This is a genomic window from Roseovarius sp. JB2-10, assembly GCF_055693585.1.
Genome location: NZ_CM146337.1, coordinates 2,210,261 through 2,267,347 on the forward strand (window position 1 = coordinate 2,210,261; position 57,087 = coordinate 2,267,347).

Annotated in this window: 54 protein-coding genes, 1 tRNA gene and 3 pseudogenes (2 of these 58 only partly in view); 32 read left to right on the forward strand and 26 right to left on the reverse strand. The window is 56.6% G+C overall.

The features are described from left to right. On the forward strand, positions 1-450 hold the 3' portion of the coding sequence (gene mlaD, locus ACZ1HJ_RS11120; RefSeq protein WP_472718733.1) for an outer membrane lipid asymmetry maintenance protein MlaD. It extends 12 nt beyond the left edge of the window; only the last 450 of its 462 coding nucleotides appear in the window; its start codon lies off the left edge, out of view; the stop codon is at positions 448-450. After that, positions 447-806, forward strand: coding sequence for a DUF2155 domain-containing protein (locus tag ACZ1HJ_RS11125; protein ID WP_472718734.1), 360 nt, complete (start codon positions 447-449; stop codon positions 804-806). Before mlaD ends, ACZ1HJ_RS11125 begins: the two co-directional genes overlap by 4 nt. Here ACZ1HJ_RS11125 and aat read toward each other — a convergent pair. The 7 genes from aat to ACZ1HJ_RS11160 form a co-directional block, all read right to left on the reverse strand. Next, positions 770-1,420, reverse strand: a complete 651-nt coding sequence (gene aat, locus ACZ1HJ_RS11130; RefSeq protein WP_472718735.1) for a leucyl/phenylalanyl-tRNA--protein transferase — start codon at positions 1,418-1,420, stop codon at positions 770-772. The genes ACZ1HJ_RS11125 and aat overlap by 37 nt on opposite strands. A 21-nt stretch (positions 1,421-1,441) precedes the next feature. Further along, positions 1,442-2,791 (reverse strand): acetyl-CoA carboxylase biotin carboxylase subunit, encoded by a 1,350-nt coding sequence (accC, locus tag ACZ1HJ_RS11135; RefSeq protein ID WP_472718736.1) that lies wholly within the window; start codon positions 2,789-2,791, stop codon positions 1,442-1,444. Positions 2,792-2,801: 10 nt separating this feature from the next. Continuing rightward, positions 2,802-3,299, reverse strand: coding sequence for an acetyl-CoA carboxylase biotin carboxyl carrier protein (gene accB / locus ACZ1HJ_RS11140; RefSeq protein WP_472718737.1), 498 nt, complete (start codon positions 3,297-3,299; stop codon positions 2,802-2,804). 170 nt (positions 3,300-3,469) lie between these two features. Next, positions 3,470-4,012, reverse strand: a complete 543-nt coding sequence (locus ACZ1HJ_RS11145) for a LuxR C-terminal-related transcriptional regulator (RefSeq protein WP_472718738.1) — start codon at positions 4,010-4,012, stop codon at positions 3,470-3,472. A gap of 47 nt (positions 4,013-4,059) precedes the next feature. Continuing rightward, a complete protein-coding gene (locus tag ACZ1HJ_RS11150; protein WP_472718739.1) occupies positions 4,060-4,974 on the reverse strand; it encodes a DMT family transporter in 915 nt (304 codons plus the stop codon). Then, a complete protein-coding gene (locus ACZ1HJ_RS11155) occupies positions 4,971-5,999 on the reverse strand; it encodes a DMT family transporter (RefSeq protein WP_472718740.1) in 1,029 nt (342 codons plus the stop codon). Before ACZ1HJ_RS11155 ends, ACZ1HJ_RS11150 begins: the two co-directional genes overlap by 4 nt. A gap of 170 nt (positions 6,000-6,169) precedes the next feature. Next, positions 6,170-7,204 carry a LacI family DNA-binding transcriptional regulator gene (locus ACZ1HJ_RS11160; RefSeq protein WP_472718741.1) on the reverse strand — a complete coding sequence of 345 codons (1,035 nt, stop codon included), beginning with the start codon at positions 7,202-7,204 and terminating at the stop codon, positions 6,170-6,172. Positions 7,205-7,319: 115 nt separating this feature from the next. On the opposite strand from ACZ1HJ_RS11160, the gene ACZ1HJ_RS11165 reads away from it, so the two are divergent. The 5 genes from ACZ1HJ_RS11165 to ACZ1HJ_RS11185 all read left to right on the forward strand — a co-directional run bounded on the left by ACZ1HJ_RS11165 (position 7,320) and on the right by ACZ1HJ_RS11185 (position 13,244). Next, positions 7,320-8,828 carry a tripartite tricarboxylate transporter permease gene (locus ACZ1HJ_RS11165; protein WP_472718742.1) on the forward strand — a complete coding sequence of 503 codons (1,509 nt, stop codon included), beginning with the start codon at positions 7,320-7,322 and terminating at the stop codon, positions 8,826-8,828. Next, the gene (locus tag ACZ1HJ_RS11170; protein WP_472718743.1) at positions 8,825-9,280 is read left to right on the forward strand and encodes a tripartite tricarboxylate transporter TctB family protein; all 456 of its coding nucleotides are present in this window, start codon (positions 8,825-8,827) and stop codon (positions 9,278-9,280) included. Before ACZ1HJ_RS11165 ends, ACZ1HJ_RS11170 begins: the two co-directional genes overlap by 4 nt. A 39-nt stretch (positions 9,281-9,319) precedes the next feature. Then, positions 9,320-10,282, forward strand: coding sequence for a Bug family tripartite tricarboxylate transporter substrate binding protein (locus ACZ1HJ_RS11175; protein ID WP_472718744.1), 963 nt, complete (start codon positions 9,320-9,322; stop codon positions 10,280-10,282). Between the two features lie 62 nt (positions 10,283-10,344). Next, the gene (sauS, locus tag ACZ1HJ_RS11180) at positions 10,345-11,754 is read left to right on the forward strand and encodes an acylating sulfoacetaldehyde dehydrogenase (protein ID WP_472718745.1); all 1,410 of its coding nucleotides are present in this window, start codon (positions 10,345-10,347) and stop codon (positions 11,752-11,754) included. Then, complete coding sequence (locus ACZ1HJ_RS11185; RefSeq protein WP_472718746.1) at positions 11,751-13,244, forward strand: AMP-binding protein; 1,494 nt, start codon at positions 11,751-11,753, stop codon at positions 13,242-13,244. The genes sauS and ACZ1HJ_RS11185 overlap by 4 nt, the downstream gene beginning before the upstream one ends. A 36-nt stretch (positions 13,245-13,280) precedes the next feature. Here ACZ1HJ_RS11185 and ACZ1HJ_RS11190 read toward each other — a convergent pair whose 3' ends face one another. The 16 genes and pseudogenes from ACZ1HJ_RS11190 to ACZ1HJ_RS11265 all read right to left on the reverse strand — a co-directional run bounded on the left by ACZ1HJ_RS11190 (position 13,281) and on the right by ACZ1HJ_RS11265 (position 32,777). Next, on the reverse strand, positions 13,281-14,492 hold the full coding sequence (locus tag ACZ1HJ_RS11190) for a DegT/DnrJ/EryC1/StrS family aminotransferase (RefSeq protein WP_472718747.1): 1,212 nt from the start codon (positions 14,490-14,492) through the stop codon (positions 13,281-13,283). Positions 14,493-14,654: 162 nt separating this feature from the next. Then, positions 14,655-15,959, reverse strand: a complete 1,305-nt coding sequence (locus ACZ1HJ_RS11195) for an NAD(P)/FAD-dependent oxidoreductase (RefSeq protein ID WP_472718748.1) — start codon at positions 15,957-15,959, stop codon at positions 14,655-14,657. 13 nt (positions 15,960-15,972) lie between these two features. Further along, positions 15,973-17,334, reverse strand: coding sequence for a glutamine synthetase family protein (locus tag ACZ1HJ_RS11200; protein WP_472718749.1), 1,362 nt, complete (start codon positions 17,332-17,334; stop codon positions 15,973-15,975). 3 nt (positions 17,335-17,337) lie between these two features. After that, a complete protein-coding gene (locus tag ACZ1HJ_RS11205; RefSeq protein ID WP_472718750.1) occupies positions 17,338-18,018 on the reverse strand; it encodes a type 1 glutamine amidotransferase in 681 nt (226 codons plus the stop codon). Positions 18,019-18,075: 57 nt separating this feature from the next. Beyond that, entirely contained in the window at positions 18,076-19,392 is a 1,317-nt protein-coding gene (locus ACZ1HJ_RS11210; protein ID WP_472718751.1) for a glutamine synthetase family protein, read from the reverse strand. A gap of 96 nt (positions 19,393-19,488) precedes the next feature. Continuing rightward, positions 19,489-21,285 carry an ABC transporter transmembrane domain-containing protein gene (locus ACZ1HJ_RS11215; RefSeq protein WP_472718752.1) on the reverse strand — a complete coding sequence of 599 codons (1,797 nt, stop codon included), beginning with the start codon at positions 21,283-21,285 and terminating at the stop codon, positions 19,489-19,491. Between the two features lie 99 nt (positions 21,286-21,384). Continuing rightward, positions 21,385-21,458, reverse strand: a tRNA-Gly gene (locus tag ACZ1HJ_RS11220). Between the two features lie 356 nt (positions 21,459-21,814). Next, complete coding sequence (locus ACZ1HJ_RS11225; RefSeq protein ID WP_472718753.1) at positions 21,815-22,441, reverse strand: ferric reductase-like transmembrane domain-containing protein; 627 nt, start codon at positions 22,439-22,441, stop codon at positions 21,815-21,817. Between the two features lie 4 nt (positions 22,442-22,445). Then, on the reverse strand, positions 22,446-22,934 hold the full coding sequence (locus ACZ1HJ_RS11230; RefSeq protein ID WP_472718754.1) for a twin-arginine translocation pathway signal: 489 nt from the start codon (positions 22,932-22,934) through the stop codon (positions 22,446-22,448). Between the two features lie 336 nt (positions 22,935-23,270). After that, positions 23,271-25,637, reverse strand: coding sequence for a hypothetical protein (locus tag ACZ1HJ_RS11235; RefSeq protein WP_472718755.1), 2,367 nt, complete (start codon positions 25,635-25,637; stop codon positions 23,271-23,273). A gap of 466 nt (positions 25,638-26,103) precedes the next feature. Continuing rightward, a pseudogene (gene urtE / locus ACZ1HJ_RS11240) lies at positions 26,104-26,816 on the reverse strand (urea ABC transporter ATP-binding subunit UrtE). Further along, positions 26,806-27,546 (reverse strand): urea ABC transporter ATP-binding protein UrtD, encoded by a 741-nt coding sequence (gene urtD, locus ACZ1HJ_RS11245; RefSeq protein WP_472718756.1) that lies wholly within the window; start codon positions 27,544-27,546, stop codon positions 26,806-26,808. Before urtD ends, urtE begins: the two are co-directional and overlap by 11 nt. Further along, on the reverse strand, positions 27,543-28,799 hold the full coding sequence (gene urtC / locus ACZ1HJ_RS11250) for an urea ABC transporter permease subunit UrtC (RefSeq protein ID WP_472718757.1): 1,257 nt from the start codon (positions 28,797-28,799) through the stop codon (positions 27,543-27,545). Before urtC ends, urtD begins: the two co-directional genes overlap by 4 nt. Before the next feature lie 3 nt (positions 28,800-28,802). Continuing rightward, positions 28,803-30,758 carry an urea ABC transporter permease subunit UrtB gene (urtB, locus tag ACZ1HJ_RS11255; protein ID WP_472718758.1) on the reverse strand — a complete coding sequence of 652 codons (1,956 nt, stop codon included), beginning with the start codon at positions 30,756-30,758 and terminating at the stop codon, positions 28,803-28,805. 72 nt (positions 30,759-30,830) lie between these two features. Continuing rightward, positions 30,831-32,092: pseudogene (gene urtA, locus ACZ1HJ_RS11260) on the reverse strand (urea ABC transporter substrate-binding protein). A gap of 298 nt (positions 32,093-32,390) precedes the next feature. Continuing rightward, positions 32,391-32,777: a hypothetical protein gene (locus tag ACZ1HJ_RS11265; RefSeq protein WP_472718759.1), complete on the reverse strand. Its 387-nt coding sequence runs from the start codon at positions 32,775-32,777 to the stop codon at positions 32,391-32,393. Between the two features lie 291 nt (positions 32,778-33,068). Between ACZ1HJ_RS11265 and ACZ1HJ_RS11270 the strand changes: the two genes are divergently transcribed. The 11 genes from ACZ1HJ_RS11270 (at position 33,069) to ACZ1HJ_RS11320 (ending at position 40,629) form a co-directional block, all read left to right on the forward strand. Continuing rightward, the gene (locus ACZ1HJ_RS11270; RefSeq protein WP_472718760.1) at positions 33,069-33,857 is read left to right on the forward strand and encodes an urease accessory protein UreD; all 789 of its coding nucleotides are present in this window, start codon (positions 33,069-33,071) and stop codon (positions 33,855-33,857) included. 3 nt (positions 33,858-33,860) lie between these two features. Then, positions 33,861-34,163, forward strand: coding sequence for an urease subunit gamma (locus ACZ1HJ_RS11275; RefSeq protein ID WP_472718761.1), 303 nt, complete (start codon positions 33,861-33,863; stop codon positions 34,161-34,163). Between the two features lie 10 nt (positions 34,164-34,173). Then, complete coding sequence (locus ACZ1HJ_RS11280) at positions 34,174-34,323, forward strand: peptidase M23 (protein ID WP_472718762.1); 150 nt, start codon at positions 34,174-34,176, stop codon at positions 34,321-34,323. Further along, positions 34,320-34,625, forward strand: a complete 306-nt coding sequence (locus ACZ1HJ_RS11285) for an urease subunit beta (RefSeq protein ID WP_472718763.1) — start codon at positions 34,320-34,322, stop codon at positions 34,623-34,625. Before ACZ1HJ_RS11280 ends, ACZ1HJ_RS11285 begins: the two co-directional genes overlap by 4 nt. Continuing rightward, positions 34,626-36,386, forward strand: coding sequence for an urease subunit alpha (gene ureC / locus ACZ1HJ_RS11290; RefSeq protein ID WP_472718764.1), 1,761 nt, complete (start codon positions 34,626-34,628; stop codon positions 36,384-36,386). 8 nt (positions 36,387-36,394) lie between these two features. Next, complete coding sequence (locus tag ACZ1HJ_RS11295) at positions 36,395-36,868, forward strand: urease accessory protein UreE (protein WP_472718765.1); 474 nt, start codon at positions 36,395-36,397, stop codon at positions 36,866-36,868. Further along, positions 36,858-37,505, forward strand: a complete 648-nt coding sequence (locus tag ACZ1HJ_RS11300) for an urease accessory protein UreF (RefSeq protein ID WP_472718766.1) — start codon at positions 36,858-36,860, stop codon at positions 37,503-37,505. The genes ACZ1HJ_RS11295 and ACZ1HJ_RS11300 overlap by 11 nt, the downstream gene beginning before the upstream one ends. Further along, a complete protein-coding gene (gene ureG, locus ACZ1HJ_RS11305) occupies positions 37,502-38,140 on the forward strand; it encodes an urease accessory protein UreG (RefSeq protein WP_472718767.1) in 639 nt (212 codons plus the stop codon). Before ACZ1HJ_RS11300 ends, ureG begins: the two co-directional genes overlap by 4 nt. Positions 38,141-38,876: 736 nt before the next feature. Then, positions 38,877-39,908 carry a type I glyceraldehyde-3-phosphate dehydrogenase gene (gene gap / locus ACZ1HJ_RS11310; RefSeq protein ID WP_472718768.1) on the forward strand — a complete coding sequence of 344 codons (1,032 nt, stop codon included), beginning with the start codon at positions 38,877-38,879 and terminating at the stop codon, positions 39,906-39,908. A gap of 69 nt (positions 39,909-39,977) precedes the next feature. Next, positions 39,978-40,148, forward strand: a complete 171-nt coding sequence (locus ACZ1HJ_RS11315; protein ID WP_472718769.1) for a hypothetical protein — start codon at positions 39,978-39,980, stop codon at positions 40,146-40,148. After that, the gene (locus ACZ1HJ_RS11320) at positions 40,111-40,629 is read left to right on the forward strand and encodes a redoxin domain-containing protein (protein WP_472718770.1); all 519 of its coding nucleotides are present in this window, start codon (positions 40,111-40,113) and stop codon (positions 40,627-40,629) included. Before ACZ1HJ_RS11315 ends, ACZ1HJ_RS11320 begins: the two co-directional genes overlap by 38 nt. A 25-nt stretch (positions 40,630-40,654) precedes the next feature. Here the strand turns inward: ACZ1HJ_RS11320 and ACZ1HJ_RS11325 are convergent, their stop codons facing one another. Further along, positions 40,655-41,323, reverse strand: a complete 669-nt coding sequence (locus ACZ1HJ_RS11325; protein WP_472718771.1) for a GntR family transcriptional regulator — start codon at positions 41,321-41,323, stop codon at positions 40,655-40,657. A 277-nt stretch (positions 41,324-41,600) separates the two neighbouring features. Here ACZ1HJ_RS11325 and ACZ1HJ_RS11330 point away from each other — a divergent pair, with 277 nt between their 5' ends. The 14 genes and pseudogenes from ACZ1HJ_RS11330 to ACZ1HJ_RS11395 all read left to right on the forward strand — a co-directional run bounded on the left by ACZ1HJ_RS11330 (position 41,601) and on the right by ACZ1HJ_RS11395 (position 55,003). Next, entirely contained in the window at positions 41,601-42,620 is a 1,020-nt protein-coding gene (locus ACZ1HJ_RS11330) for a TRAP transporter substrate-binding protein (RefSeq protein WP_472718772.1), read from the forward strand. A gap of 73 nt (positions 42,621-42,693) precedes the next feature. Next, positions 42,694-43,227, forward strand: a complete 534-nt coding sequence (locus tag ACZ1HJ_RS11335; protein ID WP_472718773.1) for a TRAP transporter small permease — start codon at positions 42,694-42,696, stop codon at positions 43,225-43,227. A gap of 2 nt (positions 43,228-43,229) precedes the next feature. Continuing rightward, positions 43,230-44,516 (forward strand): TRAP transporter large permease, encoded by a 1,287-nt coding sequence (locus ACZ1HJ_RS11340; protein ID WP_472718774.1) that lies wholly within the window; start codon positions 43,230-43,232, stop codon positions 44,514-44,516. Positions 44,517-44,532: 16 nt separating this feature from the next. Then, a pseudogene (locus tag ACZ1HJ_RS11345) lies at positions 44,533-44,951 on the forward strand (GlcG/HbpS family heme-binding protein). 25 nt (positions 44,952-44,976) lie between these two features. Continuing rightward, positions 44,977-45,849 (forward strand): NAD(P)-dependent oxidoreductase, encoded by an 873-nt coding sequence (locus tag ACZ1HJ_RS11350; protein WP_472722199.1) that lies wholly within the window; start codon positions 44,977-44,979, stop codon positions 45,847-45,849. 66 nt (positions 45,850-45,915) lie between these two features. Then, on the forward strand, positions 45,916-46,659 hold the full coding sequence (locus ACZ1HJ_RS11355) for an SDR family NAD(P)-dependent oxidoreductase (protein WP_472718775.1): 744 nt from the start codon (positions 45,916-45,918) through the stop codon (positions 46,657-46,659). A gap of 73 nt (positions 46,660-46,732) precedes the next feature. Next, positions 46,733-47,650 (forward strand): sugar kinase, encoded by a 918-nt coding sequence (locus ACZ1HJ_RS11360; RefSeq protein ID WP_472718776.1) that lies wholly within the window; start codon positions 46,733-46,735, stop codon positions 47,648-47,650. A gap of 21 nt (positions 47,651-47,671) precedes the next feature. Beyond that, positions 47,672-48,415 carry a ribonuclease activity regulator RraA gene (locus ACZ1HJ_RS11365; RefSeq protein WP_472718777.1) on the forward strand — a complete coding sequence of 248 codons (744 nt, stop codon included), beginning with the start codon at positions 47,672-47,674 and terminating at the stop codon, positions 48,413-48,415. 207 nt (positions 48,416-48,622) lie between these two features. After that, positions 48,623-49,279, forward strand: a complete 657-nt coding sequence (gene eda / locus ACZ1HJ_RS11370; RefSeq protein WP_472718778.1) for a bifunctional 4-hydroxy-2-oxoglutarate aldolase/2-dehydro-3-deoxy-phosphogluconate aldolase — start codon at positions 48,623-48,625, stop codon at positions 49,277-49,279. A 63-nt stretch (positions 49,280-49,342) separates the two neighbouring features. Next, positions 49,343-50,524: a mandelate racemase/muconate lactonizing enzyme family protein gene (locus ACZ1HJ_RS11375; RefSeq protein WP_472718779.1), complete on the forward strand. Its 1,182-nt coding sequence runs from the start codon at positions 49,343-49,345 to the stop codon at positions 50,522-50,524. Further along, the gene (locus ACZ1HJ_RS11380; protein ID WP_472718780.1) at positions 50,521-51,405 is read left to right on the forward strand and encodes an amidohydrolase family protein; all 885 of its coding nucleotides are present in this window, start codon (positions 50,521-50,523) and stop codon (positions 51,403-51,405) included. Before ACZ1HJ_RS11375 ends, ACZ1HJ_RS11380 begins: the two co-directional genes overlap by 4 nt. Positions 51,406-51,422: 17 nt before the next feature. Further along, the gene (locus tag ACZ1HJ_RS11385) at positions 51,423-52,223 is read left to right on the forward strand and encodes an NAD-dependent epimerase/dehydratase family protein (RefSeq protein ID WP_472718781.1); all 801 of its coding nucleotides are present in this window, start codon (positions 51,423-51,425) and stop codon (positions 52,221-52,223) included. A 51-nt stretch (positions 52,224-52,274) separates the two neighbouring features. Continuing rightward, positions 52,275-53,042, forward strand: a complete 768-nt coding sequence (locus ACZ1HJ_RS11390; protein WP_472718782.1) for an HpcH/HpaI aldolase family protein — start codon at positions 52,275-52,277, stop codon at positions 53,040-53,042. A gap of 149 nt (positions 53,043-53,191) precedes the next feature. Then, positions 53,192-55,003: an IlvD/Edd family dehydratase gene (locus tag ACZ1HJ_RS11395; protein WP_472718783.1), complete on the forward strand. Its 1,812-nt coding sequence runs from the start codon at positions 53,192-53,194 to the stop codon at positions 55,001-55,003. Positions 55,004-55,134: 131 nt separating this feature from the next. On the opposite strand, the gene ACZ1HJ_RS11400 is transcribed toward ACZ1HJ_RS11395, so the two are convergent. Together ACZ1HJ_RS11400 and pdxR are read right to left on the reverse strand one after the other, a co-directional pair. Beyond that, positions 55,135-56,307, reverse strand: coding sequence for an epoxide hydrolase family protein (locus ACZ1HJ_RS11400; protein ID WP_472718784.1), 1,173 nt, complete (start codon positions 56,305-56,307; stop codon positions 55,135-55,137). Positions 56,308-56,441: 134 nt separating this feature from the next. Then, on the reverse strand, positions 56,442-57,087 hold the 3' portion of the coding sequence (gene pdxR / locus ACZ1HJ_RS11405) for a MocR-like pyridoxine biosynthesis transcription factor PdxR (RefSeq protein ID WP_472718785.1). The gene runs 818 nt beyond the window's last position; only the last 646 of its 1,464 coding nucleotides appear in the window; the start codon falls outside the window, past its right edge; its stop codon occupies positions 56,442-56,444.

Here is a 57,087-nt window from a genome sequence, read left to right on the forward strand (position 1 = left end):
GCTACAGAAGTTGTTGTTGGCGGCGCAGTTCTTGCGGTGGCCATCGGGTTTTTGGTCTATGCGGGCCAGATTACCGGTCTTTCCGGCGGCGGTACGGAATACGAGCTCTCTGCCAGTTTTCGTAGCGCTGATGGCATTAACGTCGGCACCGACGTTCGTTTGGCGGGCGTAAAAGTTGGTCGTGTGACCAGCATCGAGCTCGACCCCGAAACCTATCGCGCATCGGCTGTTTTCAGTGTGAAAGACGGGATTGAAGTGCCGGATGATAGCGCCGTTGCGATCTCATCCGAGGGGTTGTTGGGCGGCAATTACGTTGAGGTATTGCCAGGCGGTTCGCCGTTTTTTCTGGAACCCGGTACCGAAATTGAATTCACCCAAGGGTCGATCAGCCTTGTATCGCTTCTGATGAAATTCGTCGCAGGTGACGAAGAAGAAGGATCGGCGGAATGAAACCCTGGCCGCTGGCGCTTGCACTGGGCATATGGGCGGGCGCATCAGCAGGGCAACAGGTTGTGGCACAAGGCTCCGGCGTCGTGCTGCGCGGTCTCGACAAGGTGGACGGCGATGTTCAGGACGTCTCTTTGTCCAATGGGCAGAGCACCGTATTCGGCAGGCTGAATGTGGAATTGCGCGAATGCCGCTATTCCGAAGGAACCTCGGTTGATGCCTACGCATTTTTGACGATCAGGGATGTGCAAAGCCAAAATGTGGTTTTTGAAGGCTGGATGGTTGCCTCTTCGCCGGCGCTGAATGCGCTGGAACATCCACGTTACGATGTCTGGGTGCTTCGCTGCAAAACCAGCTGAGGGTCGCAACACAGCGGTTGAGAGTTAATGTCCGCCGAAATCTGCAACGCTTCCTGCAATAATACATGATAGGCCGCGCGACTGATTTCCGTGGCACCCAGTGATTGCAAATGCGGCGTGATGAATTGCGTGTCAAAGAGCACGTAGCCGCAGCGCTTCAGGTGGTCCACCAGATGCGCAAGGGCGAGCTTCGAGGCATCCGTGCGGCGTGAAAACATGCTTTCCCCAAAAAACGCCCCACCAATCGCAACGCCATACACGCCACCGGTCAAACCGCCGTCGTGCCGAATTTCCAACGAATGGGCGTAGCCCATCGCATGAAGCTTGGCATAGAGGTCACGGATTTCCGCGTTGATCCAGGTTTCGTCGCGATCCGCACACGCATCTACGACCCCCAGAAAATCCACATTCAAGTCAACCTGATATGATGCGCGTTTGATGTTTCGGATCAACGACCGGGACAGATGAAACCCGTTCAGAGGCAAAACACCCCGTCTGCGTGGATCAACCCAAAAGACATCCGGATCATCCCGGCTTTCAGCCATTGGAAAGACGCCTTGTGTGTAGGCGCGCAGCAGGATTTCGGGGGTCAGATCAAACTCCGGGTCATCCATATCGCCCGGCGCACCCCGTGCTTAGTCCTGAAGGTTCGTTTCCAACCATTTTTCAAGCCAATGAATGTTGTAATTGCCGCTCTGGACATCGGGCTCTTGGAGCAGCGCATGAAACAGCGGCACGGTTGTGTCGACGCCGTCCACAATCAATTCACCCAAGGCACGATTGAGGCGCGTCAACGCACTTTCGCGGTCCCGGCCATGCACAATCAGCTTGCCTATCAAACTGTCGTAATGGGGCGGGATCGAATAGCCATCGTAAAGCGCTGAATCCATCCGCACGCCCAATCCACCCGGCGCATGGAAATGCGTGATCCGACCGGGGCGTGGGGCAAATTCCGGCAGTTTTTCCGCGTTGATACGAACTTCGATCGCATGGCCGTTGATGCGCAGGTCGTCTTGCGAAAACGACATCGGCAGGCCCTCGGCCACGCGGATTTGTTCGCGCACAAGATCAACGCCATAGATGGCCTCGGTCACAGGGTGTTCAACCTGCAGGCGCGTGTTCATTTCGATGAAATGGAATTCGCCATTTTCGTAGAGAAATTCGATTGTGCCTGCACCTGCGTAATCTATGCGGGCCACGGCGTCGGCGCAGACCTTGCCGATCCTGTCACGCTCTTCGGGTGAGATGCAGGGACCGGGGGCCTCTTCAAAGACTTTCTGGTGGCGGCGCTGAAGCGAACAGTCCCGCTCGCCCAAATGCACGGCCTTGCCCTTACCATCGCCAAAAACCTGAATTTCGATGTGGCGCGGTGTGGTCAGGTATTTCTCGATATAGACTTCATCATTGCCAAAGGCCGCCTTGCCTTCGGAGCGCGCGGTCATGAAGGCATGTTCCATCTCGTCTTCATCCAAGGCCACTTTCATGCCCCGGCCACCGCCACCCGCGGTCGCCTTGATGATGACGGGATATCCCATTTCCTTGCCAAGCTTCTTGGCTTCGGCCAGCGTCGGTACGCCACCATCAGACCCCGGAACACATGGCACACCAAGGTTCTTCATCGTGTCCTTGGCGGTAATCTTGTCGCCCATGACGCGGATATGCTCTGCCGTGGGGCCAATAAAGGTCAGGTCATGATCTTCGACGATTTGCACGAAATTGGCATTTTCACTCAAAAAGCCGTAGCCGGGATGAATGGCCTGTGCGCCGGTCACTTCGCATGCGGCGATGATCGAGGGGATAGACAGATAGCTTTCAGCCCCCGGAGGCGGGCCGATGCACACGCTTTCGTCGGCCATGCGCACATGCATTGCGTCGCTGTCGGCGGTGGAATGCACCGCAACCGAGGCAATGCCCATTTCGCGGGCAGCGCGGATCACGCGAAGGGCGATTTCGCCCCGGTTGGCCACAAGGATCTTTTCGAACATGGGTCGGCCCTTATTCGATGATCATCAGCGGCGATCCGTATTCGACCGTCGCGCCGTCATCCACCAGAATGCGTTTGACCACGCCGCTGCGCATGGCCGGAATGTGGTTCATTGTTTTCATCGCTTCGATGATCAGCAATGTGTCGCCTTCGCTGACTGTCTGTCCCACGCTGACAAAAGAAGGCGCGCCAGGCTCGGCTTGCATGTAAACCGTGCCGACCATGGGCGATGTCACCGCACCGGGGTGATCGGCGGGATCCTCCGCGTCGTTTCCGGCATCGGCCGGCGCTGATGAAGCTGCGGCGACTGGTGCGGATGCGGCAGGTGCGGCCGCCATTTGCACAGGGGCGGCGGCGACAACTTCCTGCCGGCGACTGACCCGGACATTCAGACTGTCGGCATCACCGTATTCGCGCTTGACCTGCAATTCCGTCAGATCGTTTTCGTTCAGCATTTCCGCCAGCGCTTTGATAAAGGCGACGTCATCTTCGTGGTTTTTCTTCGACATCAGTGTCCTCGGCCAGTTGCGGTCATTCCCATCAGGCGGGCCACCGCGTTGTTTTTCGCCGCTTATAGGCCAAGCGAGGGCGCGATAAAAGCGGGCAATTGCAAAGCAAAATGGGGTATCTTTCGGTAAATTGCGAGGGGAGATACGAAATTCTTTCCCCTACGTCAGGATTAGAGGGGCATCCCCGATAATTTTGCCACCAGTTCGGCCAGTTTCCGGGCCTGAAATTTTTTCAGTAATCGGGCCCGGTGGACTTCGATGGTGCGGTAGGAAAGACCAAGTTCCAGCCCGATTTCCTTGGAGGTCATGCCGCGGCAGGTCAGAATGGCAACTTCGCGTTCGCGCCGGGTCAGGCTGACCACCGGGCGTTCCTCCGACAGATCAGCAAATGACCAGACCCCTTGCGAAAATGGGTCTTCCGGCGAGAGGGACTGCCCCCGGACCCGGCACCAGAAGAGCTGCCCGTTGCGGCGTTTCATGATGCGCTCGTCCTCATAGCGCCCGGTTTCACGCATGGCCAACAGCACGCGTTCGCCAATCCTGTGATATTCTTCGATCGAGGGGTAAAAATGCGCAATCGGCGTGTTGATGAAATCCGCTTGAACCCCGTTGAACGTGGTGGCGAACATGTGATTGCAATCGCGGATGATCCGGTTTTCGAGAAGAGCCAGGCCAATTGGCGCAAGATCAAAGGCAACGTCTTTTTGTATCATGACACCTTATGCCCCGATCCTGCTGCTGCGCCAAGCAACAGGATCCGTCAGACAAAAGTTACCGGTGGTTTGCGTCGGGCCCCTAGGATGGCGTTGCCCGCCAGTGCCAACAGCAGAATCGCGCCACCGGCCATGGTAAAGAGCGTTGCGGTCTCGCCGAGGATCAACCAGACCCATAGCGGTGCAAGGACAACTTCGGCCAACGACAAAAGGGTCAGTTCGGCCGCCGGGACGGTTTTGGACCCGATTGTGTAGAGCACCAACCCCGCGCCCACTTGGAAAATGCCCATGCACATGGCCACTGCGCTGTCATTCGGGGTCAACACCAGCGGCAGGTTCAGGCTCAGGCAGATCGCCCCCATGATCACGATCGCAAACAGGCCAGACAGGAAAACGGCCGGTAGCATTTCCCCCGATTTCCCCCACCGCAAGGTGATGGTGAACACTGCAAACCCAAGTGCTGATCCGAGTGCTGCCAGGTTCCCGATCATCGCGCCGCTGCCGGATTTGTCCCAGACCATCACGCCAATCCCAAGACAAGCCACAAGGATGGCAAGCCAGGTATGCGATCGCACCCGTTCACGCAGGATCAAAAGGCCGAGGATCGCGGCCATGAACGGTGCGGTCGCAAAAAGCAGCATGGCATTGGCGACCGATGTGGATTGGATCGCATAAATCCCGCCTGCATATGCCGCAACCAGTGCAAGGCCGCCGATGATGCCGGGCATGCCGGTACGCTGCGCCAGGCGAAACGGGTTTTGGCCCGTGCGCCACCGGATCACAACGTAGAGCAATGCCGAGAGGGCGAAAGACCGGTAAAACAGGATTTGCCAGACCGAGGCTTCCTCGATCAGGCGAATACCAAGGCCGATGGTTGACCAGAAGACGCCCGCCAGAAACACGAAAAACATGCCGCGCCGGTCATACCCGCCCGCAGCGAGAGGTTGGGCCACATCACTCATAGCGGGCTGTCCTCGTCAACGCTTTGCGGTGTCATCGGATTGCCCGGGGCAAACACGGTTTCGGCGACGACGGGTTGATCATCGGTATAACGTGCGGCGCGCAATTCGCGGTACCCCAGATAAAGCCCGCTGAGGATGATCAAGCTCATCCCGATCAGCGTGGCCACGGGTGGCACCTCATCCCACAGCACATAGGCCAGAACCACGGCCATCGGCAGATATGTATAATCGAACGGCGCAATGAACCCGGCATTGGCGACCTGATAGGCCCGTGACAGGAAAAGATACCCGGCCATTCCGACAGCCCCCAGAAGTACCAATTGCGGTGCGTCTGACAGGGCTTCGAGCGGGAAGTCCCATCGCAGGTGATGGAATTCCGGGCCAACATCCACGATCTGGTTCAAAGACCAGCCCATCAGCAGGATCATCGGTGCCGCCGGGGCCAGCGTGTAAAGCCCAAGGGTCAGGGTTGATTCCCTGTCGCCGATATGGCGCGCCAAGATCTGGCCAAATGCATAGGCCAATGCACACATCAATGGCAGGACCGCGACCCATGTAAATGCGTCGCTCGTGGGGTTCATGGCAATCAAAACCCCGACAAAGCCGACGGCCAGAGCCGCAATCCGGTGCGGGCCGATGGTTTCTTTTAACAGGATTGATGCCAGAAGCGCCGTCAGCAGCGGCGCAGAGAAGAAAATCGTCGTGACCTCGGCAAGCCCCATGAACGGAAAGGCCGCGTAAAAGAGTGAAAACCCAAGCGCGAACAGGGCGGCGCGCAGCAAATGCAGCGGCCAAAGTGGTGTCAGGAGCCGATGTGGCGCGCCCAGGGCGACGATGATTGGCGTTAGCACCAGGATTGCGACCAGCGACCGGATGCAGATCAACATCCAGACCGGGTAGAGCGCCAAAAGCGATTTCATCATGGCGTCCTGCACCACGAAAAACAGCATGCCGATTTCGATGCAAATCAGCCCATGGATCGTGCGCGACGGCGCCGATGGCGTATCCGGTGTGGAGGTAGACATCACTGCGGTCCGGTGTGTTGGAGGGGGCGGGGAATACCGCCCATTGCCCAGAGCGTGGCGCGGAAACCGGCATTCTTCTCGCTTATTTGCGACAGCGTGTCGCCTTCAGAACGATGTGGACATCCGGGACGCATTTAAGGCGCTGTACTAAAACAATTATTTGTTGCTGTTCAGTGGGTGATGCTGATCGGGGCCGTGGTGCAACGGATAACGCAAGCCAGATCGCATTTCAGGCGCCGGATTTCGGTTTCGCCTGACGTAATCATGCGCGTGAAATTCTGCCCGGCCAATGTCCCAATATCCTGAGCGGGGATGCTGATGGTTGTCAGCGCGGGCTCCAGATCTTCCGAGCCTTTGAAATTCCCGATCCCGATGATCGAAATGTCGTCCGGCACTTTCAGACCCGCCTTTTGCGCCCCGTAGAGAGCCCCCTGGGCGATGACGTCATTGCCGCAGAGCAACGCTGTCGGGTGTGGATGCTCGCTCAACAAGTCAAGCGTCGCGCGTTTGGCCTGCGCGATGGAGTAGGGGGCTTCTGATCGCCAGCGGTCGGTGATCGAGATGCCATGCGCTTCTACCACTTCAACGGCGCCCTGAAGGCGCTCGCGGGCCCGGTCATTACCCGTGGTCTGGGGAAAGATCAGCCCGATGTCACGGTGCCCGAGCGACAAGAGATGCTGCGCCGCCATGCGCCCGGCCTCAAGGTTATCGGCGCCGACGCAGGACATCGGAGCCTCCGGGCTGTGGTTCCAGATGGCGATGGCAGGGATGCCTTGTTGTTCGATCAGGTTGAAACTGGCTTCGGTGTGCTCCAGCCCGATCAACGCAATGCCATCCACCCGGTGTTCCAGCAATTTGCGCATCATCGCATATTCCCGGTCGAGATCGTAGCCATGTGAGGCAATCAGCAGCGTAAAACCCGCCGCATCAATGGCATCCGAAAAGGATTGAATCACTTCGGAAAAGATCGTGTGGTTGATGGTGGGCACGATCAGCCCGATTGTACCGCTGCGCCGCCCATGCATGGTCTGGGCCGCACGATTGCGGATGTAGCCCAGTTTTTCGACCGCCCGATTGATCTTCTTGCGAGTCGCCGGATTGACCAGATCAGGGTGATTGAAGCTGCGAGAGACGGTGGAGGCCGACACACGCGCAGCCTTTGCCACAGCGACAATATCGGCTTTTATCTTTTTTGTATCAGGCATTTAATCGTCAAAATTCCTAATTTTATGAAAACATTTGCAATACTATTTTCATCGCTTACCCTGATTTGTCAATCAAGGTGCCCCTGGGGAGAGGGGCGCGGTGGGAGGGGACCAGATGGAATTCATCTATTACTTCGGCAATGTCTTCGAACCGGTATCCTTTTTGCTGCTGTTGGTGGGCACAATCGGCGGATTGATCCTCGGCGCGACGCCGGGATTGTCTCCGACAATGGCAGTGGCACTACTCATTCCTTTCACCTTCCATCTTGAGGCCGTGCAGGGCCTGATCCTTCTGGGAGCGGCCTACACCTCAACCGTGGCCGGGGGGGCGGTCAGCGCAATCCTGCTGAAAATTCCCGGCGCGCCTGCGAATATCGCCACCACGCTCGACGGCCATACGATGGCCAAGAAGGGCGAAGGCGCGCGGGCATTGCAGCTGTCGTTCCTGGCCTCTGCGGTGGGTGGCATCTTTGGCGTTCTGCTCCTGATTTTCCTGACGCCGTTGCTGGCGAAATGGGCGCTGGCATTTGGGCCCTCGCACCTCTTCTGGCTGGCCATTCTGGGCGTGACCATCATCGGCTCGCTCGACAGCGCGTCGGTGGTCAAAGGGCTCTTGTCCGGCTGCATTGGCCTCTGGCTCGCCACCATCGGATTTGACGACATCATGGGCGCGCAGCGGTTCATCTTCCACCCGTCGCTCGGCGGTGGCATCAACATCATCGCGGCGCTGATTGGCCTCTTTGCCATCCCGCAGGTTCTGACGATGTTCGCCAAGGGGCGGCGCAACGACAATATCGAGGTGATCGAGGTCAAAAAGCACGCCATTGGCGATGCGATCAAAGAGCTTTTCAGCCGCAAACGCGCCATGGCCATCGGCACCGCTGTGGGCTCGATCATCGGCCTCATCCCCGGCGTTGGCGGGCAGATCGCAGGGCTTGTGGCTTATGACCAAACCAAGAAATTCAGCGCGGAACGCGACAAGTTCGGCACCGGTCATTCCGAAGGTGTGATTGCCGCCGAAAGCGCCAATAACGCGATGGTTGGGCCCAGCCTCGTGCCCCTGCTTACACTGTCCATCCCCGGCTCGCCCACGGCGGCGGTTCTGCTCGGCGGCTTGCTGATCCACGGGATTTTCCCGGGCACGGATCTTTTTGACAATCACCCGGATGTCGCCTGGACATTCATCAATTCCATGCTGATCGGGCAGGTTCTGATGTGCCTCTTTGGCCTCTACGTGGCGGGTCTGGCCGCCAAGGTCGCGCAGGTGCCGCAATGCGTGATGGCCGCCGTGGTTCTGGGTCTGTCGGTCTTTGGCGCCTATTCGGTGCAAAGCTCAATGGGTGATGTCTATGTCATGGCCAGCTTGGGCGTGATGATGTTCTTCCTCGAACGGTTCGGATTTTCCGCGGCTCCGCTCGTGTTAGGCCTGATCCTCGGGCCGATTGCCGAGGCGAACTTCATCCAGGGCAGCATGATCGCGAATGCCACAGACGGCATGGGCACCTATTTCCTGGGCGGCGCGTTGAACATCGTTCTGATTGCCATCGTGATCGCCTCCATCGCCTATTCCGTGGTGATGGAGCTGCGCCAGAACCGGGCCCAAACAGGGGAGGCACCCGCATGAGCCGCACACAGCATATCATCCCGTCGGGTATCGTCTTTGCCGTTGGTTGCTGGATCGCCTGGGTCAGCTACACGCAACAGCCCGCCGATGCGTTCCTCTTTCCGCGCCTGATTTCGACCGCTTTTGTGGCGCTCGCCGGGTGGACGTTTTTCAAGGCGCTGATGGGCTGGTCCAAGGTGGGCAGCGGCATATCTGCCCAAATGGCGATAAACCTTGCGCCGGGGCTGATCGTGTCGCTGATCTATGTGTTCTGGCTCGCCAAGGCGCTGGGCTTTTACACGGCCACGACGTTGGCATTCTTTGTTCTGCTGTCGCTTTACGATCCTGCGCCGCATAATGAGGTCAAAAGCTGGATCAAACGGGCAATCATCACGGCCTGCTTCATCGCGGTGATGTATGCGGTCTTCGGGCTTCTGCTCAAGGTCTATACGCCGCGCGAAATACTGTTCTAAACAACCAAGAAAACCAGAGTTCCAAGGGAGGAAACGACAATGAAGAAACTACTGGCAGGGGTCGCCATGACCCTGATGGCCCTGGGTGGCAGCGCCGCCGTGGCCCAAGATTACCCGGACCGACCGATCATGATGATGGTCAGCTATGGCGCGGGGGGTGCAACGGACTTTCAGGCGCGTATCGTGACCATGACGGCGGGCAATGAGGATGCGCTTGGCATGCCAATCGCCATCATCAACAAGCCGGGCGCCGGTGGGCGCGTGGGCTGGAACTGGTTTGCCACGCAAGCCGAGAGTGACGGCTACACACTGGCCGCCTACAACATCCCGCATTTCATCGCCCAGTCGATCAAGGGCGGCGTGGAATATTCCGCCGACAGCTTTGAGCCGATTGCCAACTGGGGCGCGGACCCGGCGGTATTCGTTGTAGCCGCAGACAGTGAGATGGGGTCGATGGACGACGCCGTGGCCTTTGCCAAGGAAAACCCCGGCAAGCTCACGTTTTCAGGCGCAGGTCTGTTCGTGGGTCACCACATCGCAGCGTTGCAGCTTGAAAAAGCAGCAGGCGTGAAAATGGCTTATATCCCGACCAAGGGCGGCGGTGCTGCGGCGATGAAAGCCGTGATCGCGGGTGAAGTGATGGCGGGTGTCAACAATCTCAGCGATGCGTTCCGCGCGCAGCAGGCGGGCAACGTCAAGATCCTTGGCGTGTTTGATCTGGAGCGCAATGAGTTCCTGCCAGACGTGCCAACGATGAAAGAGCAGGGTCTTGATATCGACAATGCCAGCGTGAACTTTCGCGGTGTGATGGTGCCCAAGGGCACGCCACAGGAAATCATCGACAAACTGTCGGCCACTGTGCCCGAAATGTTTGCCAATGACCGGGTTGCGAAAAAGATGAAAGCCGGCGGATCGCCCATGCACATCATGACCCGCGAAGAGGTGCAGGCCATGTGGGCCGCGCGTCAGGAAACGCTTGCGGAACTGCTTGCAGGCCTCTGAAACAAAACGCAAAACTGGAAGGGGCGGCATCCGCCCTTTCCCCAACCAGATAGGATATTCCCATGAACGCCCAGGACGATCTTGCCAGTGTTGATCAAGTCATGGCCCGTGCGCGTGCCGCGCAAAAGGCCTATGAAAAAGATGCCACTCAGGAACGCTATGACACCGCCGCCGCCGCGGCCGGTTGGGCCATCATGGAACCCGCCCGCAACAAGGCTCTGGCCGAGCTGGCGGTCAAGACAACGGGCTTGGGCAATGTGCCCGACAAGATTACCAAGAACCACCGCAAGACGCTTGGCCTGATGCGCGATATCGCCGATGCCAAGACGTGTGGCGTGATCGAGGATGATCCGGCCACCGGCATCACCAAAATTGCACGTCCCGTGGGGGTGATCGGCGCGGTTGTACCGTCGACCAACCCGGCGGCGACGCCTGCGAACAACATCATCAATGCGCTCAAATGCGGCAATGCGATTGTGCTCTCGCCGTCGCCCAAGGGGATTCCGAGCTGTGAATTGCTGCTGCGCTACATCTATGCCGAGTTCGACAAGATCGGGCTCGATCATGATCTGGTCCAGATGGTCCCGGCGCCGGGGTCCAAGGCCAAAACCCAACGCATGCTCGAAGCTGCAGATTTACTTGTCGTCACCGGCAGTCAGGACAACGTGCGCCGCGCCTATACCAGCGGCACGCCCGCCGTGGCCGTGGGGGCAGGCAACGTCACCGTGATCGTGGATGAGACTGCGGATTTGAGCGCCGCCGCGGCCAAGATCGCGGCCTCCAAGTGTTTTGACAACGCGACCTCCTGCTCGTCCGAAAATGAAATCGTGGTGGTCGATGCGATCTATGATGAATTCGTAGCGGCCTTGGCGAAGAAGGGCGGCGCGCTGGTCCCTGCGTCCAATGCGGACGGGATTATTGCCAAGCTTTGGCCCGACGGGCATTTGAACCGCGCTGTGATCGCGCAGGATGCGGCCCCGATGCTTGAGGCGCTGGATATGGCGGGCAAAGTTCCGGCGGACACAAAATTCCTGGCGGTGGAAACCGATGGCATCGGCCCGGAACATCCGCTCTCAGGCGAAAAGCTGAGCCGGGTTGCGGCCCTTTATCGGGCGCGCGATTTTGCCGATGCGCAATCCATTGCGGCGCGCATTCTGAGCCATATGGGGGCGGGGCACTCGATTGGCCTGCATTCCAAGGATGACAGCCGCGCCATGGCTCTGGGGGCCGCGATCCCGACCTGCCGCGTGATCGTTAATCAGGCGCATTGCTTTGCCACAGGTGGTGCGTTCAACAACGGCATGCCGTTTTCGCTCAGCATGGGCTGTGGCACTTGGGGCGGCAATTCGATTGATGACAACCTGCATTGGCGCCATTTCATGCAGACAACCAAAGTGATCCGCGAAATTCCATCGCGTGAGCCAGCGGTTGAAGATATCTTTGCATCCTATTGGGATCATGTGGGAAAATGAAGTTTTCCCCGGATACCCCGCCGGCGGGCACGCTGCGCGATTGGATCGATCACCGCGCAAATTGGGGTGGCACGGCCTTTGTCTTTCCTGAAGGAGAGGAAGACCTGAGTTGGGCTGACTTGCGCGATACTGCTGCCCGCATCGCAGGCGCTCTGACGGCGCGTGGCATCTCGCATGGCGAAAGCGTTGCGATCATGATGCCCAACGGGCGGGCGGCAGTCGAATGCCTTTTTGGGGCGCTCTATGGCGGGTTCCGCGCCACGATGATCAATCTTGTCGCCGGGCAGGAGGCCATCGCTTATGCGCTGGAGCACTCAGAAAGCCGGTTTGCCTTTGTGGGCGACGGCCAGATGGAGATGTTCGAGGCGGCCTCTGGTGGACGGATTGCGCGACTGGACGCAGGTGAAGCTGACAGCGCCGAATTGCACGCGGTCATGCCGGGTGATCATGCACTTTTGATGTACACATCTGGCACCACGGGTCGTCCCAAGGGCGTGGTACACACACAATCGAGCCTGTTGGCCGGCGGCTGGACCACTGCTGTGGCCCATGCGCTGACGTCTGAGGATCGTGGGTTTTGCGTGCTGCCCATCTGTCATATCAACGGGCTCTGCGTCACGGTCATGGGGGCGTTGGTCTCGGGCGGGTCGCTCGCGATGTGCCCCAAGTTTTCCGCCAGCCGGTTTTGGGCGAACGCCGCGCGCACCGGCGCCACGTGGTTTTCTGTGGTGCCCACGATCATTTCGCACCTGCTGCATTCCGATCTCAATCCCGATGCTGCGACCAAGGCCCGGCTAAGATTTGGTCGCTCAGCCTCATCCCCACTGTCACCGGACGTCCAGACCGCGTTCGAGACGCGATTTGGCGTGCCGATTGTCGAAACCATGGGGCTGACAGAGACCGCAGCCCAGATCCTGTCCAACCCGCTGCCGCCCGGTGTGCGGAAAATCGGGTCACCGGGCATCGCCTACGGCAACGAAGTACGTATTCTCGCCCCGAATTTTGCCGCCATGCCTGTTGGGCAGGAAGGCGAAGTGGCCGTGCGGGGCCCGAATGTGATGCTTGAATACCTGAAAAACCCGGAAGCCACGCGCGATACATTCACGCCTGATGGCTGGCTGCGCACCGGCGATCTGGGACGCATGGACGGCGATGGGTATCTGTTCATTACCGGGCGGCTCAAGGAGTTGATCATCAAGGGTGGCGAAAACATCGCCCCGCGCGAAATTGACGAGGCGCTTTATTCGCACCCCGACGTGATCGAAGCGGCGGCCTTTTCACGCCCTTGCAACAGCTACGGCGAGCGTATCGAGGCGGCGGTCAAGGTCGACGCGGCCTCGTCTCTTTCAGAGGCTGAGCTGATGGCTATTTGTTTGAAAAAACTGGGAAAATTCAAATGCCCAGACCACATCCATTTTCTGGATGACCTTCCCAAGGGCCCTTCGGGAAAAATCCAGCGGCGGCTCTTGTCAGAAATGGGGTCCGCCTGAACTGAACGGTAAATGGTCCGCTTCAACCTATTTCAATCAAGTGCCGTAGGCGCGGGCGGGTGCCATCACATCGTTAACCGCATTGACAATAGTGTCGGCGATCACGTCCAATTCTGGTGTGGTCAATCGGGCGGGCAGGCGCGTGTCGCAGGCCTTGATCAGCATGGCTCGGGTTTGCGGAAGTTCAGGAGCCTCACAGGGCAAGAAGTTCCAGTTCCAGAAAGCACGTGCATTGTCCTGGCTCAGGCCAAAGACCTGAACTTTGATACCGGCCGCGGCCGTGGCATCCGCAAAGGCACGCGTTTCCTCGGCATTCAGACCGACCAGATTGAATTGGATAGAATCCGGCGCACGCTCTTCATTCTCAAGCTTTTCAGGTACTTGCAGCCAGGAAGACATGTTGAGACGCGCCGCGACATAGTCATGATTTCTGCGCCCGTCACGCACACGTCGGGGTACTTCCGCCAATTGCGGGCGGATAATGGCGGCCGACAGATTTCCCAGCCGAAGGTTGTAGAGTGGCAGTTGGTTCTGCATTTTTGCAAATGCTGAGTCCAATTTGGGGTCATCGCCTGCGATATGCTTGGACCAGTTATGCTCGTACGCGCCGGACATGATGACAGCGCTGGCGATAAGGTCGGCGTCATCGGTGATCATGATGCCGCCTTCACCGGCATTCACCAGCTTGTAGGACTGAAAACTGAAACATCCAACCCGTCCGATGGTGCCGATGTTACGACCGTTCCATGTTGTGCCAAGCGAATGTGCGGCATCTTCGATCACCGGCACTCCGCGTGCATGGCAAAGGGCCATGATTTCATCCATATCCGAGGTGTGACCGCGCATATGGCTGATGATGACGGCGCTGATCGTGTCATCCAGTTTGGCCTCAAAGTCACCGATATCAATCCGGTAATTGTCAGCGACTTCGCACAGGACCGGGATGCAATCGGCATGCACAACCGATGACGGCACAGCAGCGAAGGTGAAAGCCGGGATCAGGACACGGGCATCGCGGGGTAGGCCAAGCGCCTTGAGCGACAAAAAGAGTGCCGCCGAGCAAGATGAAACAGCCAGCGCGTATTTGCTTCCCATCATCTGTGCAAACTCGTGCTCCAGAAGCGTCACCGGCGCATTTTCCGGCGCGGTATAGCGAAAGAGGTCGCCAGATTGCAGCATCCGGTCAATCTCGGCACGGGCGGCGTCGGGGATGGGTTCGGCGTCATAAACATTCGGAGCAAGTGTCATAGTTTCGGATTTCCTGAATGTGGCTTTCGGTTTTTCTAAAACAAATTAATGTGTCAGGAAAGATAAAGTTTTGTGACAGCTCTCGATCGGCAGAAATTCTGCCTGCCTGCCTGCCTGACTGACTGTTGGAATTACGATTGTAAAAGAGTGGGCTGTGAGCGTTCAGACACCCAGTTTGTCGCGCGTCGCGTACCAGGTCATGGCCAGCGCCAGCAGGGGAGAGCGCATGAGCGTGCCGCCGGGGAAGGACGGCGTTGGTATGCGCGACATGGTGTCAAACCCGTCGGTTTGCCCGGCGATGGCCAATGCCATCAACTGACCGGCATGGGTCGCTGTGCCAACGCCATGGCCGGAATACCCCGATGCGGTCAGGATATTGGGCGCCAACCGGGCCAGGTAGGGCATGCGTTTCATGGTGATGCCCAAAGTGCCGCCCCAGGCATAGTCAATCTCGACATCGGCTAGATGCGGGAAAATCTTGCTCATTGGTTTGCGGACGGTCGCCCCGATGTCCGCCGGGAAGCGATAGCCATAGCTTTCGCCACCGCCAAACAGCAGCCGGTTGTCGTGGCTCAGCCGGAAATAGTTGACCACGAATTTGGTGTCCGCCACGGCAATGTCCCGCGTCAGGACACGCGCGGCCTCTTCGCCCAAGGGTTTGGTGGCGGCAATGAAATTATTGATGGGCATCACCCGGGCCGCGACTTTGCGATCCAGCCCGCCCAGATACCCGTTGCAGGCCAGGATCACATGGTCCGCCTCAACCTGCCCGTGGTTGGTACGCACCACGGTTTTTGGGCCGGGCTTGATATCATGCACCTCCGACATTTCGTGGATACGAACGCCCGCCGTGGCCGCGGTGCGCGCAAGACCCAAGGCGTAGGCCAGCGGGTGCAAGTGACCCGCCCCCATATCCAACGTGCCGCCCATGTAAGCAGGCGAGGGGCAAATGGCCTGCATCGCATCATGGTCGAGCGTTTCGATTTGGGCGTAGTCGTAGCGCGATTGCAGGTGTTCGGCATACGCATGCTCTTCGTCAACTTCGCGTGTGGATAGACAGGCATGCGCGATCCCAGACTTAAGGTAACACTTGATTTTATGTTTTGAGACCAACGATTTAACGAGGGTTTTCGCATCCTCTGCCAGTGCCCAAAGTTTCCTCGCATCCTCGGCTCCCACCAAGCGTTCAAGGCTTTCCTGATCCTGACGCTGTCCACTGCCAAGTTGCCCGCCATTGCGACCAGAGGCACCAAATCCGACGCGGTGTGCATCGAGTAAAACCACGTCCCGCCCGGCGTCGGCCAGGTGCAGCGCGGCGGATAGGCCCGTGTACCCCGCACCGACGATGCAGACATCAGCCTTTGTCCGGCCTTTCAGGCGTCCGAACGGCTCTAACGGGCGCGCCGTGGCGGCGTACCAGCTGTCGGGATAAGTGCCCGGACGGTCATTGGCATAAAGCAGGTTCATCAGGTCACGATGCTCAAACGTTCATCAGCAGGTGCTCGCGCTCCCACGGGCTGATCACCTGCAAGAACTCATCATATTCGGCGCGCTTCACGATAGAATAAACCCGTGCAAACTCAGGGCCCAGAATGTCATGCAGGGCCGTGTTGGCATCAAAAAGATCAAGCGCGTCACCCAACACCTGCGGGATTTCGGACGTGCCCGCATAGGCATCACCTTTGAACTGCTTGTCGGGCCGCGTTTCGTTCATGATCCCCAGCAATCCGCAGGCTAGCGAGGCCGCGATGGCCAGATAGGGATTGCAATCCATCCCGGCCAGCCGGTTTTCAACGCGTCGCGCCTTGGGGCTGGAGAGCGGCACACGAATGCCGGTGGTGCGGTTATCGCGCGCCCAGGCCAGATTGATCGGCGCGGAATTGTCTTTGACATAGCGGCGATAGGAATTCACATAAGGTGCCTGCACGGCGATGGCCGAGGGCATATGAGTCTGTAACCCACCGATGAAGTGATAGAACGCGTCGGTTTCACCCCCCTGCGGGCCGACAAAGATGTTCTCGCCGGTCTCAAAATCCAGAATCGAATGGTGGATATGCATGGCGGATCCGGGCTCTTCGGCGATGGGTTTGGCCATGAAGGTGGCAAAGGCATTGTGGCGCAATGCGGCTTCGCGAATGAGGCGTTTGAAATAGAAAACCTCATCCGCCAGTTTGATCGGGTCGCCATGCAAAAGGTTAATCTCAAGCTGGCCCGCGCCGCCTTCCTGGGTGATGCCGTCAATCTCAAACCCTTGATGCTCGGCAAAATCGTAGATGTCGTCGATCACGGGGCCAAATTCATCGACCGCAGTCATGGAATAGGCCTGTCGCGCGGCAGCAGGGCGGCCTGAGCGGCCCATCATGGGTTTGATTTCATGCGCGGGGTCAATGTTGGGGGCGACGATGAAAAATTCCATCTCCGGGGCGACAACAGCCTTGAGGCCACGTTTCGCATAAAGATCAACCACCCGGCGCAGCACATTGCGGGGGCTGAACGGGATGGGGTTACCATCGCGATCTTCGGCATCGTGGATCACCTGCAATGTCCAGTCGCCCGTCCATGGCGCTGCGGTTGCCGTGGTGAAGTCAGGCCGCAGGATCATGTCTTTTTCGATGAAACCTTCGTTTTCATCTGCTGCTTCGCCCCAACCGCCGGTGATGGTTTGAAAGAAGATTGAATCCGGCAGGTGGAAAAAGGCCTGCTTGGCAAACTTGCTGGCAGGTACGGCCTTGCCGCGCGCGATGCCGGGCAGATCGGATACGATGCATTCCACCTCGTCCAGCCGCCGCCCCTCCAGATAGGTCTTGGCCGCATCGGGCAGGTTCATTTTCCAGTCGGCCATGTCTCAGGCTCCTTGCTTGAAGAATTCGGCCACACGGGTGGCGATTTTGTCGCTGTCGATGGGCGCGTCCAGCTTGGTGGCTGCCTCATCAATCAACGCGTCGGGCACAACGCCGCGCCCGCGCGTGTCCAGCAATTGGCCGACCATCCGCGAGGTGAATTCGGGATGCGGCTGGATGGTGTAAATGCGGTTGTCGTAGACCAGCGCCGCATTCTCGCAGAAGTCTGATGAGCCGATCACCGTGGCGCCGGGCGGCAGTTCCGTCACCTGATCCTGGTGCCATGCATTGATCGCCATGTCTTGACCTTCGATGTCGTAGGTCGTGCGCCCGACAGACCAGCCGCCTTTGAACTTTTCAACCGTGCCGCCCAAGGCCTGGGCAATGATCTGATGGCCAAAGCAAACCCCCACCAGAGGCCTGCCAACGGCATAGATATCGCGGATCAATTGCTCCAGCGGCGGGATCCACTCATGATCCTCATACGCACCATGCTTTGATCCGGTAATCAGCCAGCCATCGGCCGCTTCCGGGCCGTCCGGAAATTCATTGTCGACAACGTTGAAGCCTTCGAATTCAAACCCGTGACCGCGCAGCATATGGGCAAAAACCGCGTCGTAATCGCCGCCGTAATCCGCGGTAAATTCAGGAATGGCGTGGCCAGTAACAAGGATACCGATTTTCATTCTTGGTCTCGTAAAGTGATCGTGGCTTGGGCGCGATACGGCCCGATTGCAGAGAGGTTAAACAGTTTCAAGATAGGTCTTCCAGTGATCCGCTTCGGGTATTTCGGCCATCAGACGGGCTTCCTGGCGCTTGGTCATCAGCAGATTTGCAATGATCTCGGGCGGGAAAATTCGGGCGATCATGGCGTCGGTTTCAAACAGATCGATCGCCGAGCGCCAATCAGAGGCCAGTTGCGGCAGGTCCTGCTCATAGGCATTGCCACTGAGCGGTTCAGGGGGCGTCAACTCGTCTTCGATGCCTGAAATGGCCGCGCCCAGAATGGCGGCGAATGTCAGGTAGGGCGTGATATCACCACCGGCGACCCGGTGTTCGATACGTCGCGCGGCGGGCGGCCCGCCGGGGATGCGAATGGCCGCAGTCCGGTTTTCATAGGCCCAACCGGCACCGGTGGGTGCATGGGCGTCCGGCACCAAGCGTGTGTAGCTATTGGCATGAGGGGCAAAGATCAGGGTCGAGCCGGGCATGGCGGCCACGCATCCGGCCACGGCGGCGCGCATCACGTTCGTGCCGACTTCCGTGCCATCATCAAAAACGTTCCTGCCGTTGGCATCCAGAACCGAGAAATGCAGGTGCATCCCGTTTCCAGAATCCTCAGCAAATGGTTTGGCCATGAAGGTCGCGGCAAACCCGTGCTGCCGCGCGACCCCCTTGATGAGCGATTTGAAGGCCCATGTGTCATCCGCTGCACGCAGGGCGTTTTGGTGGTTCAATGTGATCTCGAACTGGCCGATTCCGGCTTCGCTGGTGGTGGTTTGGGCCGGGATGCCCATTTGCTGGCAGCCGTCATAGAGCGCGCTCAGAAACGGATCGAACGCGTCCATCTGCGCCAGTGACAAGACACCGGGGGCGGTCAATCTGCGGCCGCTGCGCGGATCACGTACCGTGTTGAGGGCGTCGCCGCTGTCATCTACCAGCGTGAATTCGAGTTCGGTTGCCGCGATCACCTGCCAGCCGCGGGCCGCATAGCGATCCAGAACGGCCATCAACGCATGGCGCGGGTCGCCCATGAACTGCGCGCCGTCATCGTGATACATCATCATCGGCACCAAAGGTTGATCGACCGCAAGCCAGGGCAGGGGCATCGGACCTCTGTCCGTGGGCATCAAGATCCCGTCGGCATCACCAGAGGCAAACACCAATGGGCTGTCCTCAATATCCGCGCCAAAGATGTCCACATTCAATGCCGAAAGGGGCATGCGCACCGCGCCCTTCGAAAGTTTGGCGGCATAATCCGCAGGCACGCGTTTTCCCCGCATACGGCCATTCAGGTCGCAGGCCGCGACGCGAAACGTTTGATATGTGCTGAGGTCCATCAGGGGTTACCCATCGGTTTTTCCGAGAGAATACTGAGTTTGACAGAACTTGCCAACATAATTTGATCAAATTATTTGGCGGCAATTTTTGACGCTTCAGGCGGCGTGACCATCGGTGAATTGCAGCCGGGCCAGCCGGGCGTAAAGGCCCCCTTCGGCCACCAGCGCATCGTGACTGCCTTGCGCCACGATGCGACCCTGATCCAGTACGATAATCCGGTCGGCCTTTTTGACGGTGGCCAACCGGTGCGCCACGATGATCGTCGTGCGGGATTGGGCCATGGCGTCAACGGCTCCCTGCACGGCGCGCTCGCTTTCCGCATCCAGCGCGGACGTGGCTTCGTCCAGCAAAAGCACCGGCGCATCGCGCAAAATCGCGCGTGCGATGGCAATCCGCTGCCGCTGACCGCCCGAAAGCATCACACCGCGTTCTCCCAGATAACTGTCGTACCCATCGGGCAGTGCGGTCACAAACTCATGTGCTGCGGCGGCACGTGCGGCTTCTTCGACCTCCGCATCGGTGGCGTCCAGCCGGCCAAAGCGGATGTTATCACGCGCGGAGGCGGCAAAAATCACCGGGTCCTGTGGGACCAGCGCCAGCGCCTGCCGGAAATCCGAGCGTGCCATTTCAGACAGGTCCAGCCCATCCAGTGTCACCCGGCCCGCATCGGGGTCATAAAATCGCTGTATCAACTGAATGATTGTGGTCTTGCCTGCACCGGACGGCCCGACAAGTGCAACGGTTTCCCCCGGCTTGATATGCAGGTCCAGCGCGTCGAGCGCTGGCGTATCAGGGCGTGACGGGTAGGTAAAATTCACGTTCTCAAACCGAATGTCACCTTGCACCGGACGCGGCAATGCAACCGGGGCGGCCGGATCCAGAACCTGATCCGTGGCGTTCAGCAATTCGACAAGACGTTCGGTGGCGCCGGCTGCGCGCTGCAATTCGCCCCATATCTCCGAAAGTGCTGCAACCGCGCCCGCAACCATGATGGAGTAAATCAGGAATTGAACAAGGGTGCCCGGGCTCATGCCACCCGCGCGCACATCACGCGCCCCGATCCACAGCACACAGACAACGCCGGTAAAGACCAGGAAAATCACGATCACGGTCATCCAGGCGCGGGTCGTGACGCGTTTGCGTGCCGCGGCATAGCTATGCTCGGTGACCTCACCAAACGCATCGCGGCTGGCGTTTTCGTGGGTGAAGGCCTGCACCGTTTGAACGCTAAGCAGCGCTTCGGAGGCATTGCCGGAACTCGCGGCAATCCAATCCTGGTTTTCCCGGCTCAGAACGCGCAGCCGCCGACCCAATGTAAGGATCGGTACAATGATCAATGGAACGATCAACAAAACCATCGCGGTGAGTTTTGCGGAGGTGAAAAGCATCAGGATCAAACCACCCGCGAAGATCAGCAGGTTGCGCAGGGCGATGGAAACGGAGGATCCGATCACACTGAGGATCAGTGTGGTGTCAGTGGTAATCCGGCTGAGCACTTCACCGGTCATCAGCCGTTCGAAGAACGCAGGGCTGAGCCCGATGACCCGGCCAAAAACGGCTTTGCGGATATCTGCCACAACACGCTCCCCAAGGCGCGTCACCAGCATGTATCGCAGCCCGGTGCCGATCGCGAGAAGCGCTGCGACACCAAGTGCAGCCGTGAAATAAAGGTCAAGAATTGCGCCGTCTTCAACGCCGAAATTATCCACCACCCGGCGCACTGCCATCGGCAAAACAAGTGACACGCTGGCCGTCAGTACAAGGGCCAGAACCGCACATCCCAGCAGGATTTTATAGGGGGACAAAAACGGCCAAAGATGCGCCAAAGCACCCACACGCTTCGACGTTTCCCGGTCCATTTGATCCGCCCCCTCGGACGATCTGCGCACCATCAGCTTCCCTTCGTTCCTCGAAAAAGTGTTTGGCGATGACACGCAGAAGGGTCAAGTGCCAGATCGCCGCGCCAGGCTGAATTTTCGAGGATGTTGGGGTGGAGCGGGCGGCGGGAATCGAACCCGCGTCATTAGCTTGGAAGGCTAAGGTCTTACCACTACACAACGCCCGCTCAACAGAAATATCACCTATTTGATCGCTATTGGGACGTCAAGTGTATGAACAAATTCGGTTGCATTGAAATACCGCTTCAGAGTTAATGTCCGACCCATGGCGGAGATTTAGGATATGGATAACTCGCCAAACCCTATTCCCGAGACCGGTTACTGACCAACGTCGCAGCATTTTGACTCGACGAGTGAGCTACCCTTTAGACCACCTCGTGTCTTTCCGGGAATCTGTGTGATCGCTTTCATGCGCTAAATCCCGAAATTTCCGTTTGGAAGGGCGTTAACCGTTATCACGTCGATCATATGGGACAACACATGTGCCTTTCGAGGATCGCGCTAAGTGTCATCGATTTGGCTTTCATCTCTGTCGGCGCTCTCGGACCACCCAAACCTTGAGATCGACATACACCTTCGCGGTCACTGCAATCACAAGCATGCACAACGCCACCTTTGAGACCGTCTCCATCGTACCTTCGATCAGCACGGCATGGACAACGCTACAAGCCACCGCTGTCGCCGCCAGTGTCGTGTGGCCCAGACGCCAGATGCGCCATCGCAAACGCAATCGCCTACGGAATCCTGCCAGAACGGCAGCCGCTATGATGGCCCACATGGCAACAACACCCCAAGCTGAAAAGTATGTCGGCGAGACAAAGAGAAGAGCGTCGATCACGTCTGGCGGGCTGGTGATCCACAGGGACACAACATGGATCACCACCGCCAATACCAGAGTCATCCCTATCCAGCGATGTGTGCGCTTCCCGCGTTGAAAGGGAAGGCCGGGCAAGTATCCTGCTGCCAGCAGGGGTTGGACGACCATAAGACACAACCCGATGATGCCCGCAAAACCAGCCGCGATGTAGATAGGGTCCCGCCAAGCAAGCAGTGGGCTTTGTGCTGCAACAACGACGGGTAGTACCAAGGCTGTCGAAAGAGCAGCCCATATCAATGATCTGCGGGCCCAAACCTTTGTTTTTGGACCCACCCTGTCACACCGGTTGTAGGACGAAATGGGCGCTAAGGCTGGTATCTGTCGCGCTCGGCATCACCGGCCGCAGGAAGACGGTTTCGAACTCACCGCTATCGTAGGCGAGATGGCCGTGAGGTTGGCCAAAGGCCGGCACGATCCGTGGCATTTCAAGTCGGAATTTTCCGTTCTCGTCAGTAAGCGTGGCGCCGTGACTATGGGGATCACGCTCATGCCCTTCGGTCGTATGTGCCCAAATCTGGATGCGTTGTCCTGCAAGCGGTGTGCCATCACCAGCGCGTCGCACGGTCCCCGTCATCCAGAAGCCGCCTCCCCCGATCCGATCCACGATTGGCGCTCCGGGAAGGTAGTTGTTGGACCCACCTCGCATTGAAGGTGTTGGAGCGACAGTTTCCGCTCGAGCGGGAACAGCGGCTGAAGCGAAACCAGTCGCCAAAGCGGCGCCCGCAACGGACAGGACAGTGCGGCGGTTGAGCAATACGAATGTCATGTTGATCTCTCCTTTCGGTCGTGGCGACTTTTTCAAACTCGAGTGAGTCGGGTTGAAGATGCTCAACAGTATAGTGCGATTGTGAAGGATTCCGAATTGACGAACGGGAGCTTTTTATTTGCGTAGCCAGCGGCCTAGAGCGGACGCTCGTCATGACCCAGCCATGTTGTGTTGCAGGCAGTGGAACCGACCGTTCGTGCCTTTTGCAGCATTTACGATTAGCGATGCGCCAGAAAAAATGCCCTGTCATATCGCCTTCAAGTGTGCAGTTCACGCTGACGTCGGACACTACGATGGATCGAAGCTCGGAGCAGTTTGGTGGTTGCCGGCCGGTCTTTATTGTTTGCACACTGTGAACTCGGACATACATTCACTGATGCATTGGAGCTTGGTCAGAGTGCCGGGCTTGAGCATGGCCAGAGCGTTGCCCTGCAACTCTTCGATTTCTTCGAGTGACTTGCACGAACAATCGCAGGTCGACACTTCGTCTTGCACAGTGGCCCTGACCGTGGGCGCAACCGTAGGAAACCCTTTTTCCGGTACAGATTTGAGGTCCGGAAGTGGTGTGAGACGTACAGGCTCGCCAAAGACAGTCTGGTGGTAACGGTCGATATCGTGCCGCACTCCCGGGGTTATAATATCCCTTGGCTTGTTCGCCGCAAAATACCGCCACCCACCGCCAAGAGTCACATCGATATCCAATGTCTCAAATACCGGGCATCCATTGATACAATCCATGAAATCGCCGGTTTTGCTACTGCAAAGTGGGGTTCTTACGCGCATGTGCAAAGCGGCGTCATCGGACCGCGTGATCGTTAGTGCTTTCTGATCTTCTGCACCCGCACATAACATGTTGAGGACGGGCGGTTCGCTATCATTTGTCGACCGTCTTTCTATAACAGCATGAAAATCACCCGTCCGACCGAAATCAATAATTTCCAAGGGTAAAAGGGTGTATTTGTAGTCTGGCTGTCTTTCGTCTTTTGGTTCCCGAATGCGCTGTTCAAAGTTGATTTTCTGAACGTTTGCGGACGCTATGGCATGTGGATCAAGGCTACCCTTGCGGGTATCATCGCGTACAAAGGACAAAGGCGCCATGTTCATTGGGTAAATCCCGGACAATGCACCGCCATTTCCGATGCCATAAAGCAGATCACGTTTGGGTGTTTTCAGATCCGGTATTGACCCTGTCTCAAGGCCGCTTGGGACGCGGAAACCCGTTTTGCCGGACTCGGTAATTGATTTCACAGAAAAATGCACCGTTGCTTCTTCAACCGTTTCCGTTTCGGACGGTGTGCCGGGTTTCACGTTCGCCAGTACAAATGTCTGCTGCAATGTACCGCCGTCCAGTTGTCGTGGTTCAAATCGCCAAGACTTCGCCGTCTTGGTTTTTTCGTCACCCTCCCATTTTCCAACCTTACCGAAGTAGAGACACTTAAACTCCCCACGCTTTACGCCCTTGGCGGCGTCGTAGCAGGTGTCCAAACGCCCACCGCCTTGAAAAGCTGGCACCTCTTCAAAGGCCATTCCAAGGTTGAGCTGATCCGCCTGACCTTCATTCTGGGTGTGCACTTCGACAGAGAGTTCCACCTCGTTGGGAAACCCCGATAGCGTGATTTCAAAACACCTCGCAGCGACCGGATAGAGCAGGTTTGATGGCTTTCCCTCGACTTTCTTTATTTCGAAGGAATGGGTTTGGGTCGTCGGGTTCAGCTCTTGCTTGTGACATCCGCCAAATGCGGTTGAAAGCCAGTCCTCTTTGTTTGCGGAATACTTCGAGACAGGCCAGGACGCGAATTCAGTGACAAACTCGGCAAACGCATAATGAAAATCGCCATGATATTGAGACACGAAGCGCGCAACCCAGTCGAGCCAGACACCATGTCTGGAAAACGCATTTGCACTCGCAATATCTTCTCCCGACAACGGGTTGGAGTAGTGTGTCAATTCGGCCTTGGTCAGGGGCTTATGGTTCATCAGAAGTGTCAGCGCCTCAAGCCGTTTCAGGCTATATTCCTTGGTGCCGGCCCCCTTTATGCGCTCCATCATATGGCGCCAAAATGCGCTGACATTATAGTCCAGATACCCTTTCAATTCGGCGTATTTATCAAACCGGTATGGGCATAGATTTTCGTCGGTATAGCACTGTCTCCAGTTGGCCGTGTTTTCGTGCAATGAAACATAGTAGGGCCGAAGACCGACGATGTTTTTGTAATCTTCAAACAGTTCAATTGGCCGCTTGGGTTTGCCGTTATCTCTTTCGTGCAGGAACATGGCCGCAGCATCCGCGGTGCCCTCCATAATCCAATCGCTGGGCGTAGTGCACTGTCGGCCATCTTTTCCTGTCTTAGTCCAGGGGTGTTCGTACTGTACCGCGTGAAACAACTCGTGTTTTGCAAAAATCGCTTTCGTTTCATCAGGCGTAACCGCCTCTGCACCGTCGCCAATACGGACTGAAAGAACGATATAATCTCTTGATACCAGCATGCATCTTTTGGAGAAGAACTCGCCGGGGTTCATCTTAATCTGACTTTGCCTGCTGACGACGAAAATGCCAGCCTTGCCAGCCACGTTCGGTTCCAGCTTCGGCGCTAGCATCTGCGCTGTCAGGTAATCCTGCAGCGCCTTTTTCATGGCTGTTGCAAAGACATCTGGCGAGGTCTTTTGAATGACGCTGGAATAGTCTTGCCACGTTCCGGTCATGGGGGGCGGACTGGCCACAGTTATCGTCACAAAATCTTTGGTGACGTTCTCTGCCGCACCATCACTCGCGCCGCCACACACTGACAAAAGAGCGACCAGCAGCGCTATAATGCAGGTTTTAAGCCTTGAAAAATGCGACATATACAATTTTGTATTCTAAGAGAATTTGAATGAGGATATCAAAATTCGACTGAAAAACAAAGTGCACTAACCCTCTAACGTATGAAATGGTCATTCGAATCCAACGATACGATTTATTGCATGTGGTTCACTTTAGTTGCTTCGAATGCCCCATACTGGAAAGTTGGCATCGGCCCAAAGCAACCATTCACATCTAACTAATTTGCTGCACTGCAGCTTTCCCAAAGCAGACATTCGCTTTCGGCAATCAGACGTGAAGCAAAGCTGTGGTCTTTACCTCTGGAAAGACTGCTGCCCCAATTGAGGCAAATAGCGCTCAGTCGTGTTACGAGTCGAGCGCAACAGCTCTTAATAGATCGTCCCGTTCGGTTTGCGCTTTTGTTGCGCAATACCTTGGCTTTCCCCGTTCCAAAACTACAAACTCATCGCCGAGTTCGAATGCAAAATCGAAATATTGTTCGACCAAAATAATCGCAATATCGCCGGATAGTTTGAGACTTTCGATCACTGCGCCAATCTGCTTGATGATATTGGGTTGGATGCCTTCGGTCGGTTCATCCAACAATAGAAGTTTTGGCCGCGTCACCAACGCCCGCGCGATGGCCAATTGCTGTTGTTGTCCTCCTGATAGATCCCCACCTCGGCGCCCCAAAAATCCCGCAGGATCGGGAAAAGATCAAAGATCTCATCTGGCACTTTGCGGTCCGCTTTGGGCAGAGTGGCAAACCCTGTTTCAAGGTTCTCTTTGACCGTCAGATAGGGAAAGATATCGCGCCCCTGGGGTACGTAAGCCACACCCTTACGCGCCAGTAGCTGAGCACTTGCTTTGCCGATGACTTCTCCGTCCAGGACGTATTGGCCACCACTCCGCGGATGCGTGCCGGAAATGGCCTTGAGCAGGCTGGTCTTGCCCACGCCATTGGTGCCCATGACGCAGGTCACCGCGCCCTTTTGCGCTTCGATATCAACACCATAAAGGATCTGGCTCCCGCCGTAATGCAGTGTCAGGTCCGAGATTTCCAGGGTTTTAGCGGCCAAGATACACCTCGATCACCTTCTCGTTCGACGTCACATGCTCGATCGAGCCTTCGGCCAGAACCGACCCTTCGTGCAGAACAGTGACCTTGCATCCAAGGCGGCGGACGAACTCCATGTCATGTTCGACAACAACCACAGCCCGCGTTTTGGCAGCTTCGACCAATATGTCGGTTGTATGTTCGCGTTCCGACGGCGTCATACCCGCGGCCGGTTCATCGACCAAAAGCAGTTTTGGGTCCTGTGCCAGCAGCATCCCGATTTCTAGCCATTGCTTTTGCCCGTGGCTCAATTCTCCCGCCTTACGGGTCAGCACACCTGAAAGGCCGATTTCATCCGCTAGCTGCGCGGTACGGTCGTGATCGGCCTGGCTAGGTCGGAACCGCAGTACAGACCAGGGGCTGCGGTCCTTTTTGAGCGCGAGCATCAGGTTATCTGCCACGCTTTGATCTTCGAAAACGGTCGGGCGCTGAAACTTGCGGCCAATGCCTGCCTGGGCAATGTGGCTTTCGTTCATCGACAATAGGGATTGCGACTTTTCCCCCCAAAGGACTGAGCCCTCGTCCGGCTTAGTTTTGCCGGTAACAATGTCCATGAACGTGGTCTTGCCTGCGCCATTGGGGCCAATCACCGCGCGCATTTCTGCCGGGCCGATCTGGAAGGACAGGTTGTTGATGGCCTTGAACCCATCGAATGAGACAGAAACGCCTGACACTTCGAGAAGCTGGCTCATTTCTCGGCCTCCTTTTCCCGCAGTGACCCGGCATCAGGTCCAAGGTCGGCGCCGTGGCGGATCGGATTGCGCAGGTTGGCAAGGCGGTCAAAGAGCCCGCCAATGCCGCGCGGGGCGAAAAGCGTGACGCAGACAAAAGACAGGCCCAAAAGAACCGTCCACCAATCCACCCATTGGATCGTGTAGCCGCCCAGGTGGATGTCCGGGGCTTGCCCGCCTGTGAACCACGTAGACAGAAGTGACACAAAGGCTGCGCCGATAACGGCGCCATAAAGCCGTCCACGACCGCCAATCGCGACCCATACGGCGAGGTAAATCGACGCAATCGGCGCAAGCTCTGCCGGGTTCACAATCCCGGCTTGTGGGTAATAGAGGGCGCCCGCAATGCCCGCGATCACGGCGGTGAAGGTGAAAATAAACAGCTTGTAAGCCTCGACCGAGTAGCCAAGGAACCGTACGCGCGCTTCGTCATCGCGGATCGCTCTTATGACCGAGCCGAACTTGCCGGACACCATCCAGGTGCACAGCAGATAGGTACCGCCCAGGGCCGCGGCTGAGGCCCAGAAAAACCACATCGACACTGTAGATTGCTGCACTGCATCCAGCCCGGGCAAATTCTGCAAGCCCGAGAGGCCATTGTTGCCGCGCAATCCGCTGTCATTTTGAAAAAGGTACAGCGAGAGAGCGAGCGTGCCCGCTTGCGTCAGGATCGAGAGGTAGACGCCCGTCACCCGGCTGCGAAACGCCAACCAGCCGAAGATCAGTGCCAGCAGGCCGGGAACCAGGACCACGGCGGCTAGTTGCAACGGCAGAGAATGGGCAAAGGCCCAAATCGGCGGGAATTCTGATGCGCCGACAACGCCGAAAATCTGCGTGGCGATCCCATCAGTGATCTCTTGCGGTGTCGGCGGTAACGGCGCTGAGGCTAGGCTTTGCACGACGATGATTTCGGTGCGCGCATACATGAGCCACATGCCGATTGCGTAGCCGCCGATTCCGAAAAACGCCATATGCCCAAGGCTGAGAATGCCAGTGTAGCCCCAGACCAGATCCATCGCCAAGGCGACCAGGCAAAGGCAGAGCGTCTTGCCCAACGTCTTGACGAAGCTGGTTGAGATGACGCCTATGCCAAAGCCTTCGGCCAGCACCGTGACGCCGATGGTAAAGAGCCCCAGCAGGCCGATGAAGATCACCACAGACGGGTTTCGCATAATCAGCGGGCGGCGGGGCGGGTTCAGCGTGAGATCAGCCATGCATCATGCCTCGGCTGCGCGGCCCTTGAGCGCGATGATACCGCGCGGCCGGAACTGGATGAAGAGGATGATGAAGAGGATCATATAGGTCTGCGCTGCGAGCGTGTTGGACGGGTTGAACCATTCAATGCTCTTTTGCAGCACGCCCACCAGTGACGCGCCCAGAAGCGTACCCCAGATGTTGCCCACGCCCCCCACGACCACGGTCATGAAGGACTGCACGATGTAGTCTGTGCCCATCTCGGACGTGACTTTTGCGTAGAGTCCGATGGCAACGCCGGCAATGCCAGCAATGCCGGATCCAAACCCGAAGGTCAGCATGTTGATCTTGTCGGGATTGATGCCCATGGACGCCGCCATGCGCGGGTTCTGCGTGACCGCACGCACCTCAAGTCCCAGACGGGTTCGGTTCATCACAAAGAGGAAAAGCACAAGGAACAGCAAAGCCAGCACGAAGATCGCGATACGGATATAGCTGATCGCGATCACGTCATTGACGATCCAGGACCCATCCAGCCAATCAGGCGCGGTCAATGGGCGGGCCTGCGTGCCAAAGATGTTCTTGGCCAGTTGCTGCAGTGCGATCGATACGCCAAACGTGGCCAGCAGCGTTTCAAGCGGGCGATTATAAAGCCAGCGGATCACCAGCCGCTCCATCGCCACGCCCGCGCTGAAGGTGACCGCAAAGGCCAGTGGAATGGCCAGCAGGATCGACAGCGTATGGTCAGGTACAAAGAGCTGCACGACATAGCCCGTATACGCGCCCATCATGATGAACTCGCCATGTGCCATGTTGATAACGCCCATGACGCCAAAGGTGATCGCCAGCCCGATGGCCGCCAGAAAGTAGATCGACGCAAGCGACAGCGCATCCAGCGCGAGATCGGCCGTCTGGTTCAGCACAAGCTTGGCTTCGATGTTCTTCAAGGCTTGTTCGGCCGCAAGGGCCACCGGTAAAGGCGCGCCGGTAAAGCTTTGGAAAAAGACGAATTCTGACAGGGATTGCGCGATGTCTGCATCCCCGATCACGGGTGGTACGCGCCCCTCGCGAGCCAATTCAGCATAGGCCGCAAGGCGGGCTTGATCCGTGTCTAGCGAGGCCACCTGAATACCTGCCACAGTGGAGCCCTCAATATTTTCGACCAGCGCGTTGCGTATTGCGTCAGAACTCACCCGGGCAGGAGCAAGGGCCTTGGCCACCAGCATGTCATAGGCTTCGTCGCGCGACAAAAGATCATCACCCGGTGTGATGACACGCGCATCTTCGGGCGCATATTCTGCTACGTCGATTTTGGTGGCCGACAGCGGGTTGAGAACGGCGCGCAAATCAACACCCAGGTCGCCATCAAAATGCGCAATGGCATCAATACGCGCGTCCACATTCTTGTCGAACTGGATGGTCAACAGCCGTTCCAACCGCGCGGTCCGGGTCTGGAGTTTGGGCATGTCTTCGCTGTCCATTGCTGAGCGTAGGGCTGCCAGATGAGACGCATCAGGATCGCGTTCAATGGCCTTGAGCGCCTCCAGCCGAGCAATCGGGTTCGGATCGGACAATTGGAATTGTACAAGCGCGGCGGAAATCAGTCCGCGTATACCGGAATTTGGTTTGAGCTGCTTATAAGCTTTGGCTTCAGCCAGACCAAATTCACCGCCACCTGCCACATCAAACAGCTTGATCATTTTGTCTGGTGCCTTTTCGGCGAAGACAAAAAAACCAGTCTCCTTGTTGACCCACATCTCTTTGTCGCGCCAGCGCTCCAGAACGATCTGTGCATCCGGCAGGGTCGACGTCGCGAGAGCATCAATTGCGGGTTGTATCGTTTTGCGCGATGATTTCGTGATGACCTCGCCATGTGTCTGCAAAAGCTGCTGGATCGGGGAGTTTTGTTGCTGTGCCTGTACAGGAACGGCGATCAGGCAAACAAGACACGCAAGGCAGAGCCTGAGAGCTGATAGCATCGACATAATCCTTTGGGGCGGAGGTCAGGCAAAGGTGCGGAGGTTCCCCCCGCACCGGAATTTGGTGTCAGATCAGTAGTTCGATTTGATCTGAACGCAGGACTCGGTTTCGGTATTGTACATACCGCAGCCCAGTTCAGCCCAGTCGGATTTCAGCACTGCCGATTCCGGTAGGTAATCTGTCCAGGCGTCGCCTGGCACCTCCTCGGTCTGACTGATGATGTCGAACTGACCGTCCTCCTGGATTTCACCGATCAGGACCGGCTTGGCCAGGTGGTGGTTTGGCAACATGACCGCGGTTCCACCAGTCAGGTTCGGGAATTCCTGGCCATACATAGCAGTGCGCACGGCATCGACTTCTGTCGTGCCTGCTTCAGTCGCGGCGTTCACCCACATGTTGAAGCCAATGTAATGCGCTTCCATCGGGTCGTTGGTCACGCGTTCTTCACCCATCCGGGCTTTCCACGCCTCAACCCATGCCTCGTTGGCTTCGGATTCTGCAGACTGGAAATAGTTCCACGCGGCCAGATGGCCCACGAGGCTCGATGTATCGAGACCAGCAAGCTCCTCTTCACCTACCGAGAATGCCACAACGGGAATGTCATCGGCGCTGACACCAGCAGCTGCGAGTTCCTTGTAGAAACCCACATTGGCATCACCGTTGATCGTGGAAATCACGCCCACCTTCTTGCCATCAGACCCAAGCGCCACGACATCGCCCACGATCTTGGACCAATCGGAATGGCCGAAAGGCGTGTAGTTCACAAAGATGTCGTCCGCTGCAATCCCCTTGGATTGCAGATAGGATTCAAGGATGTTGTTGGTTGTTCGAGGATAAACATAGTCGGTCCCGAGTAGTGCGAATTTCTCAACACCAAGCTCATCCAGGAAATAATCCGTTGCCGGGATGGCCTGCTGGTTGGGCGCGGCACCGGTGTAGAACACGTTCTTGGAGCTTTCTTCGCCCTCATACTGCACCGGATAGAAGAGCAACCCATCGAGTTCCTCGATCACCGGAAGAACGGATTTGCGACTGACGCTGGTCCAGTTGCCAAAAATCACGTCAACCTCGTGCACTGTCAGCAATTCGCGTGCTTTTTCAGCAAAAGCGGCCAATCCGAGGCCGGGTCGACCACGACGGCCTCGAGTTGGCATCCCAAAACGCCGCCTTTTTCGTTCTGCTGTTCCACCAGCATTTCCATCGTATCTTTGAGTGTGGTTTCCGAAATCGCCATCGTGCCGGAGAGAGAATGCAGCACGCCCACCTTGATCGGGCAGTCTTGTGCCAGGGTCGGCAAAGCAGATGAGAGCAGCAAGCCAGCAGCAACGCCCATGACAGATTTATACATTGATCGTCCTTTCCTGTCGGCGAGGGTCTTGCGCTGCGCGTCAGGCGCGCTCATATCAAACCCACGCAATTTAGTTGCGATGTGCGGTGGTGTATTGGTTCCTAGGCCGGCACCATCGCACAACATCGAAGGGAAACACCTTCGAGGTTGTTGAGTAGCAAACCCACCGGAAATGCCGAGTCCTAGCCCCGACCAATCCCCAGAATCCGGGGACTGCGCCCAATTTTTGGGCCGAATGCCTCAGGGCGATCATAATTTAGACGAAAGCCGTCAGGGTGGAGGATCAGCTTTCCAACAGCAAACTGGCGCAACGGTCCTTATAGTAACGCGACTGCTGCCGCGCCCAGCTCATCCGGGTTGGATCGGTGCCGAAATCCGCAATGGTCAAAAGCCGCGCCTGGGCGATTTTGGCGTCGATCCGATGGGCCAGAATTTCGCGTCCGGACCCGACAGGCATAATGGCTTCCAGAATTGCAATGAAGTTTTCGCGCTGCACCTTCAGTGTCTCGCTACGATCATTCTGCATCAACCATGCGTGCTCCAGCTCTGCTGAAAAACGCCCAGCACATCCTGCAATCGTGGTTGCCAGATCGGCCGTATCAGCCTGTGCATCCGAAACCAGGAAACCCGCGAAAAACACCGCAGACGCAATAGTTTTCAAACCGCTCATTTCTTGAGCTTTGCACCCAAAAAAGAGCCGAACAAGCGGGCAAAATGGAAAAGTCACGTTCTGACCCTTGTTTACAACAGGTTGCGCGAATGCGGCGTCAGCGCTGTCCGGAACTTTCCGAATTTACGCGGTTACGCTGTATAAATTTTCGGCGTTTGCCTGAAAAGTCGTCAATCGGCCTTGCCTTTCTCTTGCATCCCTCAATCCCCCAGAAACACTTAGGCCGTTACGACAGGAGCCAGTGTCATTTACGATCAAGTAGCAGAAGACACTATTGATGCATGCGTTCAGGTGCCTCGCGCCCTGGGCCATGGGTTTGTGTCCGCCCATCAGGTCGCCAATGGCAGTCGCCTGCGAGATCTGCGCATGTCGGGTTGTCTGAAACTTCTGTTTTCCCGCGCAAGAGATCGTGTTGAGACCGTAATGTTGAACACCTCGGGTGGCCTGACAAGTGGCGACCGTATCACTCTGGAAGCTCAGGCGCTGGACGCTGCCCATCTGTCCCTGACAACGCAAGCTGCAGAACGCGCATATCGCGCCGAAGATGATGTCGCGCACGTCACGACGAATTTGAAAGTCGGCGATGCGGCAACGCTGTTCTGGCTGCCGCAAGAACTTATTCTGTTTGACGGTGCACGGCTTTCGCGTCGATTGACGTGTGTGGTTGAACCCTCATCGCGTGCACTTTTGGTCGAACCGATCGTGTTTGGCCGTACGGCGATGGGGGAGACACTGCAATATGTGGATTTCCGGGACGAAATCTTGGTCACATCCGGCGGCAAACCAATCTTTCGGGACGTGGTCCATGTTCTTGGCGATGCAGATGCACATTTTGCACACCAAGTTACCGCAGCGGGCGCAGGTGCGATGGTGACGATCCTCCTTGTGACACCGGACGCGGAGGCGCAACTGACACGGGTGCGCGAGTTGCTGCCCGAAACAGCGGGTGCGTCACTCTTGAAGACTGGTGTTTTGGTCGTTCGCGCACTGTCCAAGGACAGCCTGGAGATGCGCCGCTTTCTTGTTCCGCTGCTGGACCATCTAACTCAACACACGCTGCCCGCTTGCTGGAGGCTATAAGGCATGAACCTGACCCCACGGGAAAAAGACAAATTGCTTGTGGCCATGGCTGCCGAGGTCGCACGAAAGCGCCTGTCTCGCGGCGTCAAGTTGAACCACCCCGAGGCGATTGCTCTGATCACCGATGCGGTGGTCGAAGGCGCGCGCGACGGCCGGTCGGTTGCCGACATGATGCAGGCCGGCGCGCAAGTCATCACCCGCGATCAATGCATGCCAGGCGTGCCTGAAATGATCCACGAGGTGCAGGTCGAGGCCACGTTTCCCGATGGCACCAAACTTGTCACCGTTCATGAACCCATCCGCTAAGGAGACCACAATGAAATACGTCCTTCCTGCAGTTCTGTTTGCCACACCTGCCTTGGCCCACCCCGGCGCGCATGTGCATCCGCATGGCGGTGACATCTGGCTTGTCGCGGCGCTGGTGCTGGTCGTCGGAACGGTCCTGGCCGTGAAGCTGCGCAAATGATCCCTGGTGAGTTCTTTCCCGCCGAGGGTTTGCTGGAACTGAATCCGGGTCGCCAGGCGGTAGTGCTTGAAGTGGCCAATACCGGTGACCGGCCGGTTCAGGTGGGCAGTCATTATCACTTTGCGGAAAGCAATCCGGCGCTGGATTTTGACCGCGAGACGGCCCGTGGTCACAGGCTGGATATCGCGGCGGGAACGGCGGTGCGGTTTGAGCCCGGACAGCGGCGCGAGGTGCAACTGATCCCGATCTCGGGCGGGCGGCGCATTTTCGGGTTCAATCAGAAAGTGATGGGGGATCTCTAGGTGCCAGCGACGATAAAACGTGCGGACTATGCCGCCATGTTTGGCCCCACCACGGGCGACAAGGTGCGGTTGGCCGATACGGACCTCATCATCGAGGTGGAGCGTGACCTGACCGCGCTCCGCGTCGGTGCTGCCATCAGTGGTGGCTCAGGCGGAAACGCGGCTACCTACGGCGAAGAAGTGAAATTTGGCGGTGGCAAGGTGATCAGGGACGGAATGGGCCAATCTCAGGTTAGCCGTGCCGATGGGGCTGTGGACACGGTCATCACTAATGCGCTGATCTTGGACTACACGGGCATCTACAAGGCAGACGTGGGCCTCAGGGATGGGCAAATTTATAAGATCGGCAAGGCGGGCAATCCGGATACGCAGCCGGGCGTGGACATCATCATCGGTCCCGGGACCGAAGCCATCGCAGGCGAGGGACGGATCCTGACCGCGGGCGGGTTCGACAGCCACATCCATTTCATTTGTCCGCAACAGATCGAAGATGCGCTGCATTCCGGGCTGACCACGATGCTGGGCGGCGGCACGGGACCCGCCCATGGCACGCTGGCCACGACCTGCACGCCTGGGCCCTGGCACATAGGGCGCATGTTGCAGGCGGCGGATGCTTTTCCGATGAACCTGGCCTTTGCTGGCAAGGGCAATGCCTCACTGCCTGGCGCGCTTGAAGAACAGGTCAAGGCTGGGGCGTGTGCGCTTAAACTGCACGAAGACTGGGGCACGACACCTGCCGCCATCGATTGTTGCCTCAGTGTTGCCGATGACATGGACGTTCAGGTCATGATCCATACCGACACGCTTAACGAAAGTGGCTTTGTCGAAAACACCGTGGCCGCAATGAAAGGGAGAACAATCCACGCCTTCCACACCGAAGGCGCAGGTGGCGGGCACGCGCCGGATATCATCAAGATCTGCGGAGAAGAGCACGTGTTGCCTTCGTCCACGAACCCAACGCGCCCATTTACAGTGAACACGATCGAAGAGCATCTGGACATGCTTATGGTCTGTCACCACCTTGACAAGTCGATCCCCGAGGACATCGCCTTTGCCGAAAGCCGTATCCGGCGCGAGACTATTGCGGCCGAGGATATCCTGCACGACATGGGCGCGTTTTCGATCATCGCTTCGGACAGTCAGGCGATGGGTCGGGTGGGTGAGGTCATCATTCGCACTTGGCAGACCGCGGACAAGATGAAGAAACAGCGTGGACGACTATCCGAAGAAACTGGTGAGAATGACAATCTGCGCGTTCGTCGCTACGTGGCCAAATACACAATCAACCCGGCCATTGCGCACGGTCTGTCGCCCCACATCGGAAGCATAGAAGAAGGCAAACGCGCCGACTTATGCCTCTGGAATCCGGCGTTTTTCGGCGTGAAGCCCGAAATGGTTCTGATTGGCGGCACGATTGTCTGCGCCCAGATGGGCGACCCCAATGCGTCCATCCCGACACCACAACCGGTTTATTCTCGGCCCATGTTCGGGGCCTATGGGAGAAGCGTGGAACGCTCGGCCGTGTCTTTCGTTTCAGCGGCTGCGCAAGAGTTGGGTATTGGTGACCAACTCGGCCTCGCCAAATCGACCCTTGCGGTCGAAAACACCCGGAAAATCGGCAAGAAAGACCTGCAGCTGAACGATGCAACCCCCCAGGTCGAGGTCAATCCCGAAACCTACGAAGTGCGCGCGGACGGTGAATTGCTGACCTGCCAACCTGCTGAAGTGCTGCCCATGGCGCAGCGATATTTTCTGTTTTGAGGAGTCCCATGACGCAGCATCCCATATGTTTAACTGTCCTGCGCCGCGGCCATTGGTCTGGCGCAGCTGATATTTGCCAGCTTGATTACGAACAACGGTTCCTGCGCCGCAAGGTGATCGAAGCTGTTTCCGGAAAACAGTTCGTGGTGAACCTGCGCCAGACAACTTCGGTTGACGACGGCGACGCCTTCGAGCTTGACGGCGGCGGCCTGGTAGCCATTGAGGCTGCACCCGAACCGCTCTTACAGGTCACTGGCATGAACCTTGCCCGGTTGGCCTGGCATATCGGGAACCGGCACACGCCCTGTCAGATCAACGGGACTAATCTGCTGATCCAGCGCGATCCTGTCATAGCGCATATGCTGGATCATCTCGGCGCGGATGTCGAAAAAATCGTGGCACCCTTCACGCCCGAAGGTGGCGCGTATGGCCACGGGCGCACCCACAGCCACGAACATGGAGCGACTGCCCATGCCCACTGACATCCACCTGATGACGCTGATGCAATGGCTGTCCCCGGGCTTTCCGGTCAGCGCATTTGCCTATTCCCACGGTCTTGAGATGGCCATTGCCGACGGTCACGTGAGCGACGCCGAAAGCCTGCGCGACTGGTTAGATGGCCTCTTGACGCATGGCACTGGTCGCACAGATGCAATCTGGATCAGGCTGGGCCATGCAGCGGTGGATGACGATGAACTTTGCGATCTGAACACCCATGCGCGCGCTTTTTTACCCACTTTCGAACGCCTGGTCGAAGCGGAAAAACAAGGGCTGGCCTTTGTGAAAACCGTCAATGCCGTCTGGAAATACGATCTGCCGGATTTGTTGCTGCCATTGGCGATTGGTGCAGCGGCGCGCAGGCGGGACATCGATGTAGATCTTGTCACTCCGCTGTACCTGCAGAGTTTTACCGCAAATCTGATCGCTGTGGCGCAACGCCTGATGCCACTGGGGCAAACGGAAGGGCAAAGGCTGTTGTCGAGCCTTCACCCCACCAGCATCAGTGTGTCCCGTGCCAGCGCGGGTCAACGGACTGAGAACATTTCCAGCACGGCATTTATGTCTGACATCATGGCGATGCGTCACGAAACCCTTCAACCAAGGATTTTTCATTCATGACACAGATCAATGGCCCGGTCCGCGTTGGTATCGGGGGACCTGTCGGTGCAGGAAAAACCACCCTGACCGCCCGCCTTGCGTCTGAACTGAAAGACACGTTCTCATTGGGTGTTATAACGAATGACATCTACACCCAGGAAGACGCTGAAGCGTTGATGAGGATGCAGATCTTGCCCGCTGATCGCGTGATTGGTGTTGAAACGGGAGGCTGCCCACACACGGCCATTCGCGAGGACGCGTCGATCAATCTGGCAGCTGTGTCAGAAATGCAAAACCGCCATCAAGATCTGGACCTGATCCTAATCGAAAGCGGCGGCGATAACTTGTCGGCCACGTTCAGTCCGGAACTCGCCGATGTGACCATCTATGTCATCGACGTGGCCGCGGGAGAAGAAATTCCACGCAAGGGTGGCCCGGCGATAACGCGCTCAGATATTTTGGTGATAAACAAGACCGATTTGGCGCCCCATGTCGGGGCATCTTTGGAGGTCATGGAACGTGACGCGACCCATATTCGTGTCGGTCGGCCCTTCTTCTTCACGTGCCTAAAATCACGCGGGGGTCTGGAAAGCGTTATCGAGAAACTCTTGGCAGTGTCAGGTTTGAGATCAGATCAACAGCTTTTGAAAAGTTAACATATCGAGAAAAACTGTTTCGACCAAAGTCAGGCGGTCGCAATACCTCAAGTTCATGCACCGGCCAGGCGAGAACAATGTATTAATTATTTACCACCTGATGATATTCGGCCCGGAGCTGCCATTCGACGCCCGTCAAATTTCTCCAGCTGTTTCTCGAAAGCTGACATTGGATCACGGTGCAGCATTTCGGATACATGAGTAACCGCAAAACGGACTTCACCGTCGTTGCCCATTGGGGTGTGCTGACGCAGCATCCGCTCGCAAGTGCGGCACGCTCGCCGCTTCGTTGCAGTCGATACCTTCGGACAAGTTATTCACGACCATTTTGAAGCTCAATATTCTCTCCGCCGTTTCGCCGCAGTCAGCTTCGAAAATCGAGGAGCGGAAACAGGGTGCAGCTCAAAGTCCCCGAAACTCATTTTGGAAGTGGCACATAGAAACTGGGCTGGAAAGTGTTTTGCCCCAATTGTCCGAGATGATTCAACTACGCAAAGCCGATCTGCGCGTGCTGTCACTTGATGCCTTGCGAAAGGCCATGGCGCATGACACCAGGGCCGCCGCCGTTACTGTCGCCGTTACTGTTGTCCGCGCCAGGGGCAATCCTCACTAGGCAGGAGAACTCTAAAATGGCCCATCTGAATGACACGGTATTCCCTTATGGGAGCAAATATGTTAGCGCTACCATATAATTGCTGACTGGCGCATGTTGCGGCGCTGCAAAGGAGAAAATGACATGACAACCAGAATTGCCATCAACGGTTTTGGAAGGATCGGCCGGGGCGTGCTGCGTGCCCTGATAGAAAATGAGGTAGGCGATGTCGAGGTCGTGGCCATCAACGATCTGTCGTCCCCCGAGACCATCGCGCACCTGCTGAAATACGACAGTGTGCATGGGCGGCTCAAGACACGTGTTGGGGTTGAGGATGGCGATCTTGTTGTCGGCAGGCAGCGCATCCGCCTAACGTCGATCCGCAATCCTGCGGACCTGCCCTGGGACCACGTGGATATCGCCTATGAGTGCACGGGCCTTTTCACCGATCGTGACAAGGCGGCTCTGCATTTGGAAAACGGCTCCAAACGTGTCTTGATCTCAGCACCAGGGAAGGATGCAGATCGCACCATTGTCTATGGTGTCAACCACATGGATATGACGGCCGATGACGTAATCGTCTCCAATGCCTCCTGCACCACCAATTGCCTTGCACCGGTGGCGATGGTGCTTGACCGTGAATTTGGCATCAAGACCGGCTACATGACAACGATCCATTCCTTTACCGGAGATCAACCCAGCCACGACGCCAGCCACGCGGACCTTTACCGCGCCCGTGCGGCATCGCTGTCGATGGTGCCTACGTCAACCGGCGCTGCGCGCGCTATTTCGCTCGTGCTGCCTCGGCTCAAAGGAAAGCTGGAAGGCTCTGCGGTGCGCGTACCCACCCCCAATGTCTCGCTGGTTGATCTCAGCTTCATGCCCCAGAACCCGGCCACTCGCGACGAGATCAACGCGGCAATCCGGGATGCGGCGTCAGCCGAGCTTGCGGGCATTCTTGCTTATGAGGAGGACCCGCTTGTCTCAGTCGATTTCAACCATGATCCGCATTCGTCCTGTTTTGCCGCCGCTCAGACATCGGTGACCGAAGACGGGCTGGTGCGCATCATTAGCTGGTATGACAACGAATGGGGCTTTTCCAACCGGATGGTCGACACTGGCCGCCGGATCGGTGAACTGCTTCAAAAAGCGACCCCTTTGAAAATCGCCTGCTAAGATCACGGTCTCGCACGTCATACCTATTGTCCGTTCGATCTCGTCATCGTCGGCTCAATCAGCGATCTGGTGCGTAGCAAAATCATCCCCAACTTGTTTCACAGCTTTGTGGTTGGACAGATGCCGCCCGAGGCGCGGATCATTGGAGTGGTTCGTTCGGATATCCGCGCCAATCCATTTTTGCAGAACAAAGGAACTACTTATGACCTCAGCCAAACCAAATGTCGGCGCGCAAATTGAGCAAATGAGCTTTTTAAGGCTGGGGTCCGAAGGCACGGTTACCATCGGTCAGGCAAAAGACCGTTGGACCATGTTGTTTGTCTATCGGGGCAAGCATTGCCCACGCTGCAAGCGCTTTTTGAACAAGTTGAATGCGATGCTGCCCGCTTGGACCGACGCAATGGATGTTTTGGTTGTCTCTGCCGACACCAAAGAAAAGGCCTCGGCAGACCAAGCAGAGTTTGGCTGGGATTTTGATCTTTGCTATGGATTGACCGAAGCGCAGATGCGCGCGCTTGGTCTCTACGTCTCATTACCTTTATCGGATGCAGAAACGACTGGCTTGTTTGCCGAGCCCGGTGCGTTTGGCATCCGTCCGAATGGGACGCTGATGCTGGTCGATATCTCAAACGGTCCTGCCGCTCGCCCTGATCTGGAAGAACTCTTGGATGGCATGAAATTCAATATCGAAAATGACCGTCCGGAGCGGGGAACTGCTTGATATCAAAAAGACTGATTGGCAACTTCTATTCGAAGTAGTCTGGGTGCGTCTTGTGAATGAAGTCTATGGTTTCGTCGAGGCGGGACAGGTGTTTTCTGACTGAGGCTTGCGCCCGTTCCAGACTTCCCGCCGCCATGGCTTCTGCAATTTCGCGATGGTCGGCCAGGATGGAGCCTGCGGCACTGCCCTTTTCAAGACTTAGCATACAAAGCCGGTCGACCTTTTGCTTTGATTCAAGCATCACATCAAATGCCATCGGATTGCCGCTGAGTACGTAGATCAATTTGTGAAAATCGTAGTCAAGCGCGTGAAATGCCGATAGATCGCCAGCACTGATCGCCTGCTCTTGTAGGGCGAGGTTTTCTGCGAGTTTTGCTTCACTTGTTGCGTCCCAGACTGCAATGGCACGATGGACGACCTCAAGCTCGACGGCCATTCTAACCAAACGCGCGAGCGCCACACGCTCTATTGAAAACCCCCGGACCACGGTTGCCTTTTGCGGTCGAATGATAAGCAGGTCTTCGTTGCCGAGCTTTGTGAAGGCGTTGCGAACTGGTTGGCGCGATACGCCGAATCGGCTTGCGACCTCAGTCTCTGAGAGCTTCGTTCCGGGAAGAATTTCAAGTGAAACGATCTCGTCGTGTAGTGTTTCATAGACCGCATCGGTTGTGGTTCGTCTGACAATGTCTTCCAAGGATTCTTGCTTGCGCCCTCTGTATCTGATCAGATTCCAATTTGCCGTTTCATTGGTAACGTATTGAAACCACTGTGATGTTCACTTGATCACCGTTGATGTGAACCAATGTATGCCCCCAGCCCATCAAAGGCTTTGTGGGTTCGGCTGTCAAGCAATCTGACATACTAGACGCCCACAGTTGACAGAACTTGGATACTAGTGTCCTTATATTGGAAGCAGCGATTGTGGCTCTGGGGGAGACTGAAGCTTTGCGGCCAAAGTCATACCCTATTCCTTGAAGGCCAAGTCCTGTCCAAAAATTAATCGGGGAGGAGAACCCATGACTTTCACGAAATCGTTCTTTGCGACGGCAACAGCTGTCGCTCTCATTGCAACTTCAGCTGCTGCCGACAACTGGCGAGCGTGGAATATCCACAATGAAGGCCATCCCAACACAGCTGCGATGGACAAATTTGCCGAATTGGTTGACGCAGCAACCGGCGGTGAGATTACCGTCGATGTTTTCCACGGCGGCGTCCTTGGTTCGCAGCCCGACGCACTTGAACAGGTTCGCATTGGCGCAATCGAAGTTGGCAACTTCAACCTCGGCCCCATAGGCCCGATGGTCAAAGAAGCCAACCTTGTCTCGCTGCCCTTTATCTTCAAAAGCGTTCCACACATGTTCCGCGTTCTAGAGGGCGAGGCCGGTCAAGTCGTCGCGGGCGCGATGGGTGATGCAGGCGTTCTGCCGCTCGCCTGGTTTGACGCTGGCGCGCGGTCTTTCTACAGCCAAAAGCCGATCAACACGCCTGATGATGTTGCGGGCCTGAAGATCCGCGTCATGAATAACGATCTTTACACCTCGATGATCTCTGCAATGGGCGGCAACCCGTCACCGATGGCATTTTCGGAAGTTCAGCAAGCGCTAAAAACCGGTGTCGTTGATGGTGCCGAAAACAACTTCCCGTCGTTCAAGAATGTTGGTCATTATGAAGTGACCACTCACTATTCTTTGTCCGAGCACTTGATCATTCCAGAGTGCATCTGCGTGAACACCGACAAGTTCAATGCCCTGTCCGCAGAGATGCAAGCCGCTGTTCGCGGTGCAGCGGAAGAAGCCGCGTTGATACAGCGTGAGCTTTGGGCAGTCGGTTCTGAGCAAGCGCGTAAAGATGTTGAGGCGGCAGGCATCGCTGTCAACGAAATTGCCGACAAAGGTCCATTCCAGTCCGCGATGGATTCGGTTTATGCGGACTACTTGGCAGCAAATCCCGACATGAAAGCTCTTGTTGAGATGGCGCAAGCCACTGAGTAAGTTGTTTTAAATCGACTTAGAGCGCCCGGCTCCACCAATTGGATGCCGGGCGTTTTGTCTCAAAGGAAACCCCATGCAAGAGCCTGAAACCTCACATGCCGCCCTGCGCACCATGGACAGCATACTTGATCTTTTGGCACGGCTTTGTGTTTTTTTGGCTGGCATCGCCATTGTCGGCATGACTGCTATCTTTGCGTGGTTGGTGTTCGGTCGCTACGTCCTGAACAACACACCCACATGGGTCGAGCAGGTCTCGTTGCTATTGGTCATGGTAATTGCATTTCTAGGTGCAGCCGCAGGCGTGCAAAATCACACGCATTTGTCTGTAGTGGTGTTCCGCAATATTGTTCCATCTTCTGTGCGAACGATTTTTGTCGTGATCTCTGATGTCCTGATGGCAGGATTTGGCGGCATGATGTTCTGGTACGGGATCGAGCTGACCAAGTTCAAATGGAACACGCTGATTCCACTTATCCAATGGTCAGAGGGTTTACGTTCATTGCCTCTGACGATCAGCGGCGCATTGGTTTTCCTTTTTTCAATCGGCCATCTGATCCGCCTGTTTCTGGGCCAGGACAAGCGCCAAGATAATATAGATCAGGGATAGTCATGGGACTAATGATTCTGTTGGGGGTATTCGCCCTTAGTGTCATTATCGGCGCGCCGGTGGCCTACGCGTTGGGTATCGCTGCATTGTCGGCTTTCTGGTTTGAAGGGTTGCCTCTGTTTGTAGGCTTTCAGCGCATTGTGTCGGGGATCAACGTGTTTTCCTTGATGGCGATCCCATTCTTCATCTTTGCTGGCGAACTGATGTTCCATGGGGGCATCGCCATCAGACTGGTCCGGTTTGCGCAAGCAGCAGTGGGCGCTGTGCGCGGTGGACTTGGTATCGTCAACGTCTTTTCGTCCATGTTGTTTGGTGGCATTTCGGGTTCGGCCATTGCCGATATCTCGGCATTGGGATCAATCCTGATCCCTGTGATGAAAGACAAAGGCTATGACGCCGATTATGCGGTAAATGTCACGGTGACATCATCCATTGCCGGGATCATCATTCCGCCCAGCCACAACATGATCATTTTTGCCCTTGCAACAGGCGGGGCGGTGTCAATTTCCAAACTTTTCCTTGCTGGCGTTGTGCCGGGCGTTTTGATGTGTTGCTGTCTTGCGATCGCCGCCTACGTAGTCGCCGTTAAACGCGGGTATCAAGCCGAGCAGTTTCCAGGTTGGACCGCTCTTGCCATTGCATTTGTGGGCTCAATCCCCGGCCTGCTAACAGCGGTGATCATTGTTGGCGGAGTTTTGTCGGGCGTCTTCACTGTGACTGAATCCGGGGCGTTCGGTGCAATGTATGCCTTTGTGGTAACTCTTGTTGTCTACCGCAGCTTGACTTGGGACAATTTCAAAATCGCCGTCGTATCTTCCGTGCGCACAACGTCGATGGTGATGATCCTGATCGCATGTGCAGGTGCCTTTGCCTATATGCTGACATTCAACCGGGTGCCCACCAAAACGGTCGAATTCCTGTTGGGTATCACAGAAAACCCGATCCTGATCTTGTTAATGATCAATGCGGTGTTGTTGCTATTGGGAATGATCATGGACATGGCCGCGTTGATCCTGATCTGCACGCCGATCTTCATGCCGGTCATGAATATGCTGGGCATCGACCCGCTGCAGTTCGGCATGATCCTTTTGGTGAACCTAGGACTTGGTCTTTGCACGCCGCCGGTCGGGACATGTCTGTTTGTTGGATGCGCTGTAGGAAAACTGCCTATGGAAAAAGCGGTGAGAACGATTTGGCCTTTTTACCTCGCCATTTTTGCAGCGCTCATGCTGATCACATTCGTACCAGCCATTTCATTGACACTGCCAAACCTGATCATTGGCCCGTAACGCAGGAAGAATGACGATGCTGACAATCAAGCGACTGGACATAGATGACGCGTACATGTTGATCGCAGGTGCGCGCACCAAAGCGCAGGAAATCGGTGTGCCCATGTGTATTTCCATCACAGATGAAAGTGGCAACCTGATCGCGTTTGAGCGGATGAAAGGGGGAAGACCACCAGCATCGATCTAGCGATCGACAAGAGTTTTACAGCAGCAGGCATTCAAAAGGGCACGGATGCGCTTGGCGAAGCCAATCAACCGGGAATGGCCGCACATGGAATATCCTCCACGTTGGGAGGACGCATGGTGGCCGTTGCGGGTGGATTGCCCGTGGTGTTTGACGGTCAGGTCGTTGGCGCGATCGGGGTGAGCTCAGGTTCCCCGGCGCAGGATTTAGACGTTGCGCAGGCCGGGGTCATGGCGCTTTGCAAAATCTAACTACGAAGAGTTTAAGGAGTCAGATATGACACAACCCGTCATCGGTTTCATCGGCCTCGGTCTTATGGGAGGCAACATGGCAGAATGCCTGCAAAACAACGGACTTGATCTGGTTGTCATGGGCCGCAACAAAGAGGCGGTTGCGACAGCAGTCAACCGTGGCGCGGTGGAAGTCAGTACACCAAGAGAGCTTGCTGCAAGCAGCGATATAGTGATGCTTTGTGTGACGACTTCAGAGGTTGTTGAAAGCCTAATTTATGGCGATGACGGCATCCTGGCGGGTATCAAAGACGGTGCAGTCGTCATTGATTTTGGCACCTCAATCCCTGCTTCCACGCGCAAAGTCGGCGCTGATCTGGCCGCCAAGGGTGCTGGCATGATTGATGCGCCGCTGGGGCGAACGCCCGCACATGCCAAGGACGGCCTGCTGAACATCATGGCGGCGGGAGACATGGAGACGTTTGAAAAGGTAAAACCTGTGTTGGATGTGCTGGGCGAAAATGTCTTTCACCTCGGCGCGCTAGGCGCGGGCCATGTGACTAAGCTCATCAACAACTTTATGGGTATGACGACCGCTTGCACCATGAGCCAAGCCTTTGCCGTGGCTGAACGCGCAGGGGTCAATAAACAAAAGCTTTTTGACATCATGTCAGCTGGTCCGTCCAATTCACCTTTTATGCAGTTTTGCAAGAATTACGCGGTGGATGGTGTCAGCGATTTGGGGTTTTCGATTAACAATGCCAGTAAGGATCTTGGTTATTTCCTGAAGCTGGCCGAGGACGTGGGCACGCGCGCCGAGATCGCTGAAGGAACTGCGAACAACCTTCAGGCAGCCGCAGATGCCGGCATGGGCGATGGCAACGTGCCAGAGATTTTCGACTATTTTGCCAAGCTATAGCACCGGATCCATCAGCTGCGCATAGCACCACAAGACGCAACACCAATTGAACGGGAAAGAATAACCATGAGACTTCAGGGAAAAACCGCAATTGTTACCGGTGGCGGTCGCGATATCGGGCGTGCTTGCGCGGTTAAGCTCGCGTCTGAGGGGGCCAATGTCGCGGTGAACTACTTCTCCAGTAGTGCAGGAGCCGAGGAAACCGTGGCTGAGATTGAAAAGACCGGTGGCAAGGGGTTTGCAATGCAAGGCGACCTGAACAAACCCACAGAAGTCGATGCGCTGATCACCAGGACGGTCGAAAACTATGGCGGCCTGAACATCCTTGTGAACAATGCGGGCGGTTTGATCGCGCGCAAGAAAATCACTGAGATGTCGCTAGAGCATTGGCAGGCCGTCATGGATCTCAACCTGACCAGTACCTTTCTTATGGTCAAAGCGGCATTGGTGCATATGAAATCCGGGGCGATTGTGAACATCGCCAGCCAGGCCGGTCGCGACGGCGGCGGACCTGGCGCTTCAGCTTATGCAACCTCAAAAGGTGGGGTCATGACATTTACCCGCAGTCTCGCAAAGGAACTGGGGCCGGATATCCGTGTCAATGCCATCTGCCCGGGTATGATCGACACGGATTTCCATAACATCCACACCCCCGATGCCGGCCGCCGCGGGTTGGAAGCCGCAGCACCCCTCAAACGGCAAGGTCTGTCGGAAGATGTTGCGAACCTAGTATCGTATCTGGCGAGCGAGGACTCGGCCTATCTGACGGGCACAAATGTCGATATCAATGGCGGAATGCTATTCTCGTGACCGCAGAGGCAGGCGACGATACGTGTCGGACAGTGGCGAACACCGCTGCCTTCAAAGCATAGGAAACCGCAAGATGCGTGTTCTCTCTATTGGTGAATGTATGGCCGAAATGGCCCCGTCTGATGCGCCGGGTTCGTATCAGATGGGCTTTGCCGGAGATACGTTTAACACGGCCTGGTATATGGCCCAACTTTCATCAGATACGCACTTGTCCTATTTCACAGCCGTTGGCGATGATGCCATCTCCTCTCGGATGCTGAGTGTCATGCGTGAAAGCAGGGTCGACACCCAACAGGTGAGGATCGTACCTAACCGCTCGGTGGGCCTGTATCTTATAACGCTGGACAACGGAGAACGAAGTTTTACCTATTGGCGCGGTCAGTCTGCTGCACGCCTGTTGGCTCAAGACAAGCAAGCGCTTGAATATGCCATGAAGCAATCAGATCTGATCTATTTTTCTGGTATCACTCTGGCGATCCTAGACCGGGAAGGGCGTGAGGCTCTGCTCGATGCTGCCCGGTCGGTGCGGCGCGCTGGAAAACGGATTGCCTTCGACCCAAATTTACGCCCGCATCTTTGGGGCAGCCCGTCAGAGATGACCGAGAACATCATGCAAGCCGCCGCCGTCAGCGATATCGCCTTGCCGTCTTTCGAGGACGAGGCACTTTGGTTCAGCGACGCGACGCCAGCCGCCACGCTGCAGCGCTATGCAAGGGCGGGAGCGGAAACGATTGTAGTCAAGAACGGCGCGGAGCCGGTCCTCTATCGCGCCGGTGATAGAGAGGGCACTGTCGATGTCCCACCCCTAACCTCGGTTGTGGATACAACGGCGGCTGGTGATAGTTTCAATGCTGGTATTCTGGCGGGGCTGGCAACGGATACGCCACTGCCAGACAGCATAGCACTGGCGTGCAAACTGGCAGGGCATGTCGTGCAAGGCAAAGGCGCGCTTGTTCCAATCAGCCAAAGCCTGCTCGACCATTCCCAATGACCTTTGCAAAAGGATCCAGCCATGCCGAACCCCCAGCCTGCCGAAACAATTAAGCTGCATCCAAAAACACTGGATCGGTTGTCAAAGGTCAGCACAGCGACTGTCGCAACACTGCTCTTCAAACGCGGCTATCAAAACGCCTACATTCAGGGCGTTGCCCCTTTGGGTCATGGTAAACCGCCACTTGTTGGCCCGGCCTTTACGCTGCGCTACATCCCTGCGCGACCGGATACAGACCCGATCGAGGCGTTTCGTGAACCTGATCACCCGCAGCGCGTGGCCGTGGAGACGTGTCCTGAAGGTTCAGTATTGGTTATGGATTGTCGGCAGGATGCTTCCGCGGCCTCGGCAGGGTCGATCCTTTTGACACGATTGGAAATGCGCGGAGCAGCAGGTGTTGTCACCGATGGCGGCATCCGCGACGCTGAGGGTGTTGCCGCGCTCGAGATGCCAGTCTTTGCTGCCAAACCGTCTGCCCCCACCAACCTTACGAAACACCATGCGGTCGATATTGGTTTGCCAATCGGCTGTGGCGACGTGGCGGTCTATCCTGGTGACATCGTTCTGGGTGACAGCGATGGTGTTATGGTTATTCCTCGTCACCTTGCCGATGACATCGCGAATGAGGCAGGTCCAATGGAGTTTTTCGAACGTTTCGTTCTGGAGGAGGTGCGCAAAAACACCCCAGTGATCGGACTTTATCCTGCAACCGACCCAGATGTTCTCGAACGATTTGAAGCCTGGCGCGCGCGTCACTCAGATTAGTTTCAGAAATTGGATCACGGACAAATTGGACTGCCACCAATAACTGATTTTGGAGCGTTGACATGAAGGACCCAGCATTCTTGACATCCTGGGTACCACCGCCAAACTACCTGCTGCTTCGTCGGGCTCAGAACGCGCTATTCAAATCGTTCCGCACAAAAATTGGATCGGACAAATGATGCACCCGCAAAAGGATGATTGATCCAGATGACCGTTTCTCCAAAAGACGCAAGCAGACGGACCCGAGATATCTGCGCGCTTGCTCCAATCGTCCCAGTTTTAGTGGTTGATGATGTCGCGACAGCCCGGCCACTTGCCGAGGCACTTGTCGCGGGCGGTCTTCCTTCGCTGGAAGTCACATTGCGCACCTCTAGCGCTCTCGAAGTGATCCGGGCCATGAAAGACGTCACAGGTGGGCATGTGGGGGCCGGCACGCTAATCACCGCCAAGGATGTCCGGGCCGCCAAAGAGGCCGGCGCGTCCTTCGGTGTCTCCCCTGGGGCGACAGACGAGCTTCTTGCCGCTTGTGAAGCTGAAGACCTGCCGTTGCTGCCAGGTGCCGCGACCGCGTCTGAGGCGATGCGCCTGTTGGCCCGTGGCTATGACATGCTCAAGTTCTTTCCGGCTGAGGCGTCGGGCGGGGCACCAGCACTCAAGGCCATTGGCGCGCCTTTGCCGCAGATTTCATTTTGCCCAACAGGTGGTGTAAGCCCGTCCAATGCAGGCTCCTATCTTACGCTTCCAAATGTGCTTTGCGCCGGGGGCAGCTGGGTTGCACCGAAGGACCTGACCATTGCGGGCGATTGGGCGGGTATTGAAGCGTTGGCGCGAGAAGCAGCGCAGTTGAGGGGGGAGCATGAATAACCAAAGAATGCCACACACATTTAAGCCAAGATTTTCCGGCTCCGTTGGCTGGAGACGTGGATCTTGGATCACGGGCATTCGCTTGTCCTCTTTCGTTTCTTGTCCATGAAAATTTCCGAAGTTCATACGCATCTGTTGGATTACAAACTCGACACCGCTTTCGAGAGCGCATCGATGCGTTTCACCCGGCGGCAGCATGTATTGGTCGAAATCGTCTGTGATGATGGGACAACGGGGTGGGGGGAATGTCTCGGGCCAGCGCAACCAAATGCGTCGGTCGTGAACGCCTATGCGCCGCATTTGATTGGTCGCAATCCGCTGGATACCGAAATTCTCTGGCAAAGCCTCTATAATCTCTTGCGAGATCAAGGTCAGCGCGGTTTGACCATGACCGCGCTTTCAGGAATCGACGTCGCTTTGTGGGATATCAAGGGGCATCATTTCGGCGTTCCGGTTTCCGCGCTTCTTGGAGGGCGCGTTCGGGAAACCGTAAAGGCTTATGCAACCGGCTCATTTCGGAGCGACGGTGTCGACCGTGTTTCCGACAATGCTGAAGAATGCGCGACCCATGTAGCGGCGGGCTTTCACGCCGTCAAAATCAAGATTGGCTTCGGCGTGGCGGAAGACCTTGCCGTTATCAGGGCCGTGCGTGACGCGATTGGTCCGCAGACGCGACTAATGATTGACGCGAACCACGGGTATACAATCCAGGAAGCCATCAACCTGGGTAAACGCGCGGCAGAGTTCGACATCGATTGGTTCGAGGAACCTGTCCTTCCAGAACAGCTTGACGCGTATCGCCGTGTACGAGCTGGGCAACCTATTCCGGTTGCAGGCGGTGAAACCTGGCATGGAAGGTTCGCGTTCCGTGAACCCCTTGAAACAGAATGCATTGATATCGCACAGCCAGATTTGTGTGGCACTGGTGGTTTTTCGGAGATGCGCCGTATCGCTGATATGGCCGCGCTTCGAGGCGTGCGTGTCGTTCCACATGTCTGGGGCACAGCAGTACAAATTGCTGCGAGCCTTCAGTTTGTATCGGCAATGCTGCCGGACCCGCCCCGGCGCGACCCTATTGAACCAATCTTCGAGTTTGACCGGACCCATAATCCGTTCCGGCAGACGATTATCACCAGTCCGATCGAACATGAAAACGGAGTGATCGAAATTCCGAACAAACCGGGGCTAGGTATAGAGATCAATCGCGACGCATTGGCAGAGTTCGCCATGGGAGAAACCGAATGATCGAGCGCCACTTCACCGGTCGTGCCCCAGAGATCAAACTGCCTGCCGGCGCCATTGACACACACCTTCACGTCTATCTTTCCGGATTTCCGGCAATGCCGGGTGGGCCTGATTTGCCAGAGGGTCTGCCTGAGCTGACAGAGTACCGGCAGCTCATGGGCTGGCTCGGCATTGACAGGTTTGTCATCACGCAAGGGAATGCGCATCAGACGAATAACGCAAATTTGCTTGCCGCACTTCAGGAAACCAGAGAGGCGGCGCGTGGCGTGGCTGCTATAAACGAGCAAACCTCTGATGCCGAACTGGCAACGCTCACGGACGCCGGGGTCGTTGGTACGCGCATTGTGGATTTACCGGGCGGTGCGGTCGGTCTGGACCAACTCGAAGAAATTGACGCACGCGCCAGTGCAGCGGGCTGGATGATTGCGGTGCAGTTCAACGGCTCGGAAATCGCAGAGCATTTCGAAAGGCTCTCAAAACTGCGGTCCAGATGGGTCTTTGACCATCATGGCAAATTTTCACGTGGTGGCGCACCTGGTGGAGCGGAAGTTGCGATGCTCAAGCGTCTCATCGACGGTGGAAAGTGTTGGTTCAAGTTTGCCGGTTGCTACGAATCTTCTTCTGAAGGAGCCCCCGACTATTCCGACGTTGCCGGGGTTTCGCAGATCATCGCAACCTATGCCCCCGAGCGTATTGTCTGGGGGACCAACTTTCCTCACAACTTGGCGAAATCGACCAAAGACTACCCTGACGATGCTGTGTTGCTCGACACTGTTTTAGGTTGGTTGCCGGATGATCAGGCACGTCACCTTGCACTCGTCAAAAACGCTGAAGAACTCTACGGCTTCCCACCTGTGGCAGACCAATCGCGGCCTGCCTGAAAAGCGAGACACGTATCATGCTGAACAGACTTCTGATAACGGGCGCAAATGGCAATCTAGGATCCATGTGTCGATCCCGACTGCAAGGTCTTGCCAAAACAGTGCGTCTTGGCGCGCTGGAAGGGTTGGGAACGGCGGGTGAAAACGAAGAAATTGTCTATTGCGATCTGGGCGACAAACAAGCCGTCGCGGCTATGGTGGAAGGCTGCGATGGGATCGTTCACATGGGGGGACAATCCATTGAGGCCCCTTGGGACATCATCAAACAGGCCAACATCGACGGTGTATTCAATTTGTACGAAGCTGCCCGAAAGTCGTCGGTGACACCAAGGGTCTTTTTTGCCAGTTCCAACCATACAATTGGTTTTCATGTACAGACAACGCGGCTTGATGCCAACGCATCAGTTAGGCCCGATGGTCTCTATGGCGTTTCCAAGGTCTTCGGAGAGGCTCTCGCGCGGCTTTACTTCGAAAAATTCGGGATCGAGACAGCCCTCGTCCGTATCGGGTCATCTTTTCCGGAGCCAAAGAACCATCGGATGCTATCAACCTGGTTGAGCTATGATGATCTGATATCGTTGATCGAAAGAGTTTTCGCCGTTCCGCGATTGGGATGTCCGATTATCTACGGTGCTTCCAACAATGACGCGTCCTGGTGGGACAATAGTGAGGTAGGTTTTCTTGGGTGGCAGCCAAAGGACAACGCCGAGGTTTTTCGCTCCGGTATTGACGCCAAATGCTCGCGACCAGCGATCGACGACGTAACCGCAGTATACCAGGGTGGTGAATTTTGCGGGCAAGACATTTTTGAAGACTAGGGCCGATACGAAGCGTGTCACATGCCCGGGCAATGTGGAAAGAGTAAATCGATGCGACCGAACAAATTGAGAAAGCTTTGGGCAGCAGGACATCCTGCAATCAATGGATGGTTGGCGATCCCCAACGGGTTTTCAGCTGAAACTATGGCGCATCAGGGATGGGACACGCTTACTGTCGATATCCAGCATGGTGTGATCGACTATCAAAAAGCGGTTGAGATGCTCACTGCGATATCCACAACCGATACAGTCCCGGTGGCGCGCGTGCCATGGCTTGAGCCCGGAATTCTTATGAAGGTGCTTGATGCCGGGGCTTACGGGGTAATTTGCCCCATGATCAACAACCGTGAAGATGCTGAGAAACTTGTGGCGTGGACACATTACCCACCCGAAGGCACAAGGAGCTTTGGCCCGATCCGAGGGCTGCTCTACGGTGGTCCGGATTACCCGCAACATGCCAATGAGACCATCGTCGTCTTCGCGATGATTGAAACGCTGGAAGGTCTCGATAACCTTGAAGAGATATTATCGGTACCGGGTCTTGATGCCGTGTATATCGGCCCTTCAGACCTTTCATTGGCGCTCGGTTGCCGCCCGTCATTCGATGATGTTGAGCCTCCTGTGGCCGAAGCCATTGAACTGGTCGCCGCCAAAGCAAAGGAATACGGTAAATTCGCAGGCTGCCATAACGGGACACCCCAATACGCTTTGAAACGCATCGAAACAGGATTCCAGTTCGTTACCATCGCATCGGATGCCCGCTTGATGGCCGCCGCCGCAAAAGAGGCTTTGGCAAAGGTACGCGACGAACTGGCATAGAATGTTGGGCGCATTCGTATTCAATACGCCGGCCCTGACAAATGTCAGATACCGCCAACGGCGCAACAAAGAGTATAGGCCTTTCGCTTAGTTCAGTATGCTGTTCGGTATGATCAAAGGTCGCAAGCCCTGATCGGCACAAGAGCAAGATGCAGGAGGCACGAGTGTCACGCATAAATCCGAAAGACCTTAGGTCACGCCATTGGTTTTCCAATCCGGATGACCCGGAAATGACCGCGCTTTATCTGGAACGTTATCTTAACTACGGGCTCACGCGCGAGGAATTGCAATCCGGCAAACCGATTATCGCAATCGCGCAGACAGGCAGTGATCTAAGCCCCTGTAACCGCCATCACCTGGAATTGGCCAAAAGGGTGCGCGACGGCATCATCGCAGCAGGCGGTACGGCCATCGAAGTGCCGGTCCATCCCATTCAGGAAACCGGCAAACGTCCCACCGCGATGCTGGACCGCAATCTGGCGTACCTCAGTTTGGTTGAATCATTGTATGGCTACCCAATTGATGGCGTGGTGCTGATGATTGGCTGTGACAAGACCACACCGGCGCTTCTGATGGCGGCTTCAACGGTCAACATCCCAGCCATCGCTCTTTCCGTGGGGCCGATGCTCAATGGTTGGCACGAGGGAAAGCGTGCAGGCTCTGGCACTGTTATTTGGAAAGCGCGCGAACGTCTTGCTGCCGGAGAAATCTCCGCCGATGAATTCATGGAAGTCGCAGCAGCCTCCGCGCCTTCGGTGGGCTATTGCAACACTATGGGAACCGCCACCACCATGAACAGTCTGGCCGAGGCGCTTGGTATGCAACTGCCCGGCGCGGCCGCCATCCCGGCCCCTTACCGCGAACGTGGTCAGATCAGTTATGAAACAGGGCAGCGCATCATTGAAATGGTGTGGGAGGATTTGCGCCCATCCGACATCATGACACGCGCGGCTTTTGAGAATGCTATCGTAGTCAATTCCGCCATCGGTGGATCCACCAATGCACCTATCCACCTCAATGCGATTGCCCACCACTTGGGTGTGCCGTTAGATAATGATGACTGGCAGACCTTGGGGCATGATGTGCCACTTTTGGTCAATTTACAGCCTGCGGGTGATTATCTGGGGGAAGATTATCATCGCGCAGGCGGAGTTCCTGCCGTGATCGCCGAACTAATCGACGCAGATCGCCTGCCGCACCCGGAAGCGGTTACTGCCAATGGTCAAAGCATTGCGGAAAATTGCCAACAACAGCGCAGCACAAATGCCGACGTCATCAAACCCGTCAGTGCCCCACTGAAAGACAAGGCAGGGTTCATCAACCTGAAAGGCAATCTATTTGACAGCGCGTTGATGAAAACCAGTGTCATCGGGTCGGAATTTGCACAAGCCTATCTTTCCAATCCCGATGATCCCAATGCTTTTGAGGGCCGCGCAGTTGTTTTTGATGGCCCCGAAGACTTTCACAAGCGTATTGATGACCCGTCTCAGGAAATCGACACCAGTTGTATCCTCGTTATGCGGGGCACGGGACCCAAAGGATATCCCGGTGGTGCAGAAGTCGTGAATATGCGCGCTCCATCCTATCTCTTGAAGCAAGGTGTGCATGAATTGCCCTGCATTGGTGATGGGCGCCAATCTGGCACGTCTGGCTCGCCCTCAATCCTGAATGCTGCACCGGAAGCCGCCGACAACGGTGGTCTGGCAGTACTGCAAACAGGGGATCGGATCCGCGTTGATCTTAACGCCTGCGCGGTCAACATTCTGATTTCCGACGAAGAACTGGTACGACGCAAGGACCAGTTAATGCAAAACGGAGGGTATCCCGTGCCCGCAAACCAATCGCCTTGGCAACAGTATTTCCGTGATCTAGTGCAGCCCTTTGACAAGGGCATGACTTTACGCGACGCTGACGCCTATCGCGACATTGCGCGCAAATCACTGCCTCGAGACAACCACTAAGGTCAAGAACGGTATGGATACTAAGCAAGATTGCTTGCGGCGTCACAATTGCATTCCAGAATGACATCTCGATCCCGGCGGCGACGATGATCACGGCCATTAGGGTACGCGTCACAAAAACCTCGGCCCGACTAGTTGCGAAGGGCGCGGGCAAATTTCCGAATGTCGTTCAACAGCATCTGAGGTTCTTCCATTGCGGCGAAATGGCCGCCACGAGGCATTTCCGTCCAGTGAGTGATGTTATAGATGCGCTCCGCGTAGGACCTCGGCGGCCAGCGTAGCATTTCGGCCGGAAAGACCGCGCAACCGGTCGGCACTTCAACGCGTCGGCCGTCCGGTGACAGAATGCGGCCGCCTTCCTCGCGGCGCCCGTAATAAATCCACGATGCAGAATTAAACGACCGCGTCACAATATAAATCATGATGTTGGTCAGAAGTTCATCTTTGCTGTGGGCGCGCTCGATCTCCCCCACAGGTACATCGGACCAGTCATGGAATTTCTCGATCAGCCAGGCGGCAATGCCAACCGGGCTGTCCATCATCGCGTAACTTAGGGTTTGTGGGCGCGTTGCTTGCTGCGTCCGGTAGCCGTTCTGCATGATCTGATCATCGTCAAACTGCCGGGCCCAGGCGGCTTCTTCGGGGGTTTGCGGGCCATCGGGATGGCGCATCGTCAGGACATTGATGTGAATGGCACGGCATACGGGCGCATGTTCATAGCCAAGCCAGGAGCATATCGCGCCGCCCCAGTCACCACCCTGCGCAATGTAGCTGTCAAAGCCGAGCGTATCGGTCATAAGGCTGTTGAGCACAGATGCCATCTTGCGCGGGCCGTAAGGGCGCGCCGGGCGGCCGGAAAAGGCGAAACCCGGCAGGGACGGCGCAATCACGGTGAACGCATCCTCGACATTGCCCCCAAAGCGTTCCGGGTGCGCAAGAGGCTCGATCAGATCAAAAAACTCCGCAACCGATCCGGGCCAGCCGTGGCTGATCATCAGCGGGGTCGGGTTGGGGCCACTGCCGGGCTCATGTATGAAATGCATGTCGATGCCATCGACCTCGGCCTTGAATTGCGCGAAGGAATTCAGCCGGACCTCCTGCGCGCGCCAGTCAAAATCGCTGACCCAATAGGCGCAAAGCTCTTTCATGTAATCCAAATTGGCGCCGTAATCCCAACCGCCATCATCGGGCATTTCGTGCCAGGGATATTGGGCAACGCGGGTCAGGATCGACCTCAGCACATCCTCAGGCACCCGGCATTCGAAAGGTGTGACGTGTTGGACCGCAACTGCTCGATCTTTCACACTTAACTTTTCCGGCATGGCTTACCCTTTGCGGTGGTGCTCTGGTTCGACTGCGTTCGGATCAGTTAACCAGAAGCGTCCGAAACGACGAGAGACAGGTTGCGCAATTCGAAGGGACAGATGGGTGAGCCATGTCATAGCATCGCATTGACTTCATCCGCGATTATCTTCGCGCCGGCTTCGAGTTTTGAGACCGGGACATAGGCAAATCCGAGGCGGAAGCTGCGGAAATCGTTCTTGCTGAGGTAATAGTCTTCGCCGCGGTCCACCAGCACGCCTTTGGACCGCAGACGCACGGCCAGTTCCGATGCGTTGAAACCCTCCGGCCCGGTCAGCCAGAAGGATGTCCCGCCTTCGGACTCCGTGCGCTGCAACATGCCAAGATGCTTGCTGATCGCCTTGTGCATGGCATGCCAGCGTTTGTTGTAGCGTCGTTCGATGTTGCGCAAATGCGAGTCGTAATGCCCCAGTTGGAAGAACAGCGCGACAATCTCCTGCACAATGGTGGGCGGATGACGCATCATCACGCCCCGCGCGATGCGCGCTTCGCGGATGATGTCCCGATGCGCGACGATAAAGCCCAAACGAATTCCCGGTGACACGGTTTTGGACAAGCTGCCCACATAGATCACCCGCCCGCTTTGATCCATGGACCGCATCGAAGGCGACGCCTTGGCGACATAGTTCATCTCGGCCTCGTAATCGTCTTCGATGATCAGAAAATCCTTGATACGCGCAGCTTCCAGCAATTCCTCGCGCCGCCGCTGGCTCATCGTAACC

Excerpts from the sequence above, each read along its gene's own strand:
- ACZ1HJ_RS11125 (WP_472718734.1), top strand. The coding sequence starts at position 447 with ATGAAACCCTGGCCGCTGGCGCTTGCACTGGGCATATGGGCGGGCGCA.
- aat (WP_472718735.1), bottom strand. The coding sequence starts at position 1,420 with ATGGATGACCCGGAGTTTGATCTGACCCCCGAAATCCTGCTGCGCGCC.
- accC (WP_472718736.1), bottom strand. The coding sequence starts at position 2,791 with ATGTTCGAAAAGATCCTTGTGGCCAACCGGGGCGAAATCGCCCTTCGC.
- accB (WP_472718737.1), bottom strand. The coding sequence starts at position 3,299 with ATGTCGAAGAAAAACCACGAAGATGACGTCGCCTTTATCAAAGCGCTG.
- ACZ1HJ_RS11145 (WP_472718738.1), bottom strand. The coding sequence starts at position 4,012 with ATGATACAAAAAGACGTTGCCTTTGATCTTGCGCCAATTGGCCTGGCT.
- ACZ1HJ_RS11150 (WP_472718739.1), bottom strand. The coding sequence starts at position 4,974 with ATGAGTGATGTGGCCCAACCTCTCGCTGCGGGCGGGTATGACCGGCGC.
- ACZ1HJ_RS11155 (WP_472718740.1), bottom strand. The coding sequence starts at position 5,999 with ATGTCTACCTCCACACCGGATACGCCATCGGCGCCGTCGCGCACGATC.
- ACZ1HJ_RS11160 (WP_472718741.1), bottom strand. The coding sequence starts at position 7,204 with ATGCCTGATACAAAAAAGATAAAAGCCGATATTGTCGCTGTGGCAAAG.
- ACZ1HJ_RS11165 (WP_472718742.1), top strand. The coding sequence starts at position 7,320 with ATGGAATTCATCTATTACTTCGGCAATGTCTTCGAACCGGTATCCTTT.
- ACZ1HJ_RS11170 (WP_472718743.1), top strand. The coding sequence starts at position 8,825 with ATGAGCCGCACACAGCATATCATCCCGTCGGGTATCGTCTTTGCCGTT.
- ACZ1HJ_RS11175 (WP_472718744.1), top strand. The coding sequence starts at position 9,320 with ATGAAGAAACTACTGGCAGGGGTCGCCATGACCCTGATGGCCCTGGGT.
- sauS (WP_472718745.1), top strand. The coding sequence starts at position 10,345 with ATGAACGCCCAGGACGATCTTGCCAGTGTTGATCAAGTCATGGCCCGT.
- ACZ1HJ_RS11185 (WP_472718746.1), top strand. The coding sequence starts at position 11,751 with ATGAAGTTTTCCCCGGATACCCCGCCGGCGGGCACGCTGCGCGATTGG.
- ACZ1HJ_RS11190 (WP_472718747.1), bottom strand. The coding sequence starts at position 14,492 with ATGACACTTGCTCCGAATGTTTATGACGCCGAACCCATCCCCGACGCC.
- ACZ1HJ_RS11195 (WP_472718748.1), bottom strand. The coding sequence starts at position 15,959 with ATGAACCTGCTTTATGCCAATGACCGTCCGGGCACTTATCCCGACAGC.
- ACZ1HJ_RS11200 (WP_472718749.1), bottom strand. The coding sequence starts at position 17,334 with ATGGCCGACTGGAAAATGAACCTGCCCGATGCGGCCAAGACCTATCTG.
- ACZ1HJ_RS11205 (WP_472718750.1), bottom strand. The coding sequence starts at position 18,018 with ATGAAAATCGGTATCCTTGTTACTGGCCACGCCATTCCTGAATTTACC.
- ACZ1HJ_RS11210 (WP_472718751.1), bottom strand. The coding sequence starts at position 19,392 with ATGGACCTCAGCACATATCAAACGTTTCGCGTCGCGGCCTGCGACCTG.
- ACZ1HJ_RS11215 (WP_472718752.1), bottom strand. The coding sequence starts at position 21,285 with ATGGTGCGCAGATCGTCCGAGGGGGCGGATCAAATGGACCGGGAAACG.
- ACZ1HJ_RS11230 (WP_472718754.1), bottom strand. The coding sequence starts at position 22,934 with ATGACATTCGTATTGCTCAACCGCCGCACTGTCCTGTCCGTTGCGGGC.
- ACZ1HJ_RS11235 (WP_472718755.1), bottom strand. The coding sequence starts at position 25,637 with ATGACCGGAACGTGGCAAGACTATTCCAGCGTCATTCAAAAGACCTCG.
- urtD (WP_472718756.1), bottom strand. The coding sequence starts at position 27,546 with ATGAGCCAGCTTCTCGAAGTGTCAGGCGTTTCTGTCTCATTCGATGGG.
- urtC (WP_472718757.1), bottom strand. The coding sequence starts at position 28,799 with ATGGCTGATCTCACGCTGAACCCGCCCCGCCGCCCGCTGATTATGCGA.
- urtB (WP_472718758.1), bottom strand. The coding sequence starts at position 30,758 with ATGCTATCAGCTCTCAGGCTCTGCCTTGCGTGTCTTGTTTGCCTGATC.
- ACZ1HJ_RS11265 (WP_472718759.1), bottom strand. The coding sequence starts at position 32,777 with ATGAGCGGTTTGAAAACTATTGCGTCTGCGGTGTTTTTCGCGGGTTTC.
- ACZ1HJ_RS11275 (WP_472718761.1), top strand. The coding sequence starts at position 33,861 with ATGAACCTGACCCCACGGGAAAAAGACAAATTGCTTGTGGCCATGGCT.
- ACZ1HJ_RS11280 (WP_472718762.1), top strand. The coding sequence starts at position 34,174 with ATGAAATACGTCCTTCCTGCAGTTCTGTTTGCCACACCTGCCTTGGCC.
- ACZ1HJ_RS11285 (WP_472718763.1), top strand. The coding sequence starts at position 34,320 with ATGATCCCTGGTGAGTTCTTTCCCGCCGAGGGTTTGCTGGAACTGAAT.
- ACZ1HJ_RS11295 (WP_472718765.1), top strand. The coding sequence starts at position 36,395 with ATGACGCAGCATCCCATATGTTTAACTGTCCTGCGCCGCGGCCATTGG.
- ACZ1HJ_RS11300 (WP_472718766.1), top strand. The coding sequence starts at position 36,858 with ATGCCCACTGACATCCACCTGATGACGCTGATGCAATGGCTGTCCCCG.
- ureG (WP_472718767.1), top strand. The coding sequence starts at position 37,502 with ATGACACAGATCAATGGCCCGGTCCGCGTTGGTATCGGGGGACCTGTC.
- gap (WP_472718768.1), top strand. The coding sequence starts at position 38,877 with ATGACAACCAGAATTGCCATCAACGGTTTTGGAAGGATCGGCCGGGGC.
- ACZ1HJ_RS11320 (WP_472718770.1), top strand. The coding sequence starts at position 40,111 with ATGACCTCAGCCAAACCAAATGTCGGCGCGCAAATTGAGCAAATGAGC.
- ACZ1HJ_RS11335 (WP_472718773.1), top strand. The coding sequence starts at position 42,694 with ATGCAAGAGCCTGAAACCTCACATGCCGCCCTGCGCACCATGGACAGC.
- ACZ1HJ_RS11340 (WP_472718774.1), top strand. The coding sequence starts at position 43,230 with ATGGGACTAATGATTCTGTTGGGGGTATTCGCCCTTAGTGTCATTATC.
- ACZ1HJ_RS11350 (WP_472722199.1), top strand. The coding sequence starts at position 44,977 with ATGACACAACCCGTCATCGGTTTCATCGGCCTCGGTCTTATGGGAGGC.
- ACZ1HJ_RS11355 (WP_472718775.1), top strand. The coding sequence starts at position 45,916 with ATGAGACTTCAGGGAAAAACCGCAATTGTTACCGGTGGCGGTCGCGAT.
- ACZ1HJ_RS11360 (WP_472718776.1), top strand. The coding sequence starts at position 46,733 with ATGCGTGTTCTCTCTATTGGTGAATGTATGGCCGAAATGGCCCCGTCT.
- ACZ1HJ_RS11365 (WP_472718777.1), top strand. The coding sequence starts at position 47,672 with ATGCCGAACCCCCAGCCTGCCGAAACAATTAAGCTGCATCCAAAAACA.
- eda (WP_472718778.1), top strand. The coding sequence starts at position 48,623 with ATGACCGTTTCTCCAAAAGACGCAAGCAGACGGACCCGAGATATCTGC.
- ACZ1HJ_RS11380 (WP_472718780.1), top strand. The coding sequence starts at position 50,521 with ATGATCGAGCGCCACTTCACCGGTCGTGCCCCAGAGATCAAACTGCCT.
- ACZ1HJ_RS11385 (WP_472718781.1), top strand. The coding sequence starts at position 51,423 with ATGCTGAACAGACTTCTGATAACGGGCGCAAATGGCAATCTAGGATCC.
- ACZ1HJ_RS11390 (WP_472718782.1), top strand. The coding sequence starts at position 52,275 with ATGCGACCGAACAAATTGAGAAAGCTTTGGGCAGCAGGACATCCTGCA.
- ACZ1HJ_RS11395 (WP_472718783.1), top strand. The coding sequence starts at position 53,192 with ATGCAGGAGGCACGAGTGTCACGCATAAATCCGAAAGACCTTAGGTCA.